Below are 57,671 nucleotides of genomic sequence, written 5' to 3' on the forward strand. Positions count from 1 at the left end.
AGACATGAGTATATTATAGTTAAAACATCTGGGTCTACAGGGAAACCTAAAAATATAAAGATACAAAAACAAGCTATGGTTAATTCTGCTATAGCTACAGGTGATTTTTTTAAGTTAAAACCAGGAGATAAAATATTAAATTGTTTGCCCTCAAACTTCATTGCTGGTAAAATGATGATTGTTAGGGCTATTGTACTCGGTTTAGAGTTAGATATGGTACAACCTACAGCACTTCCACAAATAGATTACGAAAAAGATTATGATTTTTGTGCGTTCACACCTATGCAACTTAAATACTTTGCCAAGTATTTAAAGAGTATTAAAACGGTGATTGTTGGTGGCGGGCAGGTTTCTGAAGCCATCATTGAGTCTATTAAAAATAAAAAACCAAATGTATATGAAACTTATGGAATGACAGAAACGGTGTCTCATATAGCGGTAAGAAAGTTGAATAATTTTAAAGACACAGACTTAAATTCTAGTTTTAATACCTTACCAGATATTAAGGTTTCTACAGATGATAGAGGTTGTTTGGTTATTAATGCACCGCATCTTTCTGAAGAAAAAATAGTGACTAACGATTTGGTTAAAATTCATTCAGATACTAGTTTTGATTGGTTAGGACGATTTGATAATGTTATAAATTCTGGAGGTATTAAACTATATCCAGAACAAATAGAAAAAAATCTTAGAAGCAAAATAAAAGAACAATTTTTTATTACATCTATACCAGATGATACTTTAGGCGATAAATTGGTTTTGGTTTTAGAAAGTAAATCAAATAATCTAGATCCGTCGGTTTTTGAATCTTTAGGAAAATATGAAAAACCAAAAGAGGTATTTGTAATAGATAAGTTTATCGAAACATCTTCAGGAAAGATTCATAGAACCAAAACTCTAGAAGCTATCAGTTTTTAAATTAAAACTGTAACGTTTTATCTTATTTTACTACCAATAGAAAATTAGTAATTATGAATTTTATTAAGCGTGTTTTATCAACCATTACAGGCCTTTTTGTATTTCTAATCATCTGTTTTTTCGGATTAATTTTCTTAGGAGCACTTTTGGGGTCAAATTCTGAAGAACTTGTTCATGTTAAGGATAATTCAATTTTAGAACTAAAATTAGATTTCCCTATAAAAGATTATGCAAGTAAAGCTGTTTTTAAAGATTTTCCAGTTTTAGATCACGATGAAAAAAATGGACTTTTCAATATTATTGATGCTATCAATAACGCAGCTATCGACGATAAAATTAAAGGTATTTCAATAGATAATAACTTTATTGATGCAGGTATTTCACAAACAAAGGCATTAAGAGACGCTTTAATTAAGTTTAAAGAATCAGGTAAGTTTATTGTGGCTTACGCCGATATTTATACCCAAAAAGATTACTATTTAAGTTCGATTGCAGATACTATTTATATGAATCCTGTTGGGATGCTTGAATTTAAAGGATTGTCTTCTGAACGTTTATATTTTAAAGACTTTCAAGAGAAGACAGGGGTTAAGATGGAAGTGATTAGATTGGGTAAGTACAAGAGTGCTGTTGAACCCTTTTTAGCAAATGAAATGAGTGATAACAACAGAGAGCAAATTACGGTGTATTTAAATTCGCTTTGGAATGAGATCAAGCATGATGTTTCTTTAAGTCGAAATATTTCTGAAGAACGTTTGAATACTATTGCCGATAGTTTGCTGGCTCGAAATTCAAATTTAGCAGAAACCTCAGGACTTATAGATAAAGTGGTTTATCATGACGAGTATATAAATGAAATAAAAAAAACTATTGGTGTAGATTTAGCTGATGATTTAAAAACCGTAGAAATAGCTGATTATGCCGAATTAGTAGCTTCTAAACTAAAAGCAAATTCAAGTAAAAATAAGATTGCTGTTATTTATGCCGAAGGAGATATTATTTATGGAGAAGGCGATGAGAACAATGTTGGACAAGGTAGCATGAGTAAATCTTTTAAAAAGGCAAGAGACGATGATAAGATAAAAGCTATTGTATTACGCATTAATTCTCCCGGTGGAAGTGCGCTTGCAAGTGAATTAATTTGGAGAGAAATAGAATTAACTAAAAAAGTAAAACCTGTTATCGTTTCTATGGGTAATTACGCAGCTTCAGGCGGTTATTATATAGCATCTAATGCTAATAAAATAATTGCAGAACCAACAACTATTACAGGAAGTATTGGTGTATTTGGTATGTTACCAAACGGAAAGGAGTTAGCTGATAATATAGGTATTAATGCAGAACAAGTCGTTACCAATAAAAATGCGGTTTCATATAGTTTTTTCGAACCTTTAAATGATGAACAACGCGCGTTTATTAAAGAAGGCATTATTGATGTTTACGGTTTATTTACAAAACGTGTTGCAGATGGAAGAAATCTAACTAGAGAGCAGGTTGAGAATATAGCACAAGGGCGTGTTTGGACAGGTGCTGATGCTTTAAAAAATGGTTTGGTTGATGAATTAGGCGGATTAGATTTAGCTTTAAAATATGCAGCTGAAGCAGCCGAAATACAGGATTATAAAATTAAAGAATTTCCTGTTTTTGAAAAAGATATAGATAAAATATTACAAGATTTTGGCTTAGTAAAGGCTAAAGAAACACTTCTAAAAGAAGAATTAGGCGAAGAAAATTATAAAATGCTTAAACAAGTAAAAAGAATATCAGAGAAAAAGGGCGTACAATTATTGTTTCCTTTTGGTACGGATATAAAATAATTAATTCCTGTGAAAATAGGGATCTTAATAACTAAAAAGAGACTTTTTTATAAAAGTCTCTTTTTTTATGCTTTCACTCATTCAAAAAGGTACTTCACTCATTGGTGGTTTTAAAATAGAGTAGTTAGGTTTAGTTTTATGCTAAACTTAAAAATCGACTATTATGATACGCTACATTCTATTTTTTATTAGTTTAATATGCTTTAGCACATTATCAGCTCAAAATATTCCAGAAGTAAAATTAAAAGACAATAAAACCCTTAAATTATCAGAGCTTCATGTAAAAGTTAATATTACAGGAAATGTAGCATTAACAACTTACAATATGAAATTTTTTAATAGTACAAATAGAATTCTTGAAGGAGAATTAGCATTTCCTTTAGGTCAAGGACAATCTGTTACAGATTTTGCTATGGATGTAAATGGCAAATTGAGACATGCTGTAATAGTAGAGAAAGAACTTGGTAGAGTAGCTTATGAAAATACAATTAGACAAACAATTGATCCTGGTTTATTAGAAATGACAAAAGGGAACAACTATAAAGCTAGAGTGTATCCAATTCCTCCTAAAGGTTATAAAGAATTAGAAATAACATACGAGCAAGTGCTTATAGTAAATAATAAAAAGCATAATTATTTATTACCGCTACAATTTACAAAATCATTGTCTAAATTTTCTCTTGAAATAGTAGTTCATGATAAGAAAAATGCTCACTTAATTGAAAATAAACACTATAAATCACTTAAATTTTTAAGCAAGAAAGGGAGTAGAATAGCATTCTTTAAAGACGAGAATTTTATTCCAAAAGAATCAATTACTATTACTATGCCTTTGGAAAATGGACAAAGTGTTACTACTTACAATAGTTACTTTAATTTTTATAAATCGTTTGAGCCTAAAAAGAAATTAAAAACCAAGCCAAAAACTGTAACGATGTTTTGGGATGCATCTTATTCAATGCAATTCAGAAACATTAAAAAAGAAATGGCGCTTTTGGAAAAATACTTCAATCATTTAAAAGATGTAAAAATCAATCTTGTTGTTTTTAATATGAAAGTGAAACAGGAAAAAGCATTTGAAATTATAAAAGGTGATTGGTCAAAACTTAAAAAAGAGTTAGAAAGTGTGATTTATGATGGAGGTACTTCTTTTAAAAACTTAAACCAATATAAATCTGAGGAATATATGTTCTTCACTGATGGTATGTTTAATCTAGGAGATTTTGATATTGACAATAACACTTCTATTTATACCATAAATGCAGTAACATCAGCAAATCATGATAGATTAACTCAAATAGCTACACAGTCTGGTGCTAATTATATCAATTTAACCAACCAGTCTATTGATTCAGCTTTTAAAACTATAACACATGAGGTTTATCAATTTCTAGGGTTTGCCAAAAACACTAATGCTTACGAAGTATACCCTTTAAAAAACACGAATGTGAATGAAGACTTTTCATTGTCTGGTAAATTCAAAAATAATACTGTCTTAGAATTGCTTTTTGGGTTTAACAATAAGGTAAGTGATACGATAAAAATTGATGTAAAAAAAGGAGTTAATAACCCTTTGGTAAAGCGTCTTTGGGCTAAAGAAAAATTAAATAATCTAAATACAAATTCTGAAGAGAATAAAAACAAAATTATAAGGCTAGCAAAGAAAAATCACCTTATTACTTCTTATACATCTATGATAATTCTTGATAGAATAGAGGATTATGTTAGGTATAAAATTGAGCCACCTTCAGAATTGAAAAGTGAATATAAAGAGTTAGTAAAAGCCGAGGAAATTAGAGAACAGTCAAGATTAGCAGATATTAAATCTAGAAAAGATGATTTATATGATGATTATATAGATTTGTTTGATTGGTATAATACAGATTTCTCTAAACTAGTAAAAGAAAAAACGGTTTTAAATAAACCAGTAAATAATGTTGAACGAGAAAACAATTCTCAGGTAACAACTAATAACAACTCTGGAGAAACTCAAACAACTGAAAACATAAGCGCAACTTCTGAAATTAATTCAAGAAGAACTTTAGATACTTCGAAGCGAATTGTTTCAGGAAATGTTAGTGATACTAATGGATCTCCGATTCCAGGGGTAAATATTTATGTTAAAACAGGAAATAAAGGAGCGGTAACAGATTTTGATGGTAATTACTCTATAAATGCTGAAGAAGAAGAAGTTTTAGCTTTCTCTTATATTGGTTTTATTAGTAAAGAGGTGGTTTTAAATTCCAATAAGAATATCAATATTAAATTAACTGAAGATCAATCGCAATTAGATGAAGTGGTGGTTGTTGGTTATGGAACACAAAAGAGAATGGATGTAACAGGTTCGGTTGCAACCGTAAAATTAGAAAGTGTAGAAAATGCTTTAAATAATTCTATGATTAGTTCTTTACAAGGCCGTGTTTCTGGAGTCAAAACTCAAAATAGTTCAGGGCAACCAGGTGCAAGACCATCTATAACAATACGAGGTTTAAACTCGTTAAGTAATAGTTCAGAGCCACTATATATAGTAGATGGAGAACTTTATTCTGATAAAGAATATAAAAGTATAGCTACAGAAGCTATAAATTCCATAAGAGTATTAAAAAATGGAGAAGGAAGTTCTATTTATGGAAGTAGAGCATCAAACGGCATTATTCTTATTACAACCAAAGATGGCTTAAATATAAATAAGGAAAAAATTGAAGAATTAAATAATAAAATTAATAAAGAGATTGAGTTTAAACCATGGTCTCCAAATGCAGATTATTTAGTTGATTTAGCTAAATCTGAAAACACAGATGAGGCTTACTTAAAATATTTAAACTTAAGAAAAACACATAAGAATACGCCAACATTTTTTATGGATGTAGCTGAGTATTTTGATTCTATAAATGAAAAAGGTTTATCACTTCAAATAGTAACCAATCTTATAGAAATTGAATTGGATAATCATGAATTAATAAGAGCACTTGCTTATAAGTTAGAATACTTTAAAGAATATGATTTAGCAGTTTATGTTTTTGAGGAAGTTTTAAAATTAAGACCAGAAGAACCACATTCTCATAGAGATTTAGCGTTGGTATATGAAGAAATAGGTGAGTATCAAAAGTCTTTTGATTTATTATATAAGATTATTGATGGTAATCTATTAGAAAAAGATGAAGAAGAACGCTTTTATGGTATTGAACATATTGCTTATGTTGAAGCGTGTCATTTAGCTTCTAAATATGAAAGTGAATTAAATTTGAGTGAAATTCAAAAAAGATTATTAAAAGAGTTTAAAGTAGATATAAGAGTCGTAATTGATTGGAATCATGATAATACAGATTTAGATCTTTGGGTTGAGAATCCAAATTCAGAAAAAGTATTATTTAGCAATAAAAGTTCAAAAGATGGAGGTCGAATATCAGAAGATTTGATGGAAGGTTATGGACCTGAAGAATTTATGATAAAGAAAGCTTCAAAAGGTGATTACGAAATTTTAGTTGACTTTTATGGTCACGAAGTTCAAAAAATATCAGGACCTACAACTTTAAAAGTTACTATTTTCACTAATTATGGACAAAAAAATGAAACTAAAGAAGTTAGAATACTTCGTCTCGATAAGGAAGAAGATGAAATAGAAGTTGGTACAGTTAGGATATAAATAAAAAAAACGAGTAACTTAAAAGTTACTCGTTTTTTTGTTGTTAAGTTAAACCTGAATAACCCCCAAATTAAACTTTTTCTCAATAGGAGCGTGGTTAGCAGCTTCAATACCCATAGAAATCCATGTTCTGGTGTCTAATGGATCGATAATAGCATCCGTCCAAATACGAGCAGCCGCATAATAAGGAGATACTTGGTTGTCGTATCTATCCTTTATTTTATTATATAATTCTGCTTCTTTTTCAGGTGTAATCTCTTCGCCTTTTTTTAGTAAAGAAGCTTTTTCAATTTGTAAAAGTACTTTGGCAGCAGAGTTTCCACTCATAACAGCAAGTTCTGCACTTGGCCATGCAACAATCAATCTAGGGTCGTATGCTTTTCCGCACATCGCGTAATTACCAGCACCGTAACTGTTCCCTATAATAATAGTGAATTTTGGTACAACCGAATTACTTACTGCATTCACCATTTTAGCACCATCTTTTATAATACCTCCGTGTTCACTTTTGCTACCTACCATAAAGCCAGTAACATCTTGTAAAAATACTAAAGGAATTTTCTTTTGGTTACAATTAGCAATAAAACGCGTGGCTTTATCGGCACTATCATTATAAATAACACCACCAAATTGCATTTCGCCTTTCTTTGTTTTTACTAATTTACGTTGGTTAGCAACAATACCAACTGCCCAACCATCAATTCGGGCGTAGCAAGTAATGATTGTTTGTCCGTAACCCGCTTTATATTCATCAAACTCCGAGTTATCAACTAAGCGTTTAATAACTTCATACATATCATATTGGTCTGCTCTAGACTTCGGTATAATTCCGTATATATCTTCAGGGTTCTCTTTAGGTTTTTTAGTTTCCGATCTATTAAACCCTGCCTTATCGTAATCACCAATTTTATCAATAATATTTTTGATGGTATCTAAAGCGTCTTTATCATCTTTAGCTTTATAATCGGTAACACCAGAAATCTCACAATGCGTTGTAGCACCTCCTAGAGTTTCATTATCTATAGTTTCCCCTATAGCAGCTTTAACCAAATAGCTTCCAGCTAAAAATATACTTCCTGTTTTATCAACTATTAAAGCTTCATCGCTCATAATAGGCAGGTAAGCGCCTCCAGCAACACAGCTTCCCATAACTGCAGCTATTTGTGTAATTCCCATACTGCTCATTATGGCGTTGTTTCTAAAAATACGTCCGAAATGTTCTTTATCAGGAAAAATCTCATCTTGTAATGGTAAATACACACCAGCAGAATCTACCAAGTAAATGATTGGCAATTTGTTTTCAATAGCAATTTCTTGTGCTCTTAAATTCTTTTTTCCTGTAATAGGAAACCATGCACCAGCTTTAACAGTAGCATCATTGGCAACAACAATGCATTGCTTTCCTTTAACATATCCAATTTTAACAACAACACCTCCAGAAGGACAACCTCCATGTTCTGTATACATGTCTTCTCCTGCAAAAGCAGCAATTTCAATAGACTTAGATTTAGAGTCTAAAAGATAATCAATACGCTCTCTAGCAGTCATTTTGCCTTTACTGTGTAGCTTTTCAATACGTTTTTTTCCGCCTCCTAAACTTACTTTAGTTAGACGTTTATTTAGTTCGGAAATATAAAGTTTGTTATGATCTTCGTTTTTATTGAAGTTGATGTCCATGTATATAATAATAGTTTGTTGCTAATGTACAAAAGTTGACATTCCTGTGAAACAAGAATTTTATTATTTGAATTCATACTATGTTAATGAAATCATAAACAATATTACATGGTAATATATTCCTTGGAATATAAATATTTTTTGTTTACATTTGTACTATAAAAATAGAAACACATGAAAAATATAATCGCTTTTGCAGGATCAAATAGTAAAAATTCAATTAATAAAGAATTAGCTATTTATGCTGCTAGTTTAGTTGAAAACGCAAATACAAACGTTTTAGATTTAAATGATTTTGAATTACCGCTTTACGGAATTGATTATGAAATAGCACATGGAATTCCAGATAATGCTCAGAAGTTTTTAGATATTATAAAGAAGTCTGACGGGATTGTTTTATCATTAGCAGAGCATAACGGAGCTTATGCAACAGTTTTTAAAAATTTGTTCGATTGGATGTCTAGAATAGATGGTAAGCTTTGGAGCGATAAACCAATGCTTTTAATGGCAACATCTCCAGGAGCTAGAGGAGGTGCTACAGTTTTAGAAATAGCAAAAGGGCGTTTTCCTTATATGGGAGGAAATATTGTTTCAGATTTTTCTTTTCCATCTTTTGGTGATAATTTTTCTGATGGAAAGATTAGCAATGAAGAGTTAAATTCAGCATTAAAAAGTCAAGTAGAGCTTTTACAGAAAGCACTATAATTTAAAACTTAGAATTTAAACTGAAAACTGGATAAATGGGAGATCTTTCAAAAGATATAAATTCAAAATTTGTAAATAATAAGATAAAAGCTTTATTAAATATTATTTATACAGCTAATTGGATAAGTAGTAAACAAAATGCATTTTTTAAACCTTTTGGAATTTCTCCACAACAGTTTAATATTTTAAGAATTCTTAAAGGTGCTGGTGAAGCTATTAATGTTCAAACTATTAAGGAGTGTATGATTGAGCGTGCTCCTAATGCTACTCGACTCATGGATAAGCTCTGTGATAAAGAGTTAATTAATAGATTACCTTGTCCGGGAGATAGAAGAGTAGTACATATAGAAATTACTAAAAAAGGTTTAGAACTTTTGGAAGCTATTTCTATAAACTTTCAAGACGACCTTTTAGAAAACTTAAATGAAGCAGAAGCTATTCAGTTAAGTAATTTATTAGATAAAATAAGATAAAAAAATTTACATATTTATTTTCCATGGAAAATAAATACTAAAAAGAAATAAAATGAAAACAAATACAATAAAATCAGTAGGGCGTAGCGATTTTGTAAATATGGGCCCTATAAGATTAAGACAACCACTACCAACTCAGAATATTGATATGGTAGATCCATTTATATTATTACATCATTACGGACCTTATCATATTTCAAAAGATCAAAATCCTTTTGATTTGGGGCCGCATCCACATCGTGGTTTTGAACCCATTACTTTTATATTTCAAGGAGAGCAATTACATAGAGATTCGTTAGGAAATGAAAGTATTGTGAAGGCAGGTGATGTACAGTGGACAACAGCCGGACGAGGTGTTATTCATGCCGAAGGACCTTCAAAAGACTTTGTGAAACAAGGAGGGTATATAGAAGGAATTCAATTATGGCTGAATTTACCTGCTGAAAAGAAAATGATTCCTGCTAATTATCAGCATGTTAAAAGTGAAGATTTTAGAGTGGTTGCTTCTGAAGATGAAAAAGTTAATATTAAAATTGTAGCAGGTGAGTTACAAGCTGTTTATGGACGTATTCAAACTCAAACAGCAGTAAATGCTTTTGTTATAGATGCTAAAGAAGGAGGTCTTTATAATCTTGAAATACCAAAAACACATCAGTCTATGTTATATTTAGTTAATGGAAGTGTTTTAGTAAATAACTCTGAAATGTTAGAGCTAGATAAAAATCAAATAATAACATGTAATCAAGACGGAGAAGGTATTGTAATTGAAGCAAAAGCAGATAGTAAATTGTTGTTTTTATCTGGAGAACCTTTTAACGAAGCCGTAGCAACTTACGGACCGTATGTAATGAATACGCAAACAGAAATTTTGGAAGCTATGCGCGATTATCAGGCAGGTAAAATGGGCTTTCTTCCAGTAAGTTAATTATCCTTTAAGGTTTTAAAAGCCTTGTAGGTATAAAAAATATTTTTAATGAAAACAATAATTCACAAAGCAGATACACGAGGTTATGCAAACCATGGTTGGTTAAAATCGTACCATAGTTTTAGTTTTGCAGGATATCAAAATCCAGAACGTATGAATTTTGGAATGCTAAGAGTGTTGAATGATGATTTAGTACAACCAAAAATGGGATTCGGAACACATCCGCATCAAAACATGGAAATTATTTCTATTCCATTAAAAGGTGCTTTATCTCATCAAGACAGCATGCAGAATAAACGTGCTATTGAAGTTGGAGAAGTGCAAGTAATGAGTGCGGGTACAGGTTTAACACATTCAGAATTCAATGATAGTAAAACTAATGAAACAAACTTTTTACAATTATGGATTATCCCAGAAGAAATGGGTGTAATACCAAATTATGAGCAACGAAAGTTTGAGAGTGTAAATCAAAAAAACAAGCTTCAAACTGTTGTTGCACCTAAAGATAAATTAGAAGGAGATGCATTGCCAATAAGTCAACAAGCCTATATTTATCGTTCAGATTTAGATGCAGGTCGTTCCATCTCATTGGAATCTAAAGATGTAAATAATGGGTTTTATGCGTTTGTTATAGATGGAGAAGTTACTGTAGCTGATAATAAGTTACAAGAAAGAGATGCTATTGGTGTTTCAGAAACGGATAGCATATTAATAGAAGCAACTAAAAATGCTGAGTTAATTATCATAGAAGTTCCTATGAATTAATAGAAAAGAATACACATAAATTATATTGATTGCAAAAAGCACCTATTTTAGGTGCTTTTTTGTATAAAAATACGATATTTGCGTTTCGACTAACCATCAAAACAAAAGATTATGGCAATGAATAAAAATACGGTTTTAGCTTGGGCTACAACTATTATGATTTTAGTAGGATTAGGATTAATAGCATTAGGTGCCTTTAGGTACGATGATGTTGCGGGCTGGGGGTTTGCAGCTGTTGGTTTTGGTTTTTTTGCAATCGCATGGGTTTTTAACGCTTTAAAAGGTAGAGTATAATGAGTGACGATAAAAAAGTGATTTTTTCAATGTCTGGTTTAACCAAGACTTTTCAAGGTGCAAATACTCCTGTTTTAAAAAATATTTATCTAAGTTTCTTCTACGGAGCTAAAATTGGAATTTTAGGTCTTAACGGATCTGGTAAATCTACTTTATTAAAAATTATAGCAGGCGTTGATAAGAATTTTCAAGGTGATGTTACCTTTTTACAAGACTATTCAGTTGGGTATTTAGAACAAGAGCCTCAACTTGATGATGATAAAACGGTAATGGAAGTTGTAAAAGAAGGAGCTGCAGAAACAGTTGCTATTCTTGATGAATACAATAAGATTAACGACATGTTTGGTTTAGAGGAAGTATACTCTGATGCCGATAAGATGGAAAAACTAATGAACCGTCAAGCCGAACTTCAAGATCAAATTGATGCTGCTGGCGCCTGGGAATTAGATACTAAATTAGAAATAGCCATGGATGCGCTTCGTACGCCCGATGGTGATAAAAAGATAGGCGTACTTTCTGGTGGTGAAAAACGTAGAGTAGCGTTATGTCGTTTGCTTTTACAAGAACCAGATGTATTACTATTAGATGAGCCTACCAACCACTTAGATGCAGAATCGGTACATTGGTTAGAGCATCATTTAGCACAATATAAAGGAACTGTAATTGCTGTAACGCACGATAGATACTTTTTAGATAATGTAGCTGGTTGGATTTTAGAATTAGATAGAGGTGAAGGTATTCCTTGGAAAGGGAACTATTCGTCTTGGTTAGATCAAAAATCTAAACGTATGGCTCAAGAAAGTAAAACAGCTTCTAAGCGTCAAAAAACTTTAGAGCGTGAGTTAGACTGGGTACGTCAAGGAGCAAAAGGACGTCAAACTAAACAAAAAGCGCGTTTAAAGAATTACGATAAGTTAATGAGTCAAGATCAAAAACAACTTGATGAAAAGCTTGAAATATACATTCCTAACGGCCCACGTTTAGGAACCAATGTTATTGATGCTGTTGGTGTCGCAAAAGGCTATGACGATAAGTTGTTGTATGATGACTTAAACTTCAACTTACCTCAAGCAGGAATCGTTGGTGTTATAGGTCCTAATGGTGCTGGTAAAACAACTATCTTCAGAATGATAATGGGAGAAGAAACTCCAGATAAAGGTGAGTTTAAAGTTGGTGACACTGCTAAATTAGCATATGTAGATCAAAAACATTCTAATATAGATCCAGAGAAAACCATTTGGCAAAACTTTAGTGATGAGCAAGAACTAATTTTAATGGGCGGAAAAGAAGTGAATTCTAGAGCTTATTTAAGTCGTTTTAACTTTTCAGGAGGCGAGCAAAACAAAAAAGTGAAATTACTTTCTGGTGGTGAGCGTAACCGTTTACACTTAGCAATGACACTTAAAGAAGAAGGTAATGTACTGCTTTTAGATGAGCCTACTAATGATCTTGATGTGAATACATTACGTGCTTTAGAAGAAGGTCTAGAAAACTTTGCTGGTTGTGCAGTGGTAATATCGCATGATAGATGGTTTTTAGATAGAATATGTACACATATTTTAGCTTTTGAAGGCGATTCTCAAGTATATTTCTTTGAAGGTTCTTTTTCTGATTATGAAGAAAATAAGAAGAAACGTTTGGGTGGCGATTTAATGCCAAAACGAATTAAATACAAGAAATTAGTTCGATAATATATTTCAAATTTGGACACAAAAAAGCCTGCATTTACAGGCTTTTTTGTGTTTTATAAATAAGTATTAATTCTATTCATAAATATGTCCTGAGCCTACTTTGTAATTATTTATTTCAAGATTCATTATAAACTCTTTATTAACTTCAAATTTTTTGAAACTTTTTTTTAATTGTTCTTCTAAAAAAATGCGACGATATAATATTTCTATAAAATAAGTTCCGAAAAAGGTTAATACTAGATACGCCATAATTGGTACGATATTAATTGTTATATAAATGTCCTAATCCTACTTTGTAACCTGAAAGATCTATGTCATCAATAGCTTTTATGTTTTCATTAAAAGCATTAATGTTTTTGGCATATTCTTCTTCTGGAGTTACATCGTATATAAGATTATCGTTATTTTTTGTTAAGAAAATAATCAATAATAGAGCAATATCAAATATTGTAATTAAAATCACTGAATCCATAAGTTGAAGTTTTTTAAAAGAGACATTATCAATATACTAAGCTAATCTACTAGATTAGTAAGTGAAATAAAAACTTAAAGGTATGTTTTCGATAAAGTGTAAAATGTAAGTAATTATTTTCAGCGTTTGTCTTCACTTAAACAAAATTCAAACGAGCCAACTTGTGTAGTCTATTATTCATAAATAGGTTTTAATTACCACCACCATACATATGCCCATCAGTAAAATCTTTGTATTCTTCTTTTTCTTTAGCTAGTTTTTCACTTATTTCATCAAGACGTTTGTTTTCTTTTTTTAATAGGTAAGATTTTCTAACTCCTAAAATCAATATAATAGCAAAAAATGCAGTTACTATAGCTAAAATTACAACAACAGTAGCTTGGTCTATAAGAAATATGGATAAAGGGTAAGAGGCAGAGAGCATATAAAGCATAAATAGGGTTAATAACGAATCAAATATACTATATTTTTATTATTACACAACTAGTAAGAAAATTTTTATGCTTTAGTGTAATTATTTAGAGTATCGCGTAATAAAATAATGTATTTAAATGAAATTGTAACATTTTAAAAGATATTGATACTAATAGAATGTAGAAAAATAATTTAAGAAGTAAATATTTATTTACTTTTAGAAATGATATTTTTTAACGAAATTGCTTACCATAAAATAAGTTCAACTTTAAATAACGAGTATCAACATGTCAGACGATTTTGATTTATTAGAAACCTCTTCAAACGAAAAAACCGAAAAAGTAGATGTTAATTGGGGCAAAGCCATAGACACTATGAAATCTAAATTGTCTCAAGAAGACGATCCAGAAGTCCGTCAAAAAATATTAAATGCCACTTTAGATGATGTGGTTCATATGGCAGAAAAGGACAGAACTTCGCTTTTAGATGCTATTAAAGATTTAACCGATTATCAAGATGAAGTTGGAATCATGTTCGAGAAATTTTCGTCACTTAATGCTACAGAGCAAAAAGTAATTGACGATGCTCAAAAAGCTTTAGAACGTGCCAGAATAGAGTTAGAAGATGCTGAAGCTAAACCTGACACTTGGTGGAATAACCTTTGGGGACGAAAAAGTAAAATTAAAAAAGAGCAAGAAGAATATAAAGCTGTCGAAAAAGTAAGAGCTGGTGCCGATAATAAAGCAAAGGCCATGTTTCAAGAGCGTATAGAAAGTGCCGATGTGCAAACGCTTTTAAGCGAATTATCATATAAATCTCAAGCTGCGGTTACACGTTTAAAAAATCGTGAAGTAGAGATTAAAGAAGTAGAAGAAAAACTAAAAGATGCTATTGTTGAAGCTTCTAAAAATCATACCAAAGCTTTAGAAAAGAAGAAAGAAGTAGAAGCTAAGCTAGAAGAGCAGTATGCGTTATTAAAACAAGCACGTCAAGAATTAGAAGATATTGCCGATAAACAATCTACCGAATATTCAGAGGCCATTGGTAAAATGACTGCTTTAGAACAAAAAGTAGAAGAGCTCGAAGGTCTTAAAAATGCTTATACAACCTTGGCTGCAAGTAAAGACAGTTTTGTGCACAAGCACAATTTAACTATTAAAGTGTTAACCTCTTTACGCAGCAATTTACAAACGCATCGTGCTAAACTTAAATCAGACACAGAAGAGCGTCTTAAATATTATGATGGTTATGTAGTGGCTTTAAAAGCAAGAACCGATCAAGAATTTGCAGCTATTTTAGAGCATTTAGGTGTAAAAACCGATGAGCATATTGGAGAAACCCTAGCATCTATGCATACGGCAAGTGCCAAAGCACGTCAAGATATGATGGATAATATTCCAGTACACGAAAAAGTGATGCAAGGTGTTTACAGTAGTTATGCCGAGGCTTTACAAGAAATTCGTGCTAAAGATGGCGAGATTCAAAAGAATTTTGCAGAGCGTTACGGTATCGATATGAAAGAGATTTTTGAAGATTACTATAAAGCAGATGCTAATAAACCATCTGGAGATGATGGCGAACCTGAAGGAAAACCAAAACCAGAAGCTAACGACGACGATTTGTTGTCTTAAAAAATAAGGGCGTTACCCCGATGAAAAATCGGGGTCAGGCTTTCGGCAGTCGCTCTCTGCGAGGAGCTCCAACAAATGCCTCAATCCTTAACGCAGGCCTTTTTGCTAACAACAATTTTAATTTAAATATTAGTGTATTCGTGGCTAAACTGCTTACAGAATACTGCAACTGAATACTAAATTCATGTCCATAAATAGCATTGTAACACCTTTAGATTCTGCCATACTCGATTCCAAAGAGCATTACGTTTTTTATCATAAAATGATAGATTTTGCTTTTAAAGAATTGATTGTTGCTGTACAAAGAGAACAACTTTGTAACGAACAAGAAGTGTTACTATTCAAGCAATATTGCGATTTACTTTTGTATTCTATTGAAGCCATGCGTATTAAATATATGTATGACGAAGAGGATAATATGAAGGTAGATTTAACCGAATCTGGTTTTCCTAATTATTTAGAATTTAGATACTTATTCAACGATTTAGAATTACGAAATGAGTATTTAGATAAATTAACGCCCATTTCAACTTTAAAAGAAGAGTTTCTAGAAACTTTAATGCATAAAAAACAACCTATTAAAAAAAGTAAGTTGTTTCAAGCATCTTCAATAGTATATTATTCTTCGGTAAAAAAGGAATATATATTTAACCGATTTGTTCAGGGGAAAATTATAAATGCACCAAAAGGTTCTGATGCCGATTTAATGGTTAGTTGGAGCTTTTACGATGTGTCTCATAACCGACCTTTTATGTGTTTCATGTATTTTAATTATGATGGCAAACGCATAAATGATGATAAAGATGAGATTTATGAGGTATTAAAAACCACGTCCGATAGAGATATGAGTTTAGACACCATGGCGTATACCATTGATAAAAGATTGCCAAAAGTATCGCCAAAGTTTATAAAACGAATAGATTTAGGTCCCATACATAATGTATTTGCAAAAGATGAAAACGAGGTAACACATGCTATTTTACAAAGTATTGCAAAAAAAGAAATACCGTTAGAATCGTATGCCATTTCCTTAAGAATACACGAAGTAAAATCGGGTAGTGAATTTAAAGAAGGGAGTTTTTTTAATAAACAAACGCTTCAAAAATGGAACGATGTATTTAAACAAAAATATGTGTTTGCTCCGCATCGTATTATTCAATTATTATACAATAAAACGCCAGAAATATTAGATAGCTTAGCAAAAGCACCTATTGAAATAGCTGGATTGAAAATAGATTTGAAAAAGTAAACAGTCGCAGTATTCAGTTACTGTAAACTGCGACTGAGACTGAAAACTAAAAGAAAAATGGAACACAACTCAACATTCCCAATAAAATTAAGTGAATTAGATATGCTTCGTGATGAAGCGGCATCGTATTTAAAAAGTATTCAGTGGGAACAAGGTTCTCGTGCTAAGAATAAAGATAAGGATGCTAAAGACGAATCTATTTTATTGTATTTATCACGTGCAAATAATGGTAGCTCTAGGGAGGTAACCTCGGTTTCAAAAACCATATTAGCTTTAAAAAAGCGGTTATTGCCAGATTCGGTAGCCATTCCTATTTACTTAAATCAGACGCTTTATGCTGTGCAAGAAGGTCTTACGTTAGGTGTCTGGATTAAAGATAGCTATTATGATGCGTCCGGATTATCGGCTTTAAACGAAAACAAATCGGCATTAGATAATAATGGAAAACGGGAGTTTGAAAGCAAGATGCACACAGCAACAGCATTTATGTTATTTGCTGCTTCGTATAAAATATTAAACGACTTAAAACCACATGCATCTGATGATTTATCTGTAATGAAGCAAAAATTTGCTGGCATTCCAGAGGTTTCATTAATGTCGCCTATAAAAGGATTTTCATGTAGCTTGTTTTACTATGACAAATATTTAGGGCATCCAGAAATAGTAAAGTCCGATAAAGATGTGATTGATTTTACCGTCGTGTATTTTGAAGCTTTAATTGATGAAATTCAGTTACGTAAAAGCTCGTTAGAATATACCACAAGTATAGAAGATAGAACCTATAAACTTGAAAATTCTGAGTTTGCTGTTTCAGGTTGGAATAATGTATTTCAAGGGACTGCACAAAGCATCGAATTCAATAAAATTAAGTTCGAACAAATTGTAGGTAATCGTGATGCGAAGCATTTTGCACGTCGTTTAACCGAACGCATGTTGAGTTACGATTTTACAGCCAAAAAGAATCCGTTTCAAGAACTAGGTGGTTTTATGCCTGTATTTATGGGCTACGGTATTCCTGGGACAGGAAAAAGTATGCTTATTGCTGCAATTGCTACGCGTTTAAAAGAACATTGCGATACCTTAGATATTCCGTTTTTATTTCACCCCATGCCAGATACTTTAATTAGTACCTTTCAAGGTGGTTCTGCCGAAAAAATGGTAGAATGGATGAAACCATTACAAGATCCCACAAAATTAATTTTCGCACCTATTGATGATGCCGAAAATAATTTACAAGAACGTACATCTCAAGGTGTATCAGCAGGTGTAAAAGAAGTTATTGGTGTCTTTTTAAGATATACCGAAGGTGCTTATGCCGTAAATTATGGTAATAGTTCCATTGGATTATTTACCAATTTACCAGAAATGTTAGATAAAGCTGTGATTTCACGTGTGCAAGGACGTTTTAAAATTGATGGCGCACGAACAGAGCATGATTTTTTAGATCAAGATCATTTATGGTGGCGTAAACTAGATGAAACTATGCCCGATTTTGTAAACATGCAAGGACCAGAAAATTATGCCTATTTACAAGATCAAGGTTTGGCAAAAAACATGGGGGAAATCTTAAATGTTAGCGATAAACCAACCGAAGCTCGTGTTCATGAGATTTATGATAAAGTAGAAAAACAGTTTAAATCAAATCAGCATTTGTTTTATGCTAATCTATATAAAGAAATGCAAAAGGCGTTTCCATTCTTTTCATCACGTGATGTTAGAAATATTCAAAGTACGGTATCATTACGTTTAACCGATTTTGATTTGGAAGAAGATTGGTTTGAAAATCCAGAAATCTACTTTAAACAAGAATATGATAAAAAGTTTAATATGCTTCAAGAATTGATGCGTGCCAATATGAAAGGTTTAGATTTTTCTGAAATTCGTCGTCAAGAAGTGGTACGCTATTTAGATAATGTAGCAACTATTGCTGATACCGATTTTAAACGAAAAGTAGATGCTCGCGTTAATCAATTAAACATAGAAACGGAAGCTAGAAAAGCATTTGAAAATGAGCGATAATCATATTAAAAATATAGAAAAGAAGCTGCTTTCAGATAATTATTATATTCTTAATAGAGTAAAATTTGATTATTTAATGAGTAGTGGTGTTTGGGTAAACCAAATGCGTGAGGTTTATGATAGAGGAGATGGTGCTGGTATTTTACTTTATAATAAAGAAAAGCAAACGGTTATTTTAACGAAACAGTTTAGAATGCCAACTTATCAAAATGATAATAAGGGTGGTTTTTTAGTCGAAATTGCTGCAGGCATGTTAGATAAAGATAATCCTGAAGCATGTGTTATAAGAGAAACCGAAGAAGAAGTAGGGTACAGATTAAAAGAGGTGAAGAAAGTATACGAAGCTTATTCATCGCCAGGGGTTATGACAGAGAAAATGCATTTTTTTGTTGGCGAGTATACTGATGCTATGAAAGTTAATGATGGTGGCGGTTTAGAAAGTGAACATGAAGATATTGAAGTATTAGAACTCCCTTTTGAAAAAGCGATAGATATGCTTAATAATGGAGATATTCAAGATACAAGAACCATTGTGTTGTTGCAGTATGCGATAATTCATAAGTTATTGGATTAAACCGTTGTTATTCCTGTGAAGGCAGGAATCTATTTTGAAATAAAAGAGAATTTTAAAAATGATTAAATTTATTATTTGTGATTTTAAATAAATAATAAGTAACAATAAATAATGAGATTTCTGCCTTCGCAGTAATGACAAAAATGAACAAATTAAAAGAATCCAATTTATATAGAAGTGAACTTATTTCCGTAAGCGGAAAGTTAGTTGAGCGTTATAATAAATGCTTAGTAAAACTTGGTTTTACTGAAACGAAGCTAAAAACTTTTCATATTGACGGTATAGGTTGGAGCCCTGAAATAGCTGAAGAAAAAGAAGAAGTTCTTTATCTAAATAACGGAGAAGCAAATCCACACGGAATTATTATTTCTCCTTTACAAAAAGGGAAACCTGTGTTTTTGCCTTTTCATACGTTTGATAGAGACATCATGAAATATGTATTTAAAGTTCATGAAGATAAGATAAAGAACATTACTCGCGATTGCGCTATTTGTTTAGATTTCGATCAAGGAATTGATGCTTTTTACGAGCCTTTAGATGTTTTAAAATATAATAAGGTTACGATTCATTTTCATTTAATCAATGATTTAGTCAATATTCAAAAAAAACAATTAGAACTTATTAAGGTTTTTAATAGAGATAATAATTTTATTGATGAAACCATACATGAGCAATTATTAAATTCCGCGAAAGCGTATGGAGATTTACGTCATAGAGATTTAGATTTACACGAACTACAATATACTACAGATTCTTTTTATACGAGAGCTTTTGGAGGTGTGTATGTATTACGTGATTTTATAACGCCTATCGTTGTTTTTGAAGATAAAACATGGTATAAAGAAGCTATAAAAGACACCAATTATGAGGTGTTAATTTATCATATTGAGCAACCAGAACTCATGGAAAAATTGCGCGATCATGTAATAATTGAATACGATTTAGAAAAAGTTGTTATAACCAAACGATATGAGCGCATTAAGAAATTCGAAATGTCTCAATATTTAAAAGATACGCAACACCCTATAAAAGACATTTTAAACGATCCTATTTTATATAAAAGTTATCTAAATAAATTAGATATACAATCGCGTAAAAAGGTAATGAGTGTAGAACGTTATCTTGAAAAGATAGAAACAAGCAACGAATTTAAAATAGCCGATATTGTCGATTTAAAACTTTTTGAAGCCTTACATCAACCACATTCATCGTTAGATGCGAAGCATCAAGATTTAATTTGGAAACTGTTAGTTAATGTATCGGCTAAAGATGTGTTGTTTTGGTATTGGTATGATAAAGAAGCGTTTTATTCTAGTTTTAAAACTTGGGACGATTCGCTAAAAGATTGGGCTATTGAAACAATTAGTAACAATATTTAAATTGCATAGACTAACTTTATATAGGATATTAAACTTAACATCATGGGACTAGAATTAGTGATTTTTATTGCAGCCATATTATTTGGAATCTTTTTGTACTGGAGAGAATCTAATGGAAATGGAGCGTATCGATTTTTAAATAAAATTGTTAATAGTAAAGAACTACAAATGACAGCTGATAATCCAAAAGGTTTTGTTTTTAAACAAGCCTTTTTACCTCGGTTAATCTTTGTTGTTAGTTTAGTTTTAATCGCTGCTTTAATTATCGAATTTTTAACACCAATTTCTGTATTTGCAAGTTATTATGGTGTTTCGGCATTTGCTTCGTTTGCAGCAGGAACGCTAATTGGTACTTATATTGCTAATTTTGTAATTAAATCTTCTAAAGTTATTGAAGAAAAAAGTGATTCTTTGGAGGATATAGTTAGTGACACTATTGAAAAAGGAAAAGACTTTATTGAAGATTTAAAAACCAAAGAAGCAGAAGTAATTGAAGAGCAAGAGCCAAAAGAAGCTCCAAAAAAGGAAGAGAAGAGTGCTAGAGAACGTTTAAAAGATAAAGGACTCATGTAAAGTCTACAGTGGCAGTAAACAGTATTCAGTTTAAAACATTAGTGAATTCGTGGTAAAAAAAGTATAAAATGATTAAAAATTATTGGAATAAAGGAAAAAAACAAAAAACGATCACCATCATTGTTTTGTTGATTTTGTTAATCGTATTATTTGTTATGCGCGACGATTATCAGCCAGCTTTGTTATTTGTTAGAAAGTTCATTTTTATCATTTTATTAAGTGGTATTTTTTTGTTTTTTGGTTTACGAAAATTCAGAAAATCGGCTACTACCGGAGGTAGATTAGGTATTCTTGCCTTGTTAGTTATTTTCTTCGGAATTTTATATGCTGTAGGTTGGCATTTTAAAATGTATGATTATATGAAAACATATAACGTTTTTAATAATTTGAATAGAATTGAAATTAATGAATTACCATTAACACAAAATGAGCGAATTCAACCATTACGAAATATATTTTCTATGGCGAATGAAAGTGTAGGTGAAACCAAAGATGTATCGTTGCCTCACTTGGTAAGAATTGAAGATGAAAATAAATGGACCATGGCCATTCAACCTACCGAAAAGTACATGTGGCAAGGTATGACTGATAATACCGAAGAGGTTTTTGCTGTATCTAGTACCACACCGTTTCCAAGGTTTTCTAGTGAAAACAGAATTCCTGTTACGTTTTCTATAGGAGAATCTTTAAAATTTAGCAGAAATACATATAATGCAGTTGTGCAACGTTTTAATCCTTGGATGTTATTTAATTACGAACCAAGCGATACTTTTTATATGAAGAATGATACTGGGCAGTGGGTTGAAGTAGTGAGTTTAGTTAAGTGGAAAGGTTTTTTGTTTCCGTATCCAACTTTTGGAGGTGTTATGGTAATTGAAAATGGCGAACACGATTTTAACGATTATATAGAGCGTATTTTAATAGGTATGGGAACATTTATTAGTCCTGAAGAGATGAAAAATCATCCGTATTTAACACGTCAAAATACCTTATCTGAAAAAGTATCTCAATTACAAGCAGAATCTTTAAAATTTTTAGGAGGTTTTAGCGATCCGTTACCTTGGAATATGGAAACGGCAGTGAAAATACCAGAAATGCCTAAAGACCAAAATCAGCAACCTTATGTAACTGATTTTGATTTTTCAGACACCAATTCTGGAGCTTATAGCGGATTGTATCATTGGTTTGGTTTAGAGCCTGTAGGTAGTGAGCGTACTAGTTTAAGTTATAGTGTGTTTGTACCGTCAGATGGAACAAATAAATTGTATTATTACAACCATGCCGCTAAAAAACAAGGTTATGCAGGAGTTTCGGCTATGCCATTAAAAGTGCAAGAATCTAGAAAAGAATACGATTGGTCGGCAAATACACCTGTAGAGTTTAGACCATATATTAAAGATATTGCTGGTAAAAAGCGTATGTTTTTTATGGGAACCGTATCTTCTATAAGTAAAGAAGATTCGCAACAGTTTGATGGCTCTGCAACGCCTGATTTAGTTTTGGTTGATAGTGAGTATCGCGATGTCGTTTGGATTGATGTAAAACACCCAAGTCAATGGGATAAAACGGTTTACGATCAACTAAATGAAGCATGGCGTTCTAGCGAAAAAATTGGTTATTATTTTGTAGAAGAAACAAAAGAAATTGATTTACCAGAAACCATAAAAGATTCTGTTAGTGTAATACCTGTAATAGATGAAAAAGCTGAAGCTATTAAAAGATTACAAAAACAGATTGATTCTTTGAAGGCGGTAGGAAATTAAATGATTGTCATTTCGACGAAAGAAGAAATCTCATCAATAGGCGTCAAATATTTGTAATGTGATGTCTCCTTTCGTCGACATGACAAAGCCATTAAAAAACCAACTCCATCTTAATATCACAGCGTTTATAAGGGCAGTTAGTTTCTACAGGAATTTCAATAAAACCATATTTTCTATAAATGTAAATTGCATTCTCTAGTTTTCGACTAGAATAAATTTCAAGCTTTGGTATTTGGTTTGCATTGGCAAAGTCAATGCAGTGTTGCATGAGTTGTTGCCCAATTTTAAATCCGCGGTGTTTTGGTGAAACAGCCATTTTTGTTAATTCAAAATCTTTGCTATTTTTTATTGGCATTAATGCAACTGTACCAACAATATCATCATTTAGTTTAGCGAAGAAGATATGTCCGCCTTTGTTTATAATATATGATTCAGGCTTTCTTAAAACCTCTTGATCATAAGGTTCTACATAGAAAAATGATTTTAGCCATTCAATATTTAGTTCGTAGAAATCTTTTGCATATTCATTTTTAAAAGAAATCACTTTAATATTTTCTTGCTTTTTTATTCTAACATTATTAATTATAGTTTCACTAAAACTTTTTGTATTTAATTTATTTTCAAGTGTATTTAAGTGCTCAATTAATGAAATTGAGTTTTCTAATGTATATTCTTTTAAAACAAGATCAATACTATCCCATACTGGTTTTAAAATATTTAAAGTTTGAATCCCTTTTTTGGATAGATATATTATTTTTTTACGCTTATCTAGCTTATCTGTTTTGTAAACAATTAAACTTTTGTCGTTTAATTTATTTAAAGATTGTGTGATGGCGGGTTGTGAGAATTGAAGGGAGTTTTGTATTTCAGAGTTTGTAACACCATTTTTATTGGCTATAATTTTAAACATTGGAAATAGGTAAGGGTCAAAATCTATATTAAAATGATTGTAAACGAGTTGAGTTTCCTTCATTAGATATTCACTAACCCTTTTTAATCTTGATCCCAAGCCTAACTCTCCAAAACCTTTTAATGCATCCATAATATTTGTATTTATATAAGTGCTTATGCAAATATATGAATTATATAAAAATCACAAAATAAATTTAAGCTTTAATAAAATCGGTAATTAAATAAGTAATCAATTTCCCAATTTGATTTTTTGTTTTCTTTGTTGGAGCTGCTTCACAAATATGTAAATAGCTAGCATTTTTATGTTTTGCAAAATAGTTTACAAAGCTTCGCGTTTTATTGATGCTAAACCCGCTGGGAGTCATAGCGCTACTAGGAATGTTTTCAATAGCATCACAATCTATTTCTATACCAAAAGGTTTCTCATCAATATGCTTTAAAGCACGTTTCATTTCTGCTTTAAATTTTAATTCTTTTTTAATTTCAATAGCTTCAAATGTATTGTATTTAATAAACTTGAATTTTTTCAAGGATTTAAGTAATGTATCAGCAGTATAGTTTTCATGTAAACCAAACATAAAGTATTTTTCTAAAAATCCTTCCGCGTAAGCGTAACTAAAACCATTGCCACTATGGCGACCTTCTTCTTGTCTAAAATCGGAATGGGCATCAAAATTAATAACATTTATAGGTTTGCCTATAGCTAAAGATGTGCCTTTAATGTTTCCGTAAGCATTGTTATGACCACCACCAATGATAATAGGTTTTTTACCAGCTAGAACAATTTGATTGATAACATGAGACACATATGTATCAATTTCTGCAACTAGTTTTCTAGCTTTTTCAATATCCTTTTTTTTAGATTGATCTAGTATTGATATTTTAGATAGCTCAGCTGTAAAATCTAAATGCCCTAATATAAGAACCTTATTGGCTTTAGTAAACTGGTTACTTTGAATATTTAATAAAACTTTAAGAGTCGCTTCCCAAGTCTTTGATGTTCCTGTTTTTCCATAGTTTGCAAAAACGCCAATATCCTCAGGTAAACCAATAATTACATGCGTAAGATCCAAATTATTAAGTTTTTCGTATATATTTGAAATGCCGGTTAACATTTTTACATGTTCACCAAATTTGGATTCACCAGAGCGTTTGTTTAATAGTTTATCTCGAGTGGTATTATTAAATAAAACAAGTTTATCCATAAGAGTAAATAAATTTTAAGAATAAAAATACGTCATTATTTATTTATAGCATTATAAAAAAACAAGTATTAAAGGATTAAATAACGTTAGAATTAAAAACAAGTAATTATGGAAAACAACACAAGTGGTAAAGGACTTAAAATAGCTTTGGGAATAGCTTTAGTTTTATTTTTAGGAACAGCATTTTATACAATGAATTTGTATAAGAAAAGTAATGATACTGAAAAACAGTTAACAGAGGAAAAAGAATTAGTAATGAAAGATTTAAACGTTATGGCTAAGCAATATGATGAAGCTATTAACGAGAATACAGTTGCTAATGCTAATTTGGTTGAAGCAAGAGAACGTATTCAGGGATTGATAGATTCTTTAAAAATTTCTGAAACTAATGTTAAAAGTTTATGGAGATACAAACAAAAATATGCATCACTTCAAAAAGAAATGGATGTGTTGTTAGCTCAAAATGATTCGTTAAGAATTGAGAATTCACATTTAGCTACGTCTTTAGATAGTACACGTGTGCGTTTAGAAGAACGTAATATATTTACAGATTCTTTATTGGTACAAAATACAGCTTTAGCTGAAGTTGTTGAAAATGCCTCATTATTAACAACTGTAGGTTTAAAAGGATTTGGAGTTATAGAAAGAACTTCTGGTAAATTAATTCCTACTGAAAGAGCAAGTCGTTCAGATAAAATTAGAGTTTGTTTTACTGTGGCTAAAAATGTTTTAGTACAAGAAGGAGAACAAGAATTATATGTTCAAGTAATAGACCCTAAAAACAACACATTAGGGTTGAATGAACAAGTACAGTTTGAAGAAAAAACTTTAAATTACAGTATTATTAGTAAGTTTAATTACGAAAAAGCAAGCCTTAATATCTGTGAATTTGTAGCATCTAAAGGAAAAGATAACTTTGAAAAAGGACGTTATATAGTTAATGTATTTAATGAAAAATATTTAGTTTCAACTTCTGAATTTACTTTGAAGTAGAAAAAGAATAGCATTTAATCTTAAGGTCTCAAGTTAAAAGCTTGAGACTTTTTTTATGTAATACTTAGTTAATATAATGCATTAGGCATTGATACAGTGAGAGGGCCATCATCTGTTCCTGTAATTCATGTTGTTTAAGTTTCTGCTGAAAATATCATATAAAAAACATAAAAGCAGTTACATTATAAGGAACTAGATACACAATGGAGAAGGACTTTTTAATAAATTTTTTTCTGTTTTTGGTATATAAGCTATTATTTTAGAATTATAGGATAGAGAAGAAATATATAGGATTATTTATACAGAATTATCAAAAGGTATTCTTAGTGTTACATCTAAACAAGTTTATTTGCTAATAATAGAAAAATTAATAAAAAATGGGGTAGAAGATGTTATTTTAGGATGTACAGAAATACCTTTAATAAAAAAGCAAGAATATGTTTCTGTTATAGTTTTAATAGAACAACAATTAGTGCAACAAAATCATTTAACCTGTCTATAAGCCAATAAATAGAATGCGAATAAATTTTGATTATCTAAATTCTATTTCAAAGATTTCTGAAGAAACTTTTGAAGACCTAAAAAATATTTCTGAATTTAAAAGAATTCCTGCAGGAACCAAATTAATAAAGTTAGATGAAATGACATCTAAAATTTATATGCTTGTCTCAGGAGTTGTTAGATGTTATATATCTACAGAGTCTGGAAAAGAGTTTAATAAAAGTTTTTATATGCCAATAAGTTTTGTTGGAGCATTAACAGCTTTGAGAGAAAAGAAGCCTTCATCTTTTACTTTTGAAACATTAACAGATTGTAAGGTTTATGAAGTTGATTATTATAAGTTAATGAAATTGTGTGAAAACAATTTGGTGCTTAAAGATATGCATAATAGTATTTTAGCTATGTTGTATGCTAAATATGAAAAGCGATTAGTAGAGTTAATATCAATGGATGCGACTAAGCGCTATTTAGAATTAAGAAAGCAAAATCCAAAGATAGACGATTTAATTTCTCAGTATCATATTGCATCATATTTGGGTATTACTGCAGTACAATTAAGTAGAATTAGAAAAAAAATAGGAGTTATTAACATTTGTTAATAACTGATAACTTGTTAAATTATATATTTGACGTGATTTCCTTTTTAATATAAATACAAAGGATTGATAGCTAACCAACCCAAAAAAACAGGTAAATTACTTACCTGTTTTTTTATAGGCTGTATTTAAGGACGTTTATTTTAAACTTCCAACCATATCTTCAGGTTTTACCCAAGCATCATAATCTTCAGCAGTAACGTAACCTAAACGTACAGCTTCTTCTTTTAATGTTGTTCCGTTTTTATGAGCTGTATTTGCAATTTCAGCAGCTTTATAATATCCTATTTTAGTATTTAAAGCCGTAACAAGCATTAATGAGTTGTTTAATAGTTTTGTTATAACTTCTTGATTTGGTTCAATACCAATAGCACAATGTTCTTCAAAGCTCACACAAGCATTTCCAATTAACTCGGCAGATTGTAAAACGTTGGCAGCCATAACAGGTTTAAATACATTTAACTCGTAATGACCTTGCAAACCTCCAACAGAAACAGCTACGTCATTACCTAAAACCTGTGCACAAACCATAGTTAGGGCTTCACATTGTGTTGGATTAACTTTTCCTGGCATTATAGAACTTCCTGGTTCGTTTGCAGGAATAATAATTTCACCAATACCACTTCTTGGTCCAGATGCCATCATTCTAATATCATTTGCTATTTTATTTAAAGAAACAGCTAGTTGTTTTAAAGCACCATGTGTTTCTACCAGTGCGTCATGAGCTGCAAGAGCTTCAAATTTATTAGGAGCAGTAACAAATGGTAAACCTGTAAATTCAGCAATATATTCAGCAACACGTTTGCTATAGCCTTTAGGTGTATTTAAACCAGTACCAACAGCAGTTCCTCCTAAAGCTAATTCGCTTAAATGAGATAATGTATTTTCTAGAGCTTTTAAACCGTGATCTAATTGCGCTACATAACCAGAAATTTCCTGACCAAGTGTTAAAGGCGTTGCATCCATTAAATGCGTACGTCCAATTTTTACAACATTTTTAAAATCTTCAGACTTTTTCTTTAAGGTATCACGTAATTGTTTTACACCAGGAATAGTTACTTCTACTATTTTTTTGTAAGCAGCAATGTGCATACCAGTAGGGAAGGTGTCATTAGATGATTGCGATTTATTTACATCATCGTTTGGTTGAATGGCTTTTTCGCCTTCACCAATAACTTTTCCAGCTAATTGTTGCGCTCTATTAGCAACAACTTCATTCACATTCATATTACTTTGTGTTCCAGAACCAGTTTGCCAAATAACTAAAGGAAATTGATCATCATGTTTTCCTTCTAGTATTTCATCACATACAGATGCTATTAAATCACGCTTTTCAATTGGTAAAACGCCTAATTCACAATTAGTATATGCAGCTGCTTTTTTTAAATAAGCAAAGCCATAAATTATTTCAAGAGGCATAGACGCTGAAGGTCCTATTTTAAAGTTGTTTCTAGAGCGTTCTGTTTGTGCTCCCCAAAGTTTATCGGCAGGTACTTTTACCTCGCCCATGGTATCTTTTTCTATTCTAAAACTCATCTTAATAATGATTAAATTTAAAGATGTAAAGTTAATTGTTTTATGCTTTCTATTGGTATGATATGTATCAGTTTTTATAAGTTTTTTTTAATAAACGGATATGATTTAAAACTCTGTTAATAAAATTTGATTTGATATTGTATAACAAATACCTTTACATTATATTTGCATTAGATTTTAAAAGACACTTATATTTATGTTTGATTTTGACCAATATTTAGGATTTTTAGCATTTTTAACCATACTAACAATAGGATTTTGGCTAATGATATTTTTGTTAACTTTTGTGATACCTTATTGGATTGGAGGATCTTTAATTGAAAGGTTAAAAGAAATTAGAGACGAAAAGAAAGCTAAGCGTCAAGCTTAAAATATATTTTGATATAAAAAAAAGGGAAACTATATTAATAGCTTCCCTTTTTTTATCTTGTTTATAATTACATTTCTACATCACCACCGCCACCATAATTACCTTGACGCTCAAGTTTTTTCTTTTGGTTAAACCTATAAGTCATTGATAGGTTGTAGGTTCTTCCTCCTCTAAATCGAACTTCTCTATCTGTAATAAAAGTTTCTGTTTCTACAGTTCCTTTCATAATTCTACTATTAAATAAATCATTTACATTAAAGGCTATAGATGCTTTTTCTTTAAATAAGTCTTTACTAAAAGCAACATTCGTAGAAAACATACCTTTTCTAATATTTTGAGCATCCTCCCGAGGGCCTCTATATCTCATATTTGTTTGCCAATCAATATTTCCTGGAAGAGTGTACTTGTTATTCAAGCGTACAGACCATGTTAAGTTTTCAGAATCGAAATTTGTCCCTTCATAATCTCCTTCAATTTTAGAATTGTAAAGGTTGAAATCTGTATTTATTCGCCATTTTCTAGAAGGAGTATAACTTAAATTAAACTCAAAACCATAACGATCTTCATTAGCAATATTAGAAGGGCCTCTTTCAATTACAGGAACGTCTTGTCCATCTATATTAGCCACATCACCAGTATCATTACTTACAAATCTTATGATATTAATGGAATGTTGAAAATATAAGGAAGAGCTAAGAATGAATTTTCCCATTCTATTTAAATACCCTAAATCAATCTTTCCTGCGTAAGTGGGGTCTAATCCAGGGTTTCCTTGAAATATGTTAGTTAAGCTCGTTCTTGATGGAAAAGGGTTTAAAAAGAAAGACCTTGGTCTGCTTAACCTTCTATTATATCCTAAAGTTATATTTTCATTTTCACTAAACTCGTAACTTAAATTTACTGTTGGGAACAAGCCTGTATAATCTCTTTTTTCGAAATCACCACTTGTTGGTTGGTCTAATGTAATTTGTGTATTCTCCATTCTTAGACCAAGCAAATAGGAAAACTTGTTAATTTTACTGCCATATTGAAAATATGCAGCATTAATATAATTTCTAAAATTGAATAAATTAGAAAGATTGTTGTCTATTTCGAATTGATTCGTACCAGTATTAAGCAGTTCTACTTGATAGTCTGTTTTTTTCTCTGAAAAGTCACCTCTATAGCCAATTTCTATTTGACTGTTTTCTCCAAGCGGTAATATGTAATCTGATCTTAGCAATATTTTAGATTCCTCTTGTTCTGTTGATAGTATATCGGTGTCAAAACCGTCAACATTAATTAATGAGAATTCGTCTTGCTTTGTATCTTCATATTGAAAATCGAAAGTTAATAAATGTCCACTAGTCTTGAAGTTTTTTGTATAGTTAAAAGAATATTGTAATGTTTTATTGTCTTGTTCTTCAGGGTCTAACCTTAAACTTTGTCCCAATAAATTATTATCACTATCTAGTTGGATTAAGTTATTTGTAGCATCACTACCATTATTTCCATCACTATAAACAAATGAAGTAGTAATGGAAGAAGAGTCGTTTATATACCATTCTATCCCAAAGTTATTGGTAAGGCCTTTTCTAGTGTTAATCCAATTACGTTTTTCATCAAATATATTACCGGTACTTTTGTATGTTGTGTAGGAATACCAATTTCCAATGGACTCTCTATGATTATAAGATGACGTATTGAAAATATTAACATTACCAGTTCTGTAGTTTATATTACCAGAAATCCCAGCTGAGTTTGGATCACCAACATTAACTGTTATGGCTCCATTCATACCTAATAATTTACTACGGCGTAGAATAATGTTTAGTATGCCTGCTGTTCCTTCTGCCTCATAACGAGCGGAAGGAGAGGTAATAACTTCAACTTTTTCAATAGCCTCAGCTGGTAATTGCCTTAATGCATCTGATGAGTTAAGTCCGACTAAACCAGAAGGTTTTCCGTTAATAAGGATTCTAACATTGTCATTTCCTCTTAGTGCTATATTACCTTCGGCATCAACAGATACAGAGGGTACATTGTCTAATACATCACTAACATTTCCGCCTCTCACGGTTAAGTCTTTACCAACATTATATATTTTTTTGTCTAGCCTGACTTCAACAGTAGTTTTTTCTGCAATAATTTCAACTTCATCTAAAGATTCTAAATCTAATTCTAATGAGAATGTACCTAAGTTTGAAGAACCAGTAATTTTTTTATTTGGAATGGTAATTTTATTAAAACCTATGTATTCTATCGAAATATCATAAACACCTTCTTCAATAGGAATATTAAAAACACCATTCGCGTCTGTAATGCCACCAGTAATAATTTTGTTTTCTTTTTTACTAAAAAAAGCAACAGTAGCATACTCTAAAGGCTGTTTTGTTTCTTTATCTATAACTTTTCCTGAAACTTTAACTTCTATTTCAATAGTTGTTTTAAATTCAGGTTTAATAGTGCTTTTTGTGTATGCATTACCATTTAGTAATAGTGAGAAAAAAAGTAAAGTACTTAAGATAAGTTTGGTCATGTTAGGTTTTACACAGTTAGACAACAAAAATACCTTAAGGTTTAAAGCGTAAAGGTTAAAGCTTTGTTAAAAAGAAAGATGTAAAAAAGCTTTATATAATATCTAAAATTAATTCTGTAGGTCTACCAATTACAGCTTTATCTCCATTAATAACTATTGGACGCTCAATAAGTTTAGGGTGTTTAACCATAACCTCAATAATTTCAGAATCGGATAACGATTTTCCTTTAAAGTCACTTTTCCAAATAGCTTCATTTTTTCTTACTAAATCAATTGGGTTAATGTTTAAAAGAGTGATAATTTCTGTTAAAGCTTCCGCTGAAAGGTTATCATCTAAATATTTAACAATCTCAAAAGGTTTACCCGATTTAGTTAGTATTTCTAAGCCTTGTCTAGACTTTGAACAACGTGGATTATGATATATTTTTGTCATTATGTATAGATATTATAAGTTTTTAATGCTTTTTGAAGCTGTTCTGGGTTTTTAAAATGAATACCCTTAATTTTAAGGGCATTGGCAGCTTCAATGTTTCTTAAATTATCATCAATAAAAATAGTTTTTTCAGGATTTATATTGAATCTATTAAGTGTAATTTCATAAATTTCTTTGAAGGGTTTTCTTGTTTTTTCATCACCTGAAACCACAATACCGTCAAACCAAGTTAAAAACTCAAAATGTTTTTTAGCAATAGGAAAGGTTTCGTTACTCCAATTTGTTAGTGCAACTACTTTAAAATTATTAGATTTTATTAGTGCGTCTAAAATCTTAACGGTTCCGCTAATGTCTCCTCCAAGCATTTGTTCCCATTGTCCGTAATACATTTCAATGTACTTTTTGTATTCAGGAAATTGTTTAACTAAATCGGCTGTTGCTTTTTTTATAGGATAGCCAGCATCTTGATTTTCGTTCCAATTCATGGTACAAATAGTGTCTAGAAACCATTGCATTTTTTCTCTATCTCCATTAAAGGCATTTAGAAAAACATATTCAGGATTCCAATCGATTAAAACACCTCCCAAATCAAAAATAATAGTGTCTATTTTACTCATAATGTATTTGGGTCTTCTTGTTTTTGTCCCATCATCATTAAGTACGCCTTTAAAAAGTCATCTATTTGTCCGTCCATAACTCCGTCAACATTGCTGGTTTCATGAGCTGTTCTAACATCTTTCACTAATTTATAAGGTTGCATCACGTAGTTTCGTATTTGACTTCCCCATTCAATTTTCATTTTACCAGCTTCAATATCTTCACGCTGTGACAATTGTTTTTGTAGTTCTATTTCATACAATTGAGATTTAAGCATTTGCATAGCTCTAGATCTATTATCATGTTGTGAACGGGTTTCTGAACACTGAATTTGGATACCAGTAGGTTTATGAAGAAGTTGTACTTTGGTTTCAACTTTGTTTACATTTTGCCCTCCTGCACCACTAGAACGTGCGGTTGTAATTTCAATGTCAGCAGGGTTTATGTCTATTTCTATGGTATCATCAACTAATGGGTACACATACACCGAAGCAAAGCTAGTATGACGTTTTGCGTTACTATCAAAAGGAGAAATACGCACCAAACGATGCACACCATTTTCACCTTTTAACCAACCAAAAGCAAAATCGCCTTCAATTTCTAAAGTCACTGTTTTTATACCAGCAACGTCGCCTTCTTGAAAGTTAAGTTCTTTAACTTTAAATCCGCTTTTTTCGGCATACATTAAATACATACGCATTAACATACTTGCCCAATCGCAACTTTCGGTACCACCAGCACCAGCTGTTATTTGTAATACTGCACTTAAACTATCACCTTCTTCAGAAAGCATGTTTTTAAACTCGATATCTTCAAGAAGGGTTGTAAGATTGTTGTAGTGTTCTTCAACTTCTTCAGTAGTATATTCACCTTCTTTATAAAATTCATAAAGAAGCTCTAATTCTTCTAATTGTACTTTGGCTTTATTGTAATCTTCTACCCATTTTTTTTTAACCCGAAGCGATTTCATTATAATTTCTGCAGCTTTAGAGTCGTTCCAGAAATTAGGGTCGAAGGTTTGCTCTTCTTCGTTTTGTATTTCTATAAGTTTGGTGTCTACGTCAAAGGTAGTGCCTAATTGCGTTAAGGCGGGGATTAAGATCTTTAATTTGATCGGAGGTTATCATGGTAATATTTTATTTTTCAACAAAAATAGAGTTTATTAAATAAAGTTTTAGTTATTAAATTTGTTTTATTTGCAGTTAAAAGTTAATAATTCCTTCTCATAATGAATTATTTTTTTTTTAAAATAATTTTCTCATATTTAAAATTAATCTTTTTAAGAAAGACTACTTATAATGAACAATGGAAAACATAATTTCTCTGTTTTAGTACCAAAAGGACACACAAATTTATTAGCTTTTATTGTTAATTGTTTGTCTCAGATTAAAAATGTTGAAATATATGTAATTTCAAATAACAAAAAAGAAGATGTAAGATGGTCTAGTAAAATTAAAAATTTTTCTTTTTACCCAAACACCCTCGATGACAAAGAGTGGGTTGAAAATTTAAATAATGAACTTGAAAAATTTAAAATTGATCTAATACTTCCGATAGATGAATACGGGATATCTACTTTGATAAAACACCGTAATTTATTGAATCAAAGTGATAAGCTAGTTTTATTACCCGAATTAGATACTTTTCATTTGGCAAATAATAAAGGTCTTTTATCAAAACATTTAGATTTATTTAAAATACCAGCACCAATAAGTGTGATGTATAATGAAAATGAAATTTGCCACCAATCTACTATCGAATTTCCTATATTAATGAAACCTTTAGAAGGTTTTGGAGGAGGTAATGGCATTAGCTTATTTCATGATGAAGCCTCTATGAAAAGTTTTTTTTCATTTAATAAAATCGATTACCCTTATTTAATTCAAAATTATATAAACGGCTATGATATAGACTGTAGTGTATTGTGTCATTGTGGTAAGATTTTAGTATATACAATACAAAAAGGAACTTTAGCAGGAAACAGTGAGTTTGCGCCAAATATTGGATTAGATTTTTTATATGAGGAAGTGTTGTATAATGTTGTCGAAAAATTAATAAAGTCTCTTAATTGGTCTGGTGTAGCACACATAGATATGCGTTATGATGAAGGTGATGGTAAGTTTAAAGTTATTGAAATAAATCCAAGATATTGGGAAACAACAGAGGCTTCAGAAATTGCAGGTATTAATTTCCCATATTTGCATTGTTTAGCAAGTTTAAATCAAAGTTTTGAAATACCAAATTATAAACATGTAAAGTATTTGAATTTAATAGGTTTGAGTAAAACAATAAGAGCTAATTTACTGTTTCTATTCAGATTTAAATTTATTTTTAATAATACACCAATAAAATTTTATTTAAAAGACCCATTTCCTTTTCTTTATATTATGTTTTATAAATTTAAGAGTCTATTTAGAGGTTAATTAGTATTTTATTAGTTTCCGTATAAAGCATGTATTTAAATTATTTAAATGAAAAATGTATCAAGTAAATTATCCGTTTTAATACCCGAAACAGATTCTAATTTTTTACCCTTTTTAGTTAATTGTTTGTTTGAAGTAAAGGGAATTAATATATATATTATTTCAAATAAAAAGGATTCAGAAATTAGTCGTTCTAAAAAAATTAAAAATTACTGTTATTATTCAAAAGCTCTAGATGAAATAGAATTTGTGACAAATATTAATAATGAACTTAAAAAGTTCGAAATTGACGTTATAATGCCTATTTGTGAGTTTGGTATTGAAACATTGATTAAGAAGAAAGATGAAATATTATATAAAGATAAGTTGGTTTTTTTACCATCGTTAGAAGCTTTTTATAAAGCAAATGATAAAGGGGTGTTAGCAGAGCACTTAATAAAGAACCATTTACCAACTCCAAAAAGTTTTTTGATTAAATCGGGAGGTGATTTTCTGAACTATTCAGATGTTAAATTCCCTGTGTTAGCTAAACCAACATTAGGATCAGGTGGAGGTGATGGAATAAAAAAGTTTTTTAGCAATGAAGAACTTGAATCTTTTTTTGTTGGAAAAAAATTTAAATACGATCATTTAGTAGAAGAATATATTGATGGATTTGATTTAGGATGTAATGTTTTATGTAAGAATGGTAAATTACTTGCTTATACCATGCAAAAAGGAACATTATGGTCTGACAGACCATTTTCTCCACAAATAGGATTAGAGTTTTTTTATAATCAAGAATTATATAATATTATTGAAAAACTTATGATGTCTCTTGCATGGAATGGCGTTGCAAATATTGATATACGATTTGATAATGATACTAAGCAGTTTTTAGTATTAGAAATTAACCCAAGATTTTGGCAAACAACTGAAGCTTCTGAAATTGCTGGGGTGAATTTTCCATATTTATATTGTCTTTCAACTATGAATGTAGATTTTGAAGTGCCAAATTATAAGCACACTAAGTTTTTAACTTTGATAGGAATAAAACCAACAATCAAAAGAAATTTTTTATTTATTTTAAATTTTAAATTTTTATTAAATAATACCCCTTTGAAATATTATAAGAAAGATCCTTTGCCAATACTTTCTATTATTTATTCTAAGTTTAAAAGTATATTAAATATTTAGTTTGTTATTAAAATATTAGAAATTTTAGATAATTAGTTCTAGAATATGGCAGTATTAAATTTATTATTCCCGTATATTAAAATCTTTAAAAAAATATAGTGTAAGAAAATCAACTGCCAGAAATAAAAAAATATAAATACTATTTAAAATAATTTTATAAAACATTTAATAAACAAGTAAATGATTATTGACCTAAGAAGCGATACAGTAACAAAACCAACAAAAGAAATGGTGGGTGCGATGATGCAAGCCAATGTTGGAGACGATGTGTTTAGAGAAGACCCAACGGTTAATAAGTTAGAAGCTAGAGTTGCAGAAATGTTTGGAAAAGATCAAGCGTTGTTTTTTCCAAGTGGAACTATGGCAAATCAAACTGCTTTAAAGCTTCATACAAATCCAGGGGATCAGGTTATTTGCGATAAATATGCTCATATTTATAATTACGAATCTGGTGGAGCCTCTTTTAATAGTGGTGTTTCTTGTAAATTAATTGAAGGCAATAAAGGCATGTTTACAGCAAAACATGTTAAAGAAGCTATAAACCCGGATGTTTATTATTATAGTAAAACAAGTCTAGTAGAAATTGAAAACACAACTAATAAAGGTGGTGGTGCTTGTTGGGATTTTAATGAAATAAAAAAGACTAAAAAAGTTTGTGATGAAAACAATTTAGGATTTCATTTAGATGGCGCTCGTTTATGGAATGCTTTAGTTGAAAAAAATGAAACAACAGAACAATATGGTACAGTTTTCGACACGATTTCAGTATGTTTAAGTAAAGGGTTAGGTTGTCCAATAGGTTCTGTTTTAGTGGGTAATTCTGAAATTATGCAAAATGCCATCAGAATCCGAAAAATATTTGGTGGCAATATGAGGCAAGTAGGGTATTTAGCTGCTGCCGGACTTTATGCTTTAGATAATAATATTGAAAGATTAAAAGAAGACCATCAAAGGGCCAAAGAAATAGGCGAGGAATTAAGTAAATTAACAATGGTGAAAACCGTTGAATCTATTGAAACAAATATTGTGATTTTTGAATTGAATGATGATATTGAAGAAAAATATTTTATTCAAAAACTAGCCGATAAAAACATTCATATTATAGGTGTGGGAGGCGGTAAATTGCGCATGGTAACACATTTAGATTACACAAATGTGATGCATAATCAATTATTAAAAACGCTTCAATATTTATAACCTTAAATAATTTTACTTAAATAAATCCATTCCAGGAATATTTGGCATACCATCTTTAGCAGCTGCAGCAAGTTCTGCTTCATTTATTTTGGTTGCTTTTTCAATGGCTTTATTAATTGTTAAAATAAGATAATCTTCAAGTTGTTCTTTATCTTCTAGTAATTCATCATCAATATCAATAGATTTAATAGTTCTATTGGCTGTAAGTGTAATCTTAAGTTTATTGTCATTACTAGCTTCATCAATTAAAACACTATTTAATCGTTTTTTAGTGTCTTCAACTTTCTTTTGGGCTTCTTTTAGTTTGCCCATCATACCCATCATATCTCCAAACATATCTTTTAGATTTTAATTAATATGTGCAAATTTATTGTAAATAATATGAAAAATGAAAAACCTTACCATTGTTTTGTCGTTAAGTTCTATTTTTGCCGTTTCCTGTAAAAAAAGAAAGTAAAATGAATAGTGATATAACTACTATAAAAACTCCTGTAGCTAAAAAAATAGCTAAAAAATTAGAAAAACATAATGATATAAGGGTTGATAATTATTATTGGTTGAATGATAGAGAGAATCCTGAAGTTATTGAGTATTTAAATGCCGAAAACAATTACACCAAAGATGTAATGAAGCATACGGAGTCTTTTCAAAAGGATTTGTTTGAAGAGATGAAAGGTAGGATTAAGGAAGATGATAGTTCAGTTCCTTATAAATTAAACGGTTATTGGTATTTAACGCGTTATGAAAAAGGAAAAGATTATCCCGTTTATATTCGTAAGGAAGAAACATTAGATGCTCCTGAAGAAATTCTATTCGATTGTAACGCCATGGCTAAAGATCATGCTTATTTCAATTTAGGTGGTATTTCTATTAGTCCAGATAATAAATTAGCAGCATTTTCTATAGATGTTGTTAGTAGAAGGCAATATACGCTTCAAGTAAAAAACTTAATTACAGGTGAGATTTATGAAGATAAAGTTTTAAACACAACAGGTAGTGCTACTTGGGCAAACGATAATAAAACATTGTTTTATGCAATGAAAGATGAAGTAACCTTACGTTCTCATAAAATTTTTAAGCATAAGTTACATGCTTCTTCTAAAGAAGATATTGAAGTTTATTATGAATCAGATGAAACCTTTAACACCTTTGTTTATAAAACAAAATCTAAGAAATATATAGTTATTGGGTCATCAAGTACATTGTCTTCTGAATATCAAATTTTAAATGCTGATACGCCTGATGATAAATTTAAGCTGTTTCAGGAAAGAACAAAAGATTTAGAATATAATATAGCTCATTATAACGATAGCTTTTATATTATTACTAATAAAGATGGTGCTACTAATTTTAAGTTACTAAAAACAAAAGAGGAGACAACAGAAAAAGCCAATTGGCAAGAAGTTCTTCCGCATAGAAAAGACGTTTTATTAGAAGATATTGAGATTTTTAAAGACTATTTAGTTGTTAATGAACGTGAAAACGGACTTAATAAATTGCGCATTATAAGTTGGAATGGTAACGAAGATTACTATTTACCTTTTAATTCTGAAACCTATACAGCGTACTTAGGTAATAATCCAGATTTTAATAGTGAAGTTTTACGTTACGGATTTAACTCGTTAACATCACCAAGTTCTGTTATAGATTATAATTTCAAGACAAAAGCACGAGAAATAAAGAAAGAACAAGAAGTATTAGGTGGTACGTTTAATAAAGAAAATTACGAATCTAAACGTGTTTGGGCAACAGCTAGAGACGGTGTAAAAGTGCCAATATCTTTGGTTTATAAAAAAGGGATTAAGTTAGATGGTACAAATCCATTGTTACAATATGCTTATGGTTCTTATGGTTCTACTATAGATCCATCTTTTTCAACAGTACGTTTAAGCTTGTTAGATCGAGGTTTTATATATGCTATTACTCATATTAGAGGCGGAGAATATTTAGGTAGAGATTGGTATGAAAACGGAAAACTATTAACAAAAACAAACACGTTTACCGATTTTATAGATTGCTCAAAATTTTTAATAGATCAAAATTATACATCAAATAAACATTTATATGCTTACGGAGGATCGGCAGGCGGTTTACTTATGGGAGCAATTGTTAATATGAACGCTGAATTATATCATGGAATTTTAGCAGCGGTTCCTTTTGTCGATGTGGTTACAACCATGCTTGATGATGCCATTCCGTTAACAACAGGCGAGTATGATGAGTGGGGAAATCCTAACGAAATAACATATTATAATTATATGAAATCATATTCTCCATATGATAATGTTGAAGCTAAATTATACCCAAATATGCTTGTAACAACAGGTTTACATGATTCTCAAGTACAATATTGGGAGCCAGCAAAGTGGGTTGCGAAGCTTAGAGAGCTAAAAACAGATACAAATAAATTACTCCTTCATATTGATATGGATTCTGGTCATGGCGGGGCTTCAGGGCGTTTCGAAAGCCTTAAGGAAGTAGCCTTAGAATATGCTTTTTTGTTAGATTTAGAAGGAATTCATGGGTAATAAAAAAAAAAGTTTTATTTTTGTCAGGTTTTAGGTTACAAATAATTTTATTAATATTACTGTAGCTAACAAAAAGCATTTTATGGAAGGAAATCCAAAAGTAGTCAATAGTGTGTTAGATCTTATAGGTAATACACCCCTTATAAAATTAAATAATATAACTAAGAACTTAAAAGGTAATTACTTTAGTAAAGTAGAAGCTTTTAATCCTGGGCATTCTTGTAAAGACAGAATAGCTCTTTATATTATTGAACAAGCAGAAGAACAAGGGATTTTAAAACCTGGAGATACAATTATTGAAACAACCTCTGGTAATACTGGTTTTAGTTTAGCTATGGTAAGTATTATTAAAGGGTATAACTGTGTTTTAGCTGTAAGTTCTAAATCGTCTCCTGATAAAATTGATATGCTTAAAACAATGGGCGCAAAAGTTTATGTGTGTCCTGCTCATGTTAGTGCAGATGATCCTAGATCATACTATGAAGTTGCTAAAAGATTACATAGCGAAATGAAAGGATCGATATACATCAATCAATACTTTAATCAATTAAATGTTGATGCGTATTACAGATCTACAGGTCCGGAAATATGGAAACAAACAGAAGGTAAAATAACGCACCTTGTAGCATGTAGTGGTACTGGAGGAACTATTTCAGGGATAGCTAAATATTTAAAAGAGCAAAATCCAAATATTAAGGTTATAGGAGTAGACGCTTATGGTTCGGTACTTAAAAAATACCATGAAACAAGAGAGTTTGATAAAAAAGAAATTTACCCATATAGAATTGAAGGTTTAGGAAAAAACTTAATTCCTACAGCAACTAATTTCGATGTTATTGATGAGTTTATTAAGGTAACTGATGAAGAAAGTGCTCATACAGCAAGAGAATTAGCTAGAACAGAAGGTCTTTTTATGGGATATACATCTGGTGCAGCAATGCAAGCTATAAAACAATTAAATGAGCAAGGAGAGTTTGGTGAGGATGATAATATTGTTGTTATATTCCCAGATCACGGTTCTCGTTACATGAGTAAGGTTTATAGTGATAAATGGATGACAGAGCAAGGCTTTTTTGATAGTAAAAATGAAGTGTCAGAAAGTATACAATACGTAAAATAATACCTGTAAGTACTAGGTTTTCAATATGATAAAAAAAGAGGTGATGTTAAAATATTATCTCTTTTTTTAATTTATCAATAATTGAAGGCTAAAAATTATGTACAAACAATATAAATATTTAATTTTGCAAGAACTAACCAAGGACAAAAAGCTTTCATTAAACATGCTTAAACATTAAAAAAATGTTTTTGTTTTTCCTTAAAAAGCAATGACTCTTAGGTAGTTTATCTTAAATTTTAATAGCAATAAGATTATTATAATACATGAAGGATTTATTTGAAAAGATTTATAAAGATAAAGGGCCATTAGGAAAATGGGCGTCTCAAGCTGAAGGGTATTTTGTGTTTCCAAAGTTAGAAGGAGAAATTTCTAATAGAATGAAATTTCAAGGAAAAGATGTAATCACTTGGAGTATTAATGATTATTTAGGTTTAGCAAATCATCCTGAAGTACGTAAAGTTGATGCAGAGGCAGCAGCAGATTATGGATCTGCTTATCCTATGGGAGCAAGAATGATGTCTGGTCATACAGATTTACATGAAAAGCTTCAAGATGAATTAGCTTCTTTTGTGAGTAAAGAAGCTGCGTATCTTTTAAATTTTGGATACCAAGGTATGGTGTCAACTATTGATGCTTTGGTAGCTAAAGACGATATTATTGTGTATGATGTTGATGCACATGCATGTATTATTGATGGAGTGCGTTTACATATGGGTAAACGTTTTACTTATAAGCACAATGATGTTCAAAGTTTAGAGAAAAACTTAGAAAGAGCTACTAAAATGGCAGAACAAACAGGAGGAGGTGTTTTAGTTATTTCTGAAGGTGTGTTTGGTATGCGTGGAGAGCAAGGACGTTTAAAAGAAATCGTTGAGCTTAAGAAAAAGTTTAATTTCAGATTATTTGTTGACGATGCACATGGTTTCGGAACATTAGGAGCTACAGGAGCAGGAACAGGTGAAGAGCAAGGTGTTCAAGATGACATTGATGTGTATTTTGCAACATTTGCAAAATCTATGGCTGGTACAGGTGCTTTTATAGCTGCAGACCAAGAAATAATTGATTACTTAAAATATAATTTACGTTCTCAAATGTTTGCTAAATCATTGCAAATGCAATTAGTTGTTGGTGCTTTAAAGCGTTTAGATATGCTTCGAACAATGCCAGAGCTTAAAAATAAACTTTGGGAAAATGTTAATGCATTACAATCTGGTTTAAAAGAGCGTGGTTTTGATATTGGAACAACTCAAAGTTGTGTAACTCCTGTATACTTAAAAGGAAGTATTCCTGAAGCTATGGCCTTAGTTAGAGACTTACGTGAAAACTACGGAATATTCTGTTCTATAGTAGTTTATCCTGTAATACCTAAAGGGTTAATTTTACTAAGATTAATTCCTACCGCAACACATACATTAGAAGATGTAGCTGAAACTTTAGCAGCTTTTGAAGCTATTAGAGATAGATTAGAAAATGGAACTTATAAGCGTTTGTCTGCAGCTGTAATGGCGGCAATGGGTGAGTAGTTATATGTTATTTTATAAAAACTAAAAATCCGATTCTTTATAGAATCGGATTTTTTTTATGCAATATCTTTTCTGAATGTTTTTCTTCGTTTGTAAACAACAGGATCAAAATGTTTCCAAATTTGATGAATAGCATGATTGTCTTCTAGTTCAGGTGTTCTAAAACAGGTTTCTATGCTTTTTTCTTTAAATGTTTCGTAATATTCATTAAAAATAACAGCATGTACACCTTTGTTTTGGTAATCAGGGTGAATACCAATTAGGTAAAAAATTACATCTTTACTGTTTTTCTTTGCGCTTAGAATATGTCTGAAACCAAAAGGAAAAAGTTTACCGTTTATTTTTTTCAATGCTTTAGAAAAAGCTGGCATTACAATAGCGAAACCTACCATTTTATCATCTTTGTCAACTACAAATTTGATGTATTCTGGGTTGACAAAGCTTATAAATTTCTTTTTAAAATATGCTTTCTGTATATCGTTTATAGCTACAAATGAAGATAAAGAGGCATAACTTTCGTTAAATAAATCGAACATTTTGTCAACATAAGGCATAACTTCTTCTGTTTTTGTAAGTTTCAATGCTTTAAGCTGATAGCGTCTTTTTATTAGTTCTTGAGCTTTATAAAAGAATTCTGGTTTTACATTTTTAAAAGGAAATTTACTTTCAGAATAAGATTTTTCAATTTGAAAACCAGCAGCTTCGTAATGTTTTACATAGTAGGAGTAATTATACCAAGTAACCATAGGGGCAATGCTTTCAAACCCTTCGGTCATAACTCCAACTTTATCTAAGTTAGAAAAACCAACTGGGCCTTCCATGTATTCAAGGTTTTTGTCTTTTCCAATTTCAGCAACCTTATTTAATAGCGTTTTAGAGACTTCAAGGTCATCAATAAAATCAAACCATCCAAAACGCATTTTTTTTAGATTTTGACCATTAATTTCTAGCCAATTTGTAATGGCTGCAATTCTACCTACAATTTCATTGTCTTTATAAGCAAGAAATAATCTAGCTTCAGCGTCATTAAAAACAGGGTTTTCTTTTTTGTCGAAGGTTTTTATTTCCTGACTAATAATAGGAGGAACCCAATATTCTGAATCTTTATATAGTTTGAAAGGAAATTTAACAAATGCCTTTAAGTCTTTTTTTGTAAGTACTTCTTTTAGTATAATCATATTAAGTTTATGAATTTTGACTTTTAATTGTTGCCAAAATCGGTATCATCTCGTTTTTGTTTTTTTATAATTTCTCCACTACCGCTATTTTTTTTACTCTTTTTCTTCTTTTTATTACTATTATTGCGGTTAGATCTTCTTTTGCCTTCAGCTTCAGCAGATGTTCCATTGTCAATTTCTTTGTCTTTATGAAAGTCTAATCTATATGACATTCCGAAATTTACACCAAAAACAGAAGGTGTATCTTTAGTGTTAAATGTTAAAGCGGTGTCTAATTGGAAATCTTTCCCCCATAAATAAGCGCCTCCAAATCTAAAAAGGTTATCTGCATAAAAATCGCTTTTAATCCCTTGTGTTTCGCCAAAAATAACCCATTTAGGATTGAAAGAATGGGTTAGTGTTAAAATGTATTGAAAATCAGATTGATCTGTACCTATTCTATCTTTAATTAAATTCATAACAAATACCCAGCCTCCTGAAAAATTATTTTGGGTAGCAATCATTATTTTGGGACTAAAACCTTCTATTCCTGTAGCTGTATAAGGATTGTTTTTAGTGTCAAAATTAGCGCCTGCATAAACTGATATTGCGGGAATTAACTCATTCCATTTAAATCTATGGTTTGCTTTCCAACTATATAAATTTGGCTTGTCGTTTTCTGAGTTTTTATAAGGATCGTAAATTAAGTATTTAGCTCCAATGCTTAAAAATTTAAAATTTGCTCGTTTGTCTTCGGTTAACAAATTTTGATTAAATGTTTTTTTGTCATTTTGGAAAGTGCCTTCAATATTTAATTCTAATTCTTCCCACAATAAACCATAACGAGCAGCAAAATCTAATCCAACTCCAGATACTTCATAAGGTATTGCAGGAGTTCTTTTTTCTTTTATCATATATGGACCTACTTCAAGTTGAGCAACATTGGTTCCAACAGAAAAAGCGCTTCTTGAAACACCTGGTCTATTAGAATTTATAACGTCTGTATACTGACTAAAAACCTGTGTTGTAATTAAGCTAAGTAATATGAGCAGGGTAGATTTAATTGGGGTCATATTTAAAAATTTAGATGTATCTATAAATAGATCGATTTTGTATTTTTATTAGTAGGGTTCTTAATGGGTTCTCAAATATAGATATTTTATACTTTTTTTATCATTTTTCAATGTTTTTTAAACGTATAGAATTGTATTTTTGTTTTAAAATTAAAATAAAAGTTTTATTTATGGGTTTATTAAGGACCATACTTATAATTGTAGTAATCTATTATCTTATAAAGGTGTTTTCACGAATTTTTGCACCTTTTATGTTAAAATATGCTGCAAAAAAAGCAGAAGAGCGTTTTGGGGGGCAATTTAATAATCAGAGTCAGCAGCAAGAAACATCTAAAAAAGAAGGGGAGATTACTATTGATAAAATGCCAAACATCAAAACTTCTAATAAGGATGTTGGTGATTATGTAGATTTTGAAGAGGTAGAATAGGAGTGTGTTATGTTTTAGCGAAAGCGGAAAACATCTTATTTTAATTTATTATTTCAATTTATATAATTCTTAAAAAAATATTCATAATTTCACATTCGTTGTTTTTAAAACATTTCCATGCAATTTTCAATAAAAAGAATACTTCCGCATATCCTAATTCTTATAGGGTTTGTTGTTTTGTCATTAGCCTATTTTAATCCTGTTTTACAAGGAAAACAATTGTTTCAAAGCGATATCATGCAATATATAGGCATGAGTAAGCAGCAAAAAGATTTTAAAGCAAAAACGGGTGAAGAGACTTATTGGACAAATGGCGCTTTTGCAGGTATGCCAACCTATCAATTAGGGGCAAAGTATCCTCATAATTATATAAAAAAGCTTGATTTAGCATTACGTTTTTTACCAAGACCAGCAGATTATTTGTTTTTATATCTAATCGGGTTTTATATTTTGTTGTTGGTTTTAAAAGTAGACTTTAAACTCGCTGCTTTGGGAGCAATAGCGTTTGGGTTTTCAGCATATCTCATTATTATTCTAGGTGTCGGCCATAATAGTAAAGCACATGCTATTGCATATATGCCGTTGGTTTTAAGTGGTATACTGCTAACATTTCAAAAGCAATATATTAAAGGGTTTTTGTTAACAGTAGTAGCTATGGGCTTAGAGTTAGTGGCGAATCATTTTCAAATGACCTACTACTTATTGCTTTTGGTTGTTGTTTTAGGAATTGTTTATTTAATTGATGCTTATAAAAAGAAGTTGCTACCGCATTATTTTAAATCGGTTGGTGTTTTAGTTGCAGCCGTTATGCTTTCAATAGCTTTAAATGCTACAAATATATTGGCGACCAAAGAGTATGTAAAAGAAAGTACGCGTGGTAAAAGTGCACTTACGATTAATCCTGATGGTTCACCAAAAGAGATTACTTCTGGTTTAGATAAAGATTATATTACTCAGTTTAGCTACGGGAAATGGGAAACATTTAATTTGTTTATTCCTCGTTTTATGGGTGGTGGTAATGGAGAAAATATTGGTAAAGATTCGGCAACCTATGATGCTTTTAGAAAATTAGGTGCAACTACTACACAAGCAGCAGAACAAGCTAAACATGCACCTATGTATTGGGGAGATCAACCAATTGTAGAAGCGCCTGCTTATGTTGGAGCGGTTGTTTTATTCTTATTTGTGTTTGCCTTGTTTTTAGTAAAAGGACGTTTAAAATGGTGGCTTGTTGGTGGTGCTTTAATGTCACTATTGTTATCTTACGGAAAGAATTTAGGTTTTTTAACCGATTTCTTTATTGATTATGTGCCGCTTTATAATAAGTTTAGAGCAGTGAGTTCTATTCAAGTTATTTTAGAATTATGTATTCCTGCGTTGGCTATTTTCGGACTTGTTAGATTGTTTAACGATTTTGAAAAGAAAGAAGAAAAACTAAAAGCTTTAAAATATACCCTAGGAATAACAGGAGGTCTTGCTGTTGCTTTTCTGTTGTTTAAGTCTTCGTTATTTGATTTTGTAGGTGTTAATGATGGTTATTATCGTCAAAGTTATGGACAATCATTTGTTGATGCTTTGGTTAAAGATAGAAAATTACTTTATACAAGTGATACTCTAAGAACATTAATTTTAGTGCTACTTTCAGCGGGAGCCATTTTTATGTTTTTAAAAGATAAATTAAAAGAACAGTGGGTTGTAGTTGCTTTCGCAGTGCTTTTATTGTTTGATTTAGTTGGTGTTGATAGGCGCTATGTGAATAATGATGATTTTGTATCTGCTATTCAAGTGAATAAACCATTTCAGGCTAATGAAGCTGATAAAGAAATTTTAAAAGACACAACCTATTATAGGGTTTACGATTTAGTTTCAGGACGTTCTAAGCCATCATACTTTCATAATTCGCTAAATGGTTATAATGCAGCAGAGTTAAAGCGTTATCGTGAAGTTTTTGATTGGCATATTTCAAGAAATAATATAAATGTATTAAATATGTTTAATACTAAATATATTGTAGCTCAAGATAAAGAAGGGACTGTTTTTAATTATAATAATGATTCTACTAATGGTGCGGCTTGGTTTGTGAAAGAATTGAAACAAGTAGAGTCTGCTAATGAAGAGATTTCGCAGTTAGATAGTTTAGATAATAAAAACATTGCTATTTATACAAAATCGAAGATTGATATAGATAAGTCGCTTCCTAATAAATATACTGTAGATTCTTTAGTGTCAATTAAAATAGTAAAGCATCAGCCTAATTATTTAAAATATCAATCAAATAATTCAAACGATGGTTTTGCTGTGTTTTCTGAAGTGTATTACGGAAATGGCTGGAAAACCTTTGTAGACGGAAAAGAAACCACGCATATGCGTGTAGATTACACATTACGTGGTATGTTGATTCCAAAAGGAAAGCATACTATTGAGTTTAGGTTTGATCCTGATGTTGTAAAAACAGGAAGTTCTATTGCATTGGCAAGTTCGTTGTTATTTGGTTTGTTATTGTTAGGAGGCTTGTTTTACGAGTTTAAAAACAAGGAAACAAAACCACGAGATTGAAACTTGAATTAAAAAGATTCTCTTCTTCGAGGGAATAAAAGATGGATAAAAAAAAAGCACTCATTATAACGTATTATTGGCCACCTGCAGGAGGTCCAGGAGTGCAACGTTGGTTGAAATTTGTAAAATATCTCCCAGAATTTAATATTCAACCCATCGTTTATATTCCAGAAAATCCTAATTATCCTATTGTTGATGATAGTTTACTAGAGGAAGTGTCAAGTGATGTTATTATTTTAAAACAACCTATTAAAGAGCCTTATAAATTAGCTGGTGTGTTTTCAAAAAAAGCATCACAAACTATAAGTAAAGGTATTATTTCAGAACAAAAGAAGCAAAGCGTTGTTGAAAAGTTGATGCTTTATGTTCGTGGTAATTATTTTATTCCAGATGCTCGAAAAAGTTGGGTAAATCCATCTGTTGCATTTCTTTCAGAATATATTTCAAAAGAGAATATAGAAACCATTATTACTACAGGACCGCCACATAGTTTGCATCTTATTGGTTTTCAGTTGAAAGCAAGGTTGGGAGTGAAGTGGATAGCCGATTTTAGAGACCCGTGGACAACTATAGGTTATCATAAACAACTTAAACTTACTGAGTCTTCAAAAGAAAAACATAAAGCATTAGAGGCTCAAGTTTTAAATACTGCCAATCAAATTGTGGTAACGAGTTCGGTAACAAAAACAGAATTTCAGCAAATAACAAATAAACCAATTGATGTTATTACCAATGGTTATGATTATGAAAAAGTAGAAAATGTTACGCTAGATTCTAAATTTTCAATAGCACATATTGGATCGTTGTTGTCAAAAAGGAACCCAGAAGTTTTATGGAAAGTTTTATCGGAGTTAGTAAACGAGTATGCTGAATTTGCTAACGATTTTCAGCTTACTTTTGTAGGTTCGGTTAGTGAAAATGTGCTTAATTCTATTGAAAAACATGGTTTAAGTAGTTATGTAAATAATGCAGGTTATGTTTCTCATATAGATTCGATTAAATACCAGAAAAAATCTCAATTATTATTGCTGATTGAAATAGAATCAGAAGACACGAAGTGTATTATTCCTGGTAAGTTGTTTGAGTATATTGTTTCAGGTAGACCTATTTTAGCAATGGGGCCAAAAGACTCTGATGTTGAAAAAATTATTAAAGAAACCAATACCGGAAACTACTTTAATTATGATGATTATGAATCGTTAAAAAAAATTATTTTAGAGCATTATAAAGCTTTTCAAAATAAAACATTGCAGTCGCATCCAATAGGTTTGCAAAAATATCATAGAAAGGCGTTAACAGAATCTTTATCTAAGTTAATATAAAATGGGTGTTGTAGTTACTCAATCTTTTAAAAACGTTATGTCAACCTATTTAGGATTTGGAATAGGTGCTATAAACACCTTGTTTTTATACATTAATTTTCTTGGTGATGAATATTATGGTATGGTTGGCTTTATGCTTTCTTTGGCCTATGTATTAATGCCGTTAATGGCATTTGGAGTAAATAATACCTTAGTCAAGTTTTATACATCATTTAAAACACGCGTATCGTTAAATAGTTTTTTAACGCTTATGTTGTTTTTGCCATTGTTTATAATAATTCCTTTAAGTCTTATTAGTTACGTAGGATATCAAACTATTGGAGATTATTTATCTACAGAAAATGCTATTATAAAAGATTATTTATGGCACACCATTGTTATAGCTATAGCTTTGGCGTATTTTGAAGTGTTTTTTGCATGGGCAAAAGTGCAAATGCTAACTGTGTTTGGTAACTTTATGAAAGAAGTATTTCATAGAGCAGGAGCTATGGTGTTGTTGTTTATGTTATATTTTGAAGTTTTAAATGTAGAACAATTCATGATTGGTTTGGTGTGCGTCTATATTTTACGCATGTTAATCATGAAAATATATGCATTCAGCATAAAATTTCCTGTTATTACGTTTAAGAAGATTAATAATCTAAGCAGTATTTTAAAATATTCTTTTTTAATAATCATTGCAGGTTCTATAGCAACTATTCTTTTAGATGTCGATAAAGTGATGTTGGGGAAATATATTAAAATAAGTCATGTAGCATATTATAATGTAGCTATTTTTATTTCGGCAGTTATAGCGGTGCCTCAGCGCTCTATGCACCAAATATTAATGCCGTTAACAGCAAAGTACTTAAACGAGAAAGATTTAGGTGCTTTAGATGATTTGTATAAGCGTAGTTCGTTAAATTTGTTTATAGTTGGTGGTTTTATTTTTTTATTGATTATTTTAAATATCAATCAATTGTATCTTTTTATTTCTGAAGATTATAGCTCGGGCTTACTTGTAGTATTATTAATTAGTCTTGCTAAACTCTATGATTCTCTACTTGGTAGTAATAATGCTATTTTGTTTAATAGTGATTATTATAGAGTTGTGTTGATTTCAGGTGTTGTTTTGGTGGTATTGATGGTGAGTCTCAATATGATTTTTATTCCGTTATACGGTATCAATGGTGCAGCAATAGCAACTTTTATTGCTATATTCACATATAATTCTATTAAGTTATTCTTCGTTTATAAATTCTTTAAAATCCTTCCGTTTACAGTAAATACGGTAAGAATAGCAATGTTGATACTAGTGAGTGCTGTGTTGTTTTATTTTTGGGAGTTTCCTTTTCATCCTATTGTAAATATTGGTTTAAAAACGTTACTAATAACGATTACTTATGTATTCGTAATATTCAGATTTAATTTTTCTGAAGATATTTCGGCACTTATAAAGAGAGTATTGAAATTTAAATAATATTCTTAAAAACAGAAAACCCCTCGATGTTGCTTTGAGGCAAACTTATCGAAGGGCTTTCTTAACTAACCAACCAAAGTTATTATGATCGTCTGCGTGTTGTTGTCGATCTTGTATTGTTTCTAGAATTACTACTTCTGCTTTGTGTTGCTTTAGGTCTACTTTGTGTAGATCTTGTTACAGTGCGTTGTGTTGTTCTTGGTTTGCTTTGCACTGTTCTAGTAGCTACATGTTGTGTATTTCTAGTATTGTTATTACTCTTATTATATGTACGCGTATTAGAGCTTTTTGGTTTTTGAGTAACCGTATTATTTCTAGTTCGCGTTACTGTTCTTGTACTAGTACTATTTGTATTAGGTCTTGTTGTTCTGTTAACGGTTTCTCTAGTTCTTTTCGTGTTTATTTGCGAATTATTTCTAGAAGGTGTTCTTGTACTTGTTGTGTTTACTCTTCTGTTAACTGTTCTATTAGCGGTATTGTTGCTTTTTCTAGTGCTATTGTTTGCTGTAGAATTATTATAACGTCTTGTAGTTTCTCTGTTACTATTTGTATGCGTTTTAGTATTTCTACTTGTATTGTTGTATGCAACGGTACGTCTAGAATTAGCTTTCCTATTTATTTTAGTTACATTTCTGTTGCTTCTATTTACTGTAGCATATTTTCTATTTCTATATATAGTGTTTCCTCGTCTGGTGGCTACAGATGTTCTAGGTCTGTAGTTGTTATAAAACGGTCTGTTGTAAGTGTAACGTACAGGCGTGTAATATTGTCTATAAGGTCTATTGTAAACTACACAGTGGTTGTAAGATGGTACACTGTAATACCTGTGCCATGGTCTGTAAACATAACCTCTATTAAAAATATTAATGAATCCAGAACAGTGAGTAAAAGCATTGTATCTATTATAATGAACATATAACCCGCCAACACGATTTATATAGCCGTAGCTGTTGTAGTTTATATTTACATTACCAACTTGATCTACACGTCCGTAATAGTCATAGTAAATAGGTGTGTTTTCTATTTGAATAATGGCACCAAACTCATCGTACTGTACATAAGCATTATAATCATGCCCAGAATTGAAACTGATATTTACGTTTGGAGAACCAATTGAAACGTTGAAACGAGAATTGCCTCTTAAAATATTAAAATCGAATTGACCATCACGAAAAACCGAGAACTCAATACCGTCTTCTACAAAAATGAAAGAGTTACCATAACCTCTATTGTAAATAGTTGATGTGTTTTCTGAGGTGTTAGTTGCTGCTGTAACAGTAAATCCTGTAAAGAATATAGCTGTTATTATAAATAGTATCTTTTTCATAATTGAATGTTTTAATTGTTCTACACTTTAGTAATTACAAACAGCGTGCCAAAAACAAGAAGAATGGTTTAAGTGATTGTAAATCAGTAAAAATATAGTTGGTGAGTTTTTAAGTTTCATATGTGTCAACTTGATTTTATGAGGAAAATGATCTAATTGCGTTTAGCGTTTTATATAAAGTATAAAAACGATTTTATTTTAATATTCGTTAAACGAATCACATAAAAAAAACTTAAAGCTTTTTATAGTTGCAACGATCTCAATTGTTATTTTGGTGTGATTGAGAATTATTACATTAATATACAGGAATTTAAAAGTGTTATAATTTATTTCTGTTAAACATATATAATTACTACATGTCGTATATTTTTTTTTAATGTTTTAAAATAATTTATTTTTAAACTTATATGTATAAAATTTTATAGGTATGGACATATTAGATCAAATAATCTCAAAAAGTAAATCTATTAATAAGATTACTAATTTTGATTCAAAGAATTTTAAAAAAAAATACTTAAATAAAGGTGAGCCCATTGTTTTAAAAGGGTACGGAGATGATTGGCCAGCGAAAACAAAATGGAGTTTAGATTTTCTTTCAGGATTAGAAACTGAAGAACCGGTATCTTTAGAGTTAGGAGCAAATAATCAAAATGAAACAGATTTTGTTAAACAAAATCTTAGTTCTTATATTGAAAGTATCAAAAAAGGAGATCAAATTAAAGGTGAAAGCCCAGCATATTTGACCTTATTTAACATTTTTTCACGTTTTCCACATTTAAATGAAGATATAGATCTGTCTATTTTTACTAAGTATACAAAAAAAAATAATGTTTATGGATGGATAGGCCCAAAAGGCACTGTGACAGGATTTCATCAGGATTCTTTGAATAATATGTTAGCTCAAGTTATGGGAAGGAAACAGGTGGTTTTAGCTTCTCCTAAACAAAGTAACAGTATGTATGTTAGCGATAAATTTGATTTAGGAGCTGTTTCTAGCGAAGTTGATATTAATAATTACAATAAAGAAAAGCACCCGAAAATTCAAGATGTTGATTTTTTTAGTACAGTCTTAGAGCCAGGAGATGTTTTGTTTATACCAAGAAAATGGTGGCATTATGTTAAATCAATTGATATGTCAATAAGTATTAATAACTTTGGAGCTCTTTTAAAAGATGTCTTAATAACTGAAACTATTGAAGGAATTCAATATAGATTACATTGTAGAGGCTACTATAAGAAAAAGAATAATTGTACTTGCCATAAGGTGGTTGATGGTGAAATAATAAGTAAGTATGCTTAAATAATAAGATAAATGTATTTGACTTTAAAGCAAATGCTAATCGTCGGTTTTAAATGTTTTTGCTGACGCAGTTGTTAACCCTACTAACAAACCTGCAAACAAAAGTACTGTTCTCTTCATAATCATAGGATTTATAATTTCGCCTACTCTTTAGCTTTTCGGTTTGCGCTATTGTGGTTTAGTTTTAAATTTGCGTACCGAAAACTTAAATAGCTAATTTTGAGTGCTGTATAAGTGTGTGATGCTTGCTGCTTTTTTTAGTATTTTTATAAAAATCAATTAATTTTATGCCAAAAGTATTAGAGACCTGTAAAAATTGTGAGCAGAAATTTAAAAAGAAGTTTAAGTTTTGCCCGCATTGTGGACAAAAAGTAAATGATGCCCTAACACTTGGAGTTTTGTTTTATAATACAATAAGTAATTACTTTTCGTTTGATGCGCGTTTTTTTAAGAGTTTTATTCCTTTGTTATTCAAACCTGGTTATTTGGCGTCTAAATTTATAGAGGGAAAGCGTTTATTGTATTTACATCCAGCTCAAATGTATTTATTTATTACGGTGGTGTTTTTCTTTTTGTTTTCTTTTATTCAGCGCGATCAAGTGCAGAGTTTAGATAAGCAGCTGGCAAAAAGCTTACCTAAAGCAAAGGTTTTGGATACTATAAGTAATGCAAATGTTAGAGATTCTTTACAAGCTGTTGCTTTATTTAAAGAACAGAAAGAAGATTCTATTACTAGAAGTGAATTGGAGAAGCCTTTAAATGATAATAGGTTTTTAACAGGTATGCCTGGAGCGAAAATAGACTCGTTAGTGAATGCTGATGATTATAAAAAGAATGGTATTCAACCTTTCGATTTTAATCAAAAGGAGTTAGATTCCTTAATCACTTTAAATGTTTCAGATGATCTACTATATAATGCGATGGGGATGCGTACTGATGCCAATTGGTTTAGTAAACGTTTGTATGCTCAGGCTTTAAAATTTTATAAATCAAGGCAAGGCGGAAGTATATTACAAGTTTTTTATGATGCTGTACCTATTGCGATGTTCTTTTTGCTGCCAATTTTTGCTGTGTTATTAAAATTGTTTTATCGAAAACGAGGTACCTATGCGCATCATTTAGTATTTAGCTTTTACTATTTTTCTTTTTTGTTTGTTGTTTTTAGTGTTATAATTGGTGTTAATTTTATTCTAGATATCCCTGATTGGATTGATTTGTTAATTGCAATTTCAAGCTTTGGATATCTGCTTATAGCGCTGCAACGTTTTTATCAACAAGGGGTTTTTAAAAGCTTTATTAAAGGCAGTGTTGTTTCGTTTTTGTTTTTGGCTTTTGTAGCACCTTTAACCGTTTTTTTCTTGGGAGTATTTGCTTTTTTGTCTTATTAAATTATAATAATAAAAAAGGGTGCGTAAAACACGCACCCTTTTTAAATATTTAATTTTTGTTTAAAACAAATTACTTAGTAATAAATTTAACGGCTTTTTCACCTTCAAAAGTTTTTACTGTAGCAATCCAAAGACCAGATTTGAATTCAAAATTTGTATCCTCATTAGTCTTGAATGTTTTAACTAAAGCTCCAGAAATACTATAAATATTTACTTCTGTTTTAGATTTTACATTAGATAAATAAACTCTGCTTCCTATTGCTTTAATATTAGATGATACTTTAGAAGCTTCTCCAACTTTATCAACTCCTAATACGAAATCTGGGTTTGCAACTAAAGTTGTAGGAACCTCTGTAGGTCCGAATGTCAGCCAGTAAGCAGCATTTCTCCATATAGTTAATGCTTCAGGACTTATGTTTGCACCATCTCCCATTACCATTGCTCCATAGCTAAATGAAAATGCTACAGCATTTACTGTAAGTACGTCTGTTCCTGATGTTCCAAATGAAGTTCCAGCAGGTAGATAGTTAATTACAAAAGATTGAGCGGCATCAGTAACTTCAGGAACTGTTGCTGCAGCTCCGGCTGCTGCACTTGAGATATCTAAATTGTTTAATACGTCTATACCTTTATTACCACCAATACTACCATCATCGTTAGCAGTAGCTGAAGAGAAAATTCTTATATCGTTTCCACCACTTAAATCAATTCCACTAAATAATGGGTTTAATGGATTAACGGCAGTAACTGAAACATTTTGAGTACCAGTCACAGTAGCATCATTATCAGTTACAGCTTTACCATCTCTAAATGCCCATGTTTTGTTATATATAATAGGAATTGTAACATCTTTTATACCTAGAGCACCTCCTGGTTGAAAAATAGCACCACCAGAACTAAAAGTTTCTTGAGCAATTACTAAATCAAATCCAGAAAGATCAGGAACATCACTACCGTCAGCCATAGCTTCAAAATAAGTAACGTCAAAATTTTGGTCAGCAATTAACATGTTGATAACTGGGTCAGCTCCAGGAGCTGAAGCACCAGCACCTTGACCAACGCCAGCTTGATTTAAATAAAGTACTTTTTTAGGAATGAAATATGCTCCATTTGCTACCACATTCGTAGGTGTTGTTTGCCCAGTAAGCACATAGGCAGCATTTCTCCATATAGTTAATGCTTCAGGGCTAATGTTTGCACCGTCTCCCATTATCATTGCTCCATAGCTAAAAGATAAAGCTACAGCATCTACAGTAAGCTTATCTGTAGCAGCTTCACCAAGTTGAGTTCCAGATGGAAGGTAGTTAATTACAAAAGCTTTAGCTGCATCAGTAACTTCAGGTACAGTAGCTAAACTACCTGCAGCAGGAGCGATATCTAAGTCGTTTAAAATATCAATAGCTTTGTTTCCTCCACCTGCAGTACCATCATCACTAGCAGTAGCAGCTTTGAAAATTCTAATATCGTTTCCGCCACTAAAATCAATTCCGCTAAAAAGCCCATGACTTTGGTTACTTGGATCTACAGTCACTGAAAGGTTTTGGGTTCCAGTAACTGCGGCATCAGTATCAGTAACTGCTTTACCATCTCTAAACGCCCATGTTTTGTTGTATATAATAGGAATAGTAACATCTTTTACACCTAGAACACCTCCTGGTTGAAATAAAGCACCACCAGAACTAAATGTTTCTTGAGCAACTACCAAATCGAAGTTAGATAAATCTGGCACACCGCTACCATCTGAAGCTGTTTCTGTATATGTAACAAAAAAGTTAGGGTCATTAATAAGCATATTAATTACAGGATCTTGTCCAGGAGCTGAAGCATCAACACCTTGTCCAACACCAACTTGGTTTAAATAAAGTAATTGTTTTGCAGCTTCAGTGTTCACATATAGAGTAGTAGGAACTGTTAGGCCTGTAAGCTTGTAAGCAGCATTTCTCCAAATAGTTAATGCTTCAGAAGTTATGTTAGCACCATCACCTCTTACTTGAACACCATAACTAAAACCGAATACTACTATATCTACGCTAGCTTTATCAGTTGAATCTTCGCCTAATTCAGTGCCAGCAGGAATATGATTAATTACAATAGCTTCTGCAGGATCAATTACTTCTGCAGTGGTCGCTAAGGTGCCAGCAGCTGCAGAAGACATGTCTAAATTGTTAAGGATTTTAAGACCGTCATTTCCGTTAGTACCATTACCATTAGCAGTTTCAAGGAAAAGTTTGATTTCAACATCACCACCTGCTGAAAAATCAATACCATTAAATAGCTCATGAGATTGGTTTACAACTGGTACGGTAACTGAAAGGTCTTTTTTGTTTTTAGCTATTCCAGCATCAGCATCTGTAATAGCTTTACCATTTCTAAAAGCTTCATTTTTACAGAAAATAACAGGAACTGTTAGGTTTTTTAGAGCTAATGGACCACCTGTAGCGGCACTTGACCATGCAGCGCTTCCAGAAGAAATACTTTCTTGACAAATGATTAAGTCGTATACAGAAAGATCTGTGATAGCAGCCTCAGGATCTCCTCCCAATATTGCTCCTCCACCGTCTATTCGACCAGTAGTAGTAATTTCAAAATTCACATCTGCATCAAGCATTCTAGTAATAGCATCATCACCAGGAGCAGAAGTTGTAAAGCCTCCGTTATATGTTTCTTGAGCTCCGTTTGCCAAATAAAGCACTTTTTTTGCTTGTGCTTCCATCTGAGTTGATACCAAGGCTACAAATAGCATTAGTATTAAAAGTGTAATTTGTTTCTTCATAATGTAATAAAGTTTAGTTAAAAATTTTTAATTAATAATTGTTAATATCTTCTAATCAGTGTACTAATATTGGTAATTTAACAATTATTCAATGTTATTTTTGACCGATGAACAATTTTATAAATATTGGGTAGGTATTAGTTTGTAAATGTTTTTAGTTAATAATTAACTGTTTTTTACATTTTATTAGATTAAAAGTAACAAATATGGGTTGAGGTGAGAGGAGTGTGGAGGAAAGCTGTTTTAGAAACGATTTATAATAATAGAAAAATAAA

General features: G+C 31.0%; 48 protein-coding genes (1 of these 48 cut by a window edge). 32 read left to right on the plus strand and 16 right to left on the minus strand.

Features of this window, described 5'->3' with window-relative positions; translation table 11 throughout:
* From ACH5TW_RS05255 to ACH5TW_RS05265, 3 genes are all read left to right on the plus strand, one after another.
* Positions 1-918 carry the 3' portion of an AMP-binding protein gene (locus ACH5TW_RS05255; RefSeq protein WP_439335442.1) on the plus strand. Its footprint begins 153 nt before the window's first position, so the window shows 918 of its 1,071 coding nt (coding positions 154-1,071); its start codon lies beyond the left edge, outside the window; the stop codon is at positions 916-918.
* Positions 919-971: 53 nt separating this feature from the next.
* Entirely contained in the window at positions 972-2,735 is a 1,764-nt protein-coding gene (gene sppA, locus ACH5TW_RS05260) for a signal peptide peptidase SppA (protein ID WP_439335443.1), read from the plus strand.
* Positions 2,736-2,898: 163 nt separating this feature from the next.
* Positions 2,899-6,381 (plus strand): DUF2135 domain-containing protein, encoded by a 3,483-nt coding sequence (locus tag ACH5TW_RS05265; protein ID WP_439335444.1) that lies wholly within the window; start codon positions 2,899-2,901, stop codon positions 6,379-6,381.
* Positions 6,382-6,429: 48 nt separating this feature from the next.
* Here ACH5TW_RS05265 and ACH5TW_RS05270 read toward each other — a convergent pair whose 3' ends face one another.
* On the minus strand, positions 6,430-8,058 hold the full coding sequence (locus ACH5TW_RS05270) for an acyl-CoA carboxylase subunit beta (RefSeq protein ID WP_439335445.1): 1,629 nt from the start codon (positions 8,056-8,058) through the stop codon (positions 6,430-6,432).
* Between the two features lie 174 nt (positions 8,059-8,232).
* On the opposite strand from ACH5TW_RS05270, the gene ACH5TW_RS05275 reads away from it, so the two are divergent.
* From ACH5TW_RS05275 to ettA, 6 genes are all read left to right on the plus strand, one after another.
* The gene (locus ACH5TW_RS05275) at positions 8,233-8,763 is read left to right on the plus strand and encodes an NADPH-dependent FMN reductase (RefSeq protein WP_439335446.1); all 531 of its coding nucleotides are present in this window, start codon (positions 8,233-8,235) and stop codon (positions 8,761-8,763) included.
* 35 nt (positions 8,764-8,798) lie between these two features.
* Positions 8,799-9,236 carry a MarR family winged helix-turn-helix transcriptional regulator gene (locus tag ACH5TW_RS05280; protein ID WP_439335447.1) on the plus strand — a complete coding sequence of 146 codons (438 nt, stop codon included), beginning with the start codon at positions 8,799-8,801 and terminating at the stop codon, positions 9,234-9,236.
* Between the two features lie 52 nt (positions 9,237-9,288).
* Entirely contained in the window at positions 9,289-10,161 is an 873-nt protein-coding gene (locus ACH5TW_RS05285; protein ID WP_439335448.1) for a pirin family protein, read from the plus strand.
* A 48-nt stretch (positions 10,162-10,209) separates the two neighbouring features.
* Complete coding sequence (locus ACH5TW_RS05290) at positions 10,210-10,926, plus strand: pirin family protein (RefSeq protein WP_439335449.1); 717 nt, start codon at positions 10,210-10,212, stop codon at positions 10,924-10,926.
* Between the two features lie 111 nt (positions 10,927-11,037).
* Complete coding sequence (locus ACH5TW_RS05295) at positions 11,038-11,220, plus strand: CAL67264 family membrane protein (protein ID WP_439335450.1); 183 nt, start codon at positions 11,038-11,040, stop codon at positions 11,218-11,220.
* On the plus strand, positions 11,220-12,911 hold the full coding sequence (gene ettA, locus ACH5TW_RS05300; protein ID WP_439335451.1) for an energy-dependent translational throttle protein EttA: 1,692 nt from the start codon (positions 11,220-11,222) through the stop codon (positions 12,909-12,911). The genes ACH5TW_RS05295 and ettA overlap by 1 nt, the downstream gene beginning before the upstream one ends.
* Positions 12,912-12,983: 72 nt before the next feature.
* Here ettA and ACH5TW_RS05305 read toward each other — a convergent pair whose 3' ends face one another.
* From ACH5TW_RS05305 to ACH5TW_RS05315, 3 genes are all read right to left on the minus strand, one after another.
* Complete coding sequence (locus ACH5TW_RS05305; protein ID WP_439335452.1) at positions 12,984-13,160, minus strand: hypothetical protein; 177 nt, start codon at positions 13,158-13,160, stop codon at positions 12,984-12,986.
* A 13-nt stretch (positions 13,161-13,173) separates the two neighbouring features.
* On the minus strand, positions 13,174-13,383 hold the full coding sequence (locus ACH5TW_RS05310) for a hypothetical protein (protein ID WP_439335453.1): 210 nt from the start codon (positions 13,381-13,383) through the stop codon (positions 13,174-13,176).
* Positions 13,384-13,573: 190 nt separating this feature from the next.
* The gene (locus ACH5TW_RS05315; RefSeq protein WP_439335454.1) at positions 13,574-13,816 is read right to left on the minus strand and encodes a hypothetical protein; all 243 of its coding nucleotides are present in this window, start codon (positions 13,814-13,816) and stop codon (positions 13,574-13,576) included.
* Positions 13,817-14,084: 268 nt separating this feature from the next.
* Here ACH5TW_RS05315 and ACH5TW_RS05320 point away from each other — a divergent pair, with 268 nt between their 5' ends.
* The 7 genes from ACH5TW_RS05320 (at position 14,085) to ACH5TW_RS05350 (ending at position 22,985) form a co-directional block, all read left to right on the plus strand.
* Entirely contained in the window at positions 14,085-15,428 is a 1,344-nt protein-coding gene (locus ACH5TW_RS05320; protein WP_439335455.1) for a microtubule-binding protein, read from the plus strand.
* A gap of 184 nt (positions 15,429-15,612) precedes the next feature.
* A complete protein-coding gene (locus tag ACH5TW_RS05325; protein WP_439335456.1) occupies positions 15,613-16,677 on the plus strand; it encodes a hypothetical protein in 1,065 nt (354 codons plus the stop codon).
* 57 nt (positions 16,678-16,734) lie between these two features.
* A complete protein-coding gene (locus ACH5TW_RS05330; protein WP_439335457.1) occupies positions 16,735-18,696 on the plus strand; it encodes an AAA family ATPase in 1,962 nt (653 codons plus the stop codon).
* Positions 18,686-19,270, plus strand: coding sequence for an NUDIX domain-containing protein (locus ACH5TW_RS05335; RefSeq protein WP_439335458.1), 585 nt, complete (start codon positions 18,686-18,688; stop codon positions 19,268-19,270). The genes ACH5TW_RS05330 and ACH5TW_RS05335 overlap by 11 nt, the downstream gene beginning before the upstream one ends.
* Positions 19,271-19,413: 143 nt before the next feature.
* Positions 19,414-20,649: a DUF6638 family protein gene (locus ACH5TW_RS05340; RefSeq protein WP_439335459.1), complete on the plus strand. Its 1,236-nt coding sequence runs from the start codon at positions 19,414-19,416 to the stop codon at positions 20,647-20,649.
* A gap of 42 nt (positions 20,650-20,691) precedes the next feature.
* Positions 20,692-21,222 carry a hypothetical protein gene (locus ACH5TW_RS05345; RefSeq protein ID WP_439335460.1) on the plus strand — a complete coding sequence of 177 codons (531 nt, stop codon included), beginning with the start codon at positions 20,692-20,694 and terminating at the stop codon, positions 21,220-21,222.
* A gap of 68 nt (positions 21,223-21,290) precedes the next feature.
* Complete coding sequence (locus ACH5TW_RS05350) at positions 21,291-22,985, plus strand: hypothetical protein (RefSeq protein WP_439335461.1); 1,695 nt, start codon at positions 21,291-21,293, stop codon at positions 22,983-22,985.
* A gap of 91 nt (positions 22,986-23,076) precedes the next feature.
* On the opposite strand, the gene ACH5TW_RS05355 is transcribed toward ACH5TW_RS05350, so the two are convergent.
* On the minus strand, positions 23,077-24,027 hold the full coding sequence (locus ACH5TW_RS05355) for a bifunctional helix-turn-helix transcriptional regulator/GNAT family N-acetyltransferase (protein ID WP_439335462.1): 951 nt from the start codon (positions 24,025-24,027) through the stop codon (positions 23,077-23,079).
* Positions 24,028-24,091: 64 nt separating this feature from the next.
* Complete coding sequence (locus tag ACH5TW_RS05360; RefSeq protein WP_439335463.1) at positions 24,092-25,102, minus strand: formimidoylglutamase; 1,011 nt, start codon at positions 25,100-25,102, stop codon at positions 24,092-24,094.
* A gap of 108 nt (positions 25,103-25,210) precedes the next feature.
* Here ACH5TW_RS05360 and ACH5TW_RS05365 point away from each other — a divergent pair, with 108 nt between their 5' ends.
* The 3 genes from ACH5TW_RS05365 to ACH5TW_RS05375 all read left to right on the plus strand — a co-directional run bounded on the left by ACH5TW_RS05365 (position 25,211) and on the right by ACH5TW_RS05375 (position 27,195).
* A complete protein-coding gene (locus ACH5TW_RS05365; RefSeq protein ID WP_439335464.1) occupies positions 25,211-26,095 on the plus strand; it encodes a DUF8428 domain-containing protein in 885 nt (294 codons plus the stop codon).
* Positions 26,096-26,444: 349 nt separating this feature from the next.
* A complete protein-coding gene (locus ACH5TW_RS05370; protein ID WP_439335465.1) occupies positions 26,445-26,597 on the plus strand; it encodes a hypothetical protein in 153 nt (50 codons plus the stop codon).
* A gap of 13 nt (positions 26,598-26,610) precedes the next feature.
* Positions 26,611-27,195, plus strand: a complete 585-nt coding sequence (locus ACH5TW_RS05375; protein WP_439335466.1) for a Crp/Fnr family transcriptional regulator — start codon at positions 26,611-26,613, stop codon at positions 27,193-27,195.
* Positions 27,196-27,330: 135 nt separating this feature from the next.
* Here the strand turns inward: ACH5TW_RS05375 and fumC are convergent, their stop codons facing one another.
* On the minus strand, positions 27,331-28,728 hold the full coding sequence (gene fumC / locus ACH5TW_RS05380) for a class II fumarate hydratase (RefSeq protein ID WP_439335467.1): 1,398 nt from the start codon (positions 28,726-28,728) through the stop codon (positions 27,331-27,333).
* A gap of 196 nt (positions 28,729-28,924) precedes the next feature.
* Here fumC and ACH5TW_RS05385 point away from each other — a divergent pair, with 196 nt between their 5' ends.
* Positions 28,925-29,098, plus strand: coding sequence for a hypothetical protein (locus ACH5TW_RS05385; RefSeq protein WP_175473529.1), 174 nt, complete (start codon positions 28,925-28,927; stop codon positions 29,096-29,098).
* A 67-nt stretch (positions 29,099-29,165) separates the two neighbouring features.
* Here ACH5TW_RS05385 and ACH5TW_RS05390 read toward each other — a convergent pair whose 3' ends face one another.
* The 4 genes from ACH5TW_RS05390 to prfB all read right to left on the minus strand — a co-directional run bounded on the left by ACH5TW_RS05390 (position 29,166) and on the right by prfB (position 33,773).
* Entirely contained in the window at positions 29,166-31,616 is a 2,451-nt protein-coding gene (locus ACH5TW_RS05390; RefSeq protein WP_439335468.1) for a TonB-dependent receptor, read from the minus strand.
* Positions 31,617-31,707: 91 nt separating this feature from the next.
* Complete coding sequence (arsC, locus tag ACH5TW_RS05395) at positions 31,708-32,049, minus strand: arsenate reductase (glutaredoxin) (RefSeq protein ID WP_439335469.1); 342 nt, start codon at positions 32,047-32,049, stop codon at positions 31,708-31,710.
* The gene (locus ACH5TW_RS05400) at positions 32,049-32,666 is read right to left on the minus strand and encodes an HAD family hydrolase (RefSeq protein WP_439335470.1); all 618 of its coding nucleotides are present in this window, start codon (positions 32,664-32,666) and stop codon (positions 32,049-32,051) included. The genes arsC and ACH5TW_RS05400 overlap by 1 nt, the downstream gene beginning before the upstream one ends.
* Positions 32,663-33,773, minus strand: a protein-coding gene (prfB, locus tag ACH5TW_RS05405) for a peptide chain release factor 2 (RefSeq protein WP_439335471.1) whose coding sequence is annotated in 2 segments (ribosomal slippage) — positions 32,663-33,709 and positions 33,711-33,773 — 1,110 coding nt in all. Because the reading frame shifts where the segments join, the coding sequence is not laid out codon by codon here. The genes ACH5TW_RS05400 and prfB overlap by 4 nt, the downstream gene beginning before the upstream one ends.
* Positions 33,774-33,944: 171 nt before the next feature.
* Here prfB and ACH5TW_RS05410 point away from each other — a divergent pair.
* The 3 genes from ACH5TW_RS05410 to ACH5TW_RS05420 all read left to right on the plus strand — a co-directional run bounded on the left by ACH5TW_RS05410 (position 33,945) and on the right by ACH5TW_RS05420 (position 37,442).
* Positions 33,945-35,069, plus strand: a complete 1,125-nt coding sequence (locus tag ACH5TW_RS05410) for an ATP-grasp domain-containing protein (protein WP_439335472.1) — start codon at positions 33,945-33,947, stop codon at positions 35,067-35,069.
* A gap of 48 nt (positions 35,070-35,117) precedes the next feature.
* Positions 35,118-36,245, plus strand: coding sequence for an ATP-grasp domain-containing protein (locus ACH5TW_RS05415; RefSeq protein ID WP_439335473.1), 1,128 nt, complete (start codon positions 35,118-35,120; stop codon positions 36,243-36,245).
* A 180-nt stretch (positions 36,246-36,425) separates the two neighbouring features.
* Positions 36,426-37,442, plus strand: coding sequence for a threonine aldolase family protein (locus ACH5TW_RS05420; RefSeq protein WP_439335474.1), 1,017 nt, complete (start codon positions 36,426-36,428; stop codon positions 37,440-37,442).
* Between the two features lie 12 nt (positions 37,443-37,454).
* On the opposite strand, the gene ACH5TW_RS05425 is transcribed toward ACH5TW_RS05420, so the two are convergent.
* Entirely contained in the window at positions 37,455-37,778 is a 324-nt protein-coding gene (locus ACH5TW_RS05425) for a YbaB/EbfC family nucleoid-associated protein (RefSeq protein WP_439335475.1), read from the minus strand.
* A 122-nt stretch (positions 37,779-37,900) separates the two neighbouring features.
* Between ACH5TW_RS05425 and ACH5TW_RS05430 the strand changes: the two genes are divergently transcribed.
* The 3 genes from ACH5TW_RS05430 to capB all read left to right on the plus strand — a co-directional run bounded on the left by ACH5TW_RS05430 (position 37,901) and on the right by capB (position 42,613).
* Positions 37,901-39,970 (plus strand): S9 family peptidase, encoded by a 2,070-nt coding sequence (locus ACH5TW_RS05430; protein WP_439335476.1) that lies wholly within the window; start codon positions 37,901-37,903, stop codon positions 39,968-39,970.
* A gap of 82 nt (positions 39,971-40,052) precedes the next feature.
* Entirely contained in the window at positions 40,053-41,090 is a 1,038-nt protein-coding gene (gene capA, locus ACH5TW_RS05435) for a cysteate synthase (protein WP_439335477.1), read from the plus strand.
* Positions 41,091-41,353: 263 nt separating this feature from the next.
* Positions 41,354-42,613: a cysteate-C-fatty acyltransferase gene (gene capB / locus ACH5TW_RS05440; protein ID WP_439335478.1), complete on the plus strand. Its 1,260-nt coding sequence runs from the start codon at positions 41,354-41,356 to the stop codon at positions 42,611-42,613.
* Positions 42,614-42,669: 56 nt separating this feature from the next.
* Here capB and ACH5TW_RS05445 read toward each other — a convergent pair whose 3' ends face one another.
* Positions 42,670-43,791 carry a GTP cyclohydrolase gene (locus tag ACH5TW_RS05445; RefSeq protein ID WP_439335479.1) on the minus strand — a complete coding sequence of 374 codons (1,122 nt, stop codon included), beginning with the start codon at positions 43,789-43,791 and terminating at the stop codon, positions 42,670-42,672.
* Between the two features lie 23 nt (positions 43,792-43,814).
* Positions 43,815-44,843, minus strand: coding sequence for a transporter (locus ACH5TW_RS05450; protein WP_439335480.1), 1,029 nt, complete (start codon positions 44,841-44,843; stop codon positions 43,815-43,817).
* A gap of 170 nt (positions 44,844-45,013) precedes the next feature.
* Between ACH5TW_RS05450 and ACH5TW_RS05455 the strand changes: the two genes are divergently transcribed.
* The 4 genes from ACH5TW_RS05455 (at position 45,014) to ACH5TW_RS05470 (ending at position 50,608) form a co-directional block, all read left to right on the plus strand.
* Positions 45,014-45,271 (plus strand): DUF4834 family protein, encoded by a 258-nt coding sequence (locus tag ACH5TW_RS05455; RefSeq protein ID WP_439335481.1) that lies wholly within the window; start codon positions 45,014-45,016, stop codon positions 45,269-45,271.
* Between the two features lie 117 nt (positions 45,272-45,388).
* Positions 45,389-47,827 (plus strand): YfhO family protein, encoded by a 2,439-nt coding sequence (locus ACH5TW_RS05460; protein ID WP_439335482.1) that lies wholly within the window; start codon positions 45,389-45,391, stop codon positions 47,825-47,827.
* A gap of 41 nt (positions 47,828-47,868) precedes the next feature.
* Entirely contained in the window at positions 47,869-49,149 is a 1,281-nt protein-coding gene (locus ACH5TW_RS05465; protein WP_439335483.1) for a glycosyltransferase family protein, read from the plus strand.
* Position 49,150: 1 nt separating this feature from the next.
* Positions 49,151-50,608, plus strand: a complete 1,458-nt coding sequence (locus tag ACH5TW_RS05470) for a lipopolysaccharide biosynthesis protein (RefSeq protein WP_439335484.1) — start codon at positions 49,151-49,153, stop codon at positions 50,606-50,608.
* Between the two features lie 82 nt (positions 50,609-50,690).
* Here ACH5TW_RS05470 and ACH5TW_RS05475 read toward each other — a convergent pair whose 3' ends face one another.
* Entirely contained in the window at positions 50,691-51,935 is a 1,245-nt protein-coding gene (locus ACH5TW_RS05475; protein WP_439335485.1) for a hypothetical protein, read from the minus strand.
* Between the two features lie 427 nt (positions 51,936-52,362).
* On the opposite strand from ACH5TW_RS05475, the gene ACH5TW_RS05480 reads away from it, so the two are divergent.
* Positions 52,363-53,235 carry a cupin-like domain-containing protein gene (locus ACH5TW_RS05480; RefSeq protein WP_439335486.1) on the plus strand — a complete coding sequence of 291 codons (873 nt, stop codon included), beginning with the start codon at positions 52,363-52,365 and terminating at the stop codon, positions 53,233-53,235.
* 287 nt (positions 53,236-53,522) lie between these two features.
* Positions 53,523-54,623, plus strand: coding sequence for a DUF3667 domain-containing protein (locus ACH5TW_RS05485; RefSeq protein ID WP_439335487.1), 1,101 nt, complete (start codon positions 53,523-53,525; stop codon positions 54,621-54,623).
* A 70-nt stretch (positions 54,624-54,693) separates the two neighbouring features.
* On the opposite strand, the gene ACH5TW_RS05490 is transcribed toward ACH5TW_RS05485, so the two are convergent.
* Positions 54,694-57,396, minus strand: a complete 2,703-nt coding sequence (locus ACH5TW_RS05490) for a T9SS type A sorting domain-containing protein (protein ID WP_439335488.1) — start codon at positions 57,394-57,396, stop codon at positions 54,694-54,696.
* Positions 57,397-57,671: the final 275 nt, after the last annotated feature.

The sequence above is a fragment of the Thalassobellus sediminis genome, assembly GCF_044386045.1.
Lineage (GTDB): Bacteria > Bacteroidota > Bacteroidia > Flavobacteriales > Flavobacteriaceae > Thalassobellus > Thalassobellus sediminis.

Excerpts from the sequence above, each read along its gene's own strand:
- sppA (WP_439335443.1), top strand. The coding sequence starts at position 972 with ATGAATTTTATTAAGCGTGTTTTATCAACCATTACAGGCCTTTTTGTA.
- ACH5TW_RS05265 (WP_439335444.1), top strand. The coding sequence starts at position 2,899 with ATGATACGCTACATTCTATTTTTTATTAGTTTAATATGCTTTAGCACA.
- ACH5TW_RS05270 (WP_439335445.1), bottom strand. The coding sequence starts at position 8,058 with ATGGACATCAACTTCAATAAAAACGAAGATCATAACAAACTTTATATT.
- ACH5TW_RS05275 (WP_439335446.1), top strand. The coding sequence starts at position 8,233 with ATGAAAAATATAATCGCTTTTGCAGGATCAAATAGTAAAAATTCAATT.
- ACH5TW_RS05280 (WP_439335447.1), top strand. The coding sequence starts at position 8,799 with ATGGGAGATCTTTCAAAAGATATAAATTCAAAATTTGTAAATAATAAG.
- ACH5TW_RS05285 (WP_439335448.1), top strand. The coding sequence starts at position 9,289 with ATGAAAACAAATACAATAAAATCAGTAGGGCGTAGCGATTTTGTAAAT.
- ACH5TW_RS05290 (WP_439335449.1), top strand. The coding sequence starts at position 10,210 with ATGAAAACAATAATTCACAAAGCAGATACACGAGGTTATGCAAACCAT.
- ACH5TW_RS05295 (WP_439335450.1), top strand. The coding sequence starts at position 11,038 with ATGGCAATGAATAAAAATACGGTTTTAGCTTGGGCTACAACTATTATG.
- ettA (WP_439335451.1), top strand. The coding sequence starts at position 11,220 with ATGAGTGACGATAAAAAAGTGATTTTTTCAATGTCTGGTTTAACCAAG.
- ACH5TW_RS05305 (WP_439335452.1), bottom strand. The coding sequence starts at position 13,160 with ATGGCGTATCTAGTATTAACCTTTTTCGGAACTTATTTTATAGAAATA.
- ACH5TW_RS05310 (WP_439335453.1), bottom strand. The coding sequence starts at position 13,383 with ATGGATTCAGTGATTTTAATTACAATATTTGATATTGCTCTATTATTG.
- ACH5TW_RS05315 (WP_439335454.1), bottom strand. The coding sequence starts at position 13,816 with ATGCTTTATATGCTCTCTGCCTCTTACCCTTTATCCATATTTCTTATA.
- ACH5TW_RS05320 (WP_439335455.1), top strand. The coding sequence starts at position 14,085 with ATGTCAGACGATTTTGATTTATTAGAAACCTCTTCAAACGAAAAAACC.
- ACH5TW_RS05325 (WP_439335456.1), top strand. The coding sequence starts at position 15,613 with ATGTCCATAAATAGCATTGTAACACCTTTAGATTCTGCCATACTCGAT.
- ACH5TW_RS05330 (WP_439335457.1), top strand. The coding sequence starts at position 16,735 with ATGGAACACAACTCAACATTCCCAATAAAATTAAGTGAATTAGATATG.
- ACH5TW_RS05335 (WP_439335458.1), top strand. The coding sequence starts at position 18,686 with ATGAGCGATAATCATATTAAAAATATAGAAAAGAAGCTGCTTTCAGAT.
- ACH5TW_RS05340 (WP_439335459.1), top strand. The coding sequence starts at position 19,414 with ATGAACAAATTAAAAGAATCCAATTTATATAGAAGTGAACTTATTTCC.
- ACH5TW_RS05345 (WP_439335460.1), top strand. The coding sequence starts at position 20,692 with ATGGGACTAGAATTAGTGATTTTTATTGCAGCCATATTATTTGGAATC.
- ACH5TW_RS05350 (WP_439335461.1), top strand. The coding sequence starts at position 21,291 with ATGATTAAAAATTATTGGAATAAAGGAAAAAAACAAAAAACGATCACC.
- ACH5TW_RS05355 (WP_439335462.1), bottom strand. The coding sequence starts at position 24,027 with ATGGATGCATTAAAAGGTTTTGGAGAGTTAGGCTTGGGATCAAGATTA.
- ACH5TW_RS05360 (WP_439335463.1), bottom strand. The coding sequence starts at position 25,102 with ATGGATAAACTTGTTTTATTTAATAATACCACTCGAGATAAACTATTA.
- ACH5TW_RS05365 (WP_439335464.1), top strand. The coding sequence starts at position 25,211 with ATGGAAAACAACACAAGTGGTAAAGGACTTAAAATAGCTTTGGGAATA.
- ACH5TW_RS05375 (WP_439335466.1), top strand. The coding sequence starts at position 26,611 with ATGCGAATAAATTTTGATTATCTAAATTCTATTTCAAAGATTTCTGAA.
- fumC (WP_439335467.1), bottom strand. The coding sequence starts at position 28,728 with ATGAGTTTTAGAATAGAAAAAGATACCATGGGCGAGGTAAAAGTACCT.
- ACH5TW_RS05385 (WP_175473529.1), top strand. The coding sequence starts at position 28,925 with ATGTTTGATTTTGACCAATATTTAGGATTTTTAGCATTTTTAACCATA.
- ACH5TW_RS05390 (WP_439335468.1), bottom strand. The coding sequence starts at position 31,616 with ATGACCAAACTTATCTTAAGTACTTTACTTTTTTTCTCACTATTACTA.
- arsC (WP_439335469.1), bottom strand. The coding sequence starts at position 32,049 with ATGACAAAAATATATCATAATCCACGTTGTTCAAAGTCTAGACAAGGC.
- ACH5TW_RS05400 (WP_439335470.1), bottom strand. The coding sequence starts at position 32,666 with ATGAGTAAAATAGACACTATTATTTTTGATTTGGGAGGTGTTTTAATC.
- ACH5TW_RS05410 (WP_439335472.1), top strand. The coding sequence starts at position 33,945 with ATGAACAATGGAAAACATAATTTCTCTGTTTTAGTACCAAAAGGACAC.
- ACH5TW_RS05415 (WP_439335473.1), top strand. The coding sequence starts at position 35,118 with ATGAAAAATGTATCAAGTAAATTATCCGTTTTAATACCCGAAACAGAT.
- ACH5TW_RS05420 (WP_439335474.1), top strand. The coding sequence starts at position 36,426 with ATGATTATTGACCTAAGAAGCGATACAGTAACAAAACCAACAAAAGAA.
- ACH5TW_RS05425 (WP_439335475.1), bottom strand. The coding sequence starts at position 37,778 with ATGTTTGGAGATATGATGGGTATGATGGGCAAACTAAAAGAAGCCCAA.
- ACH5TW_RS05430 (WP_439335476.1), top strand. The coding sequence starts at position 37,901 with ATGAATAGTGATATAACTACTATAAAAACTCCTGTAGCTAAAAAAATA.
- capA (WP_439335477.1), top strand. The coding sequence starts at position 40,053 with ATGGAAGGAAATCCAAAAGTAGTCAATAGTGTGTTAGATCTTATAGGT.
- capB (WP_439335478.1), top strand. The coding sequence starts at position 41,354 with ATGAAGGATTTATTTGAAAAGATTTATAAAGATAAAGGGCCATTAGGA.
- ACH5TW_RS05445 (WP_439335479.1), bottom strand. The coding sequence starts at position 43,791 with ATGATTATACTAAAAGAAGTACTTACAAAAAAAGACTTAAAGGCATTT.
- ACH5TW_RS05450 (WP_439335480.1), bottom strand. The coding sequence starts at position 44,843 with ATGACCCCAATTAAATCTACCCTGCTCATATTACTTAGCTTAATTACA.
- ACH5TW_RS05455 (WP_439335481.1), top strand. The coding sequence starts at position 45,014 with ATGGGTTTATTAAGGACCATACTTATAATTGTAGTAATCTATTATCTT.
- ACH5TW_RS05460 (WP_439335482.1), top strand. The coding sequence starts at position 45,389 with ATGCAATTTTCAATAAAAAGAATACTTCCGCATATCCTAATTCTTATA.
- ACH5TW_RS05465 (WP_439335483.1), top strand. The coding sequence starts at position 47,869 with ATGGATAAAAAAAAAGCACTCATTATAACGTATTATTGGCCACCTGCA.
- ACH5TW_RS05470 (WP_439335484.1), top strand. The coding sequence starts at position 49,151 with ATGGGTGTTGTAGTTACTCAATCTTTTAAAAACGTTATGTCAACCTAT.
- ACH5TW_RS05475 (WP_439335485.1), bottom strand. The coding sequence starts at position 51,935 with ATGAAAAAGATACTATTTATAATAACAGCTATATTCTTTACAGGATTT.
- ACH5TW_RS05480 (WP_439335486.1), top strand. The coding sequence starts at position 52,363 with ATGGACATATTAGATCAAATAATCTCAAAAAGTAAATCTATTAATAAG.
- ACH5TW_RS05485 (WP_439335487.1), top strand. The coding sequence starts at position 53,523 with ATGCCAAAAGTATTAGAGACCTGTAAAAATTGTGAGCAGAAATTTAAA.
- ACH5TW_RS05490 (WP_439335488.1), bottom strand. The coding sequence starts at position 57,396 with ATGAAGAAACAAATTACACTTTTAATACTAATGCTATTTGTAGCCTTG.